Here is a 55,624-nt window from a genome sequence, read left to right on the forward strand (position 1 = left end):
TCTCCGGCCCCAGATCAGAGATCAGGACCGCTTCGAACAGCATCTGCTGCGTCCAGTCCTTCCCCACCGCCAGGGGGGTGGCGACGCCCTTGGACTTCAGGGTGTCGAGCTGGGTGAAGAACTCCGGCAGCGTCGTCGCCGCCTTGCTGATCCCCGCCTTCTCCAGGACCTTCTTGTTCGCCCACAGCACGTTCGCCCGGTGAATGTTCGCCGGAACCGAATAGATCTTCCCGTCCACCGTCAGGCTGTCGATCAGACCCTTCGGGAACGCCGAGGACAGACCCCACTCGGTGTAACTCGCGCTCAGATCCTCGATCTGACCCGCCTTGATGTAGTCGTTCAGCTCCGCCCCCGCATGAGCCTGGAACGTGTCGGGCGGGTCGCCCTGCTGAAGCCGGGAGGCCAGGACCTGCTTGGCGTTCGCACCCGCACCACCGGCCACCGCACCGTTCACGAACTCGAACTGCGAACAGTCGGTCTTGAACTGCGAGACGAGGCCATCCAGACCAGCCTTCTCACCACCATCAGCCCACCAGGTGAAAACCTCCACCTGCTTACTACCACTACCGCCGCCATCGCCGTCATCGGCGCCGCAACCACTCACGACGAGAGCCACGGCGATACCCGCCGCGGCCAGAACTCCACGGGTGCTGAAACGCATCCGTCCTCCAGATGTTGGGGTGGTGTGTGTTCTGGGTGCGTACAGAAACCCCCGTTATCGTTAACGCTCGCCCATACTCCGCTGCCCCTCCTCGGGTGTCAAGGGCCCCCATATATCTCCCCAAAATCTGCTGGTAACGTTAACGAAATGAAGCGTCGGCCCACGATGAAGGACGTCGCCCGGCTGGCCGGTGTCAGCACCATGACGGTGTCACGCGTGGTCAACGGTGAGGCAGGGGTGGGGCCGGAAACGGCCGCGCGGGTCGAGCGGGCGATCCGCGGCCTCGGCTACCAGCGCGACGCCGTCGCCCGGCAGTTGCGGCGCAAGGGCCAGCTCACCCAGACGATCGGGCTGCTGGTCGACAACGTGGCCGATCCGTTCATGGCGGCGTTCGCCTCGGCCGCCGAGGACGTCGCCCGGCAGCGCGGCAACGTCGTGCTGATCGGATCCTCCCGCGACGACCTGCGCCGCGAACGCGAAGTGATCGCCGCGTTCACCTCGCGGCGCGTCGACGGCATGATCCTCATCCCGGTGGAGGGCAGCCACCGCTTCCTGCTGCCGTCGATGGCGACGGGCACGCACGTCGTCTGCGCCGATCGCCGCGCCCCCGGGCTCGACGTCGACACGGTCATCGTCGACAACCGTGACGCCGTCCGGGAAGCCGTCGGCCATCTGGTCGCGCACGGCCACCGGCGCATCGCCTTCCTCGGCGACCGCAAGGAGATCTGGACGCTCGCCGAACGCCGCACGGGCTACACCGAGGCGCTCGCGGAGGCGGGCATCCCCCTCGATCCCGGGCTGGTCAGGCACGGTCTGCGGGTGGCCTCCGACGCCGCGGCGGCCGTCACCGGGCTCCTCGCCGCGCCCGATCCGCCGACGGCCGTCCTGGCCGGGAACGACATCGTGGCCGTCGGCGTCCTGGAGACGCTGCCGCCCGCCGTCGCGATGATCGCCTTCGGTGACTTCGTGCTCGCCGACCGGATCTCTCCCCCGGTGACGGTCGTCTCCCAGGATCCGGTGGCCATCGGCACCACCGCCGCCCACCTGCTGTTCGCCCGCATCCACGGCGACACCTCGCCGCCCAGGACCGTCACCCTTCCGACCAGGCTCATCACCAGGGGGTCGGGCGAGCTGCCCGCTAGGGTCGGCGCATGAGCCGATGGGAAGAGCTGACCGGCGGGACGTCGGGGGACGAGTACGCGGCGCGGTTCGCCGCGCTGGCCGCGACAGGCAGGGACATGCACGGTGAGGCGCGGTTCTGCGACGCCCTCGTGGCGCCCGGCGCGCGGATCCTGGACGCCGGATGCGGCACCGGGCGGGTCGCGATCCGGCTGGCCGAGCTCGGCCACGACTGCACCGGGGTCGACCTCGACGCGTCCATGCTGGCCGTCGCCCGCAAGGCCGCGCCGGAGCTGCGGTGGTTCGAGGCCGACCTGTCCCGCCTCGACCCGGACGCGCTCGGCTTCGAGGCGGGCTTCGATCTCGTGGTCGCCGCGGGCAACATCTTTCCGCTGCTGGCCCCCGGCACCGAGGCGGAGACCGTCCGCCGCCTCGCCGGGGCCCTGCGCGACGGCGGCCTGCTGGTGTCCGGTTTCGGTCTCGACCGCGCCCACCTGCCCGTCGAGCCGACGATCACCCTGGCCGAGTACGACGCCCACTGCACGGCCGCGGGCCTCACCCTCGTGGACCGCTTCGCCACCTGGGACGCCGCCCCCTACGACGACGGCGGCTACGCGGTGAACGTCCACGTCCGCTAGCCCTTCTCCCCGCGCGGGACGAGGACGGCCAGGGCCGCGACGAGGAGCATGAGGACGGCCGAGACGGCGAAGGCGTGGCGGTAGCCGGTGAGGGGGTCGGCGGGGGCGGCGGCGATCGTGGCCAGGGCCGCGAGGCCGAGCGAACCGCCCACCTGACGGCCCGTGTTGATCACTCCGGAGACGAGGCCCGCCTCACCGGGTGCCGCCGCCCCGGTCGCGACGGCGGCGACCGGTGTGAAAGTGAGCCCCGACCCGAGGCACATGACGACGGCCGGGCCGAGGATCCCGGCCGGGTAGCCGCTGCCGGCGCCGATCCTCGACTGCCACAGGAACCCCGCGGCGGCCAGCAGGGCGCCCGCCGCCAGGACGGCCCGCGGTCCGAAGCTGCGCATGAGCGCGGGCGCCGACCGCGCCCCCACGACGATCGCGACGGTGTGCGGCAGGAATCCCAGGCCGGCCTCGACCGCGCTGTAGCCGAGGACGGTCTGCATGTAGAGCGACAGGAAGTACCACATGGCGAAGAAGGCGGCCCCGACCAGCATCATGGTCGCCGTCGCGGTCGAGACGGCCCGTGAGCGGAACAGGCCGAGGGGCATCAGCGGCTCCCGGGCGAACCGCCCCTCGACCAGCAGGAACAGCAGGAGTGCGAGGAGTCCCGCGAGCATCGGGCCGAGCGCGTCCGCCGAGGCCCAGCCGTGCTCGTGGGTCCGGGCCGTCCCGTAGGCGACGGCGCCGAACCCCGCGGTCACGAGCACCGCGCCGGTGACGTCGAGCCGCCGTGCGGCGGGCGCGGCCTCCTCGGTGAGCAGCCGCAGGGCCGCGGCGAACACGACGGCCCCGACGGGCACGTTGATCAGCAGCACCCAGCGCCAGGACAGGTACTCCGTCAGCAGCCCGCCGAGGGCGGAGCCGACCGCCCCCGCCGACGCCCCCGCGGCGCTCCAGAGCGCCACCGCCCTGGTCCGGGCGGCCGGATCGCGGAAGGCGGTGGCCAGCAGGGTGAGGGTCGCCGGGGACAGGATCGCCGCGCCGACCCCCTGGAGCGAGCGCGCCGCGATCAGCGTGCCCGGCGTCGTGGCGAGCCCGCCGCCGAGGCTCGCCAGCGCGAACAGCGCCAGCCCGGCGAGGTAGACGCGCTTGCGGCCGAACAGGTCGGCGGCCCGCCCGCCGAGCAGCAGGAACCCGGCGAAGGTCAGCGCGTAGGCGTTGACCACCCACTGCAGTCCCGTCGCGCCGAACCCGAGATCGGCGCGGACGGCGGGCAGGGCGACGTTGACGATCGAGACGTCGAGGACGACGAGGAACTGGCCGAGGCAGGCGAGAAGGAGCACGGCCCGCTGCCGTGCCCCGCCCTCCTCCGGCGCTTCCACGGGGAGATCGGTGGCTGTCACGGGGGTCCTTTCGGCTATCGGAGCGGAGCGCTCCGCTCGGAATGCTAGCGGAGCGCTCCGCTCCGGTCCAGATAGGCTTCGAGGATGAGCGCTCCCGAGACCCTCCCCGCCGCCCACGCCCAGGGCGGGCGCAAGGCCGAGGCCGAGCGCAACGACAGGACCGTGCTCAACGCGGCCCGCGAGGTCTTCTTCGAGCTGGGCTACGACGCCCCGATGTCGGTGATCGCCGAGCGCGCGGGCGTCGGCATGGGCTCGCTCTACCGGCGCTACCGCAGCAAGGAGGAGCTCGTCCGGCGCCTGTGCACCGTCGCGATGGAGGGCACGCTCCAGGCCGCGGAACGCGCGCTCGCCGCGGAACCCGATGGATGGTCGGCACTCACCCGCTTCATGCGCGAGTCTCTGACCTGCGGCGCGGGCGCGATGGGCCGCTTCGCCGGCGCCTTCCCCGTCACCGAGGAGATGGTGCGGCTGAGCGAGCGCGGCGCGGACGCCATGCAGGCGCTGCTGGACCGCGCCGCCGCCGAGGGCTCACTGCGCCCCGGCGTCGTCACCGGCGACCTGGTCCTGATCCTGGAGATCCTGCGCACCCGGTTCAAGACCACCCCGGAACGCGCCGACGAGCTCCGCCTGCGCTACCTCGCCGTCCTCCTGGACGGCCTCCGCCACCACGGCGACCCCCTGCCCGCCCCCGGCCCGACCTGGACCGAGATCGGCGAACGCTGGGGCCCGCCCGGCGACGCCTGACCTGCTTCCCCTAACCGAGGTGACCGGGGTTGGCCACCTCGAGCTTGGCTCTGGTCGCCTCGGCGAGAGCCGCCAGCAGGGCCGGGTCGTGCGGATCGAGGGTCCCGGAGCGGATCGCGGCGGCCAGGGCGGCGTCGTCCCGCTGGCCGAGGGCGGCCAGCCGGGCGGCATGGTCGGCCGCGTGGCCGGCTCCGAGGGTCAGCTCGCGTTCGACCATCCCGAGGACGTGCGCGGCCACGAGGGCGTGGAAGCGCAGGCCGCCGCCGGTGGCGGGGAGCACCTCGGCCTCGAGGAACTCCCGGACGGCCTCGATCAGCTGGACGGTGGTGGGGGCGTCGTGGGGGGCTGGCATGGCGCGTGAACCCTTCGCGAGACAGAATGCGATTCTAGTCACGCGAAGGGAACGGACATGAGCTTCGAGGTACCGGAATCGGTGCGGCCGCTGCGGGAGGCCGTCCACGCTTTCATGACCGAGCGGGTGGAACCCGCGGAGGACGCCCTGCACGCGGGCGACGAGGCGCTGCTGCGCGACCTCCAGCGGGAGGCGAAGGCGGCGGGCCTGTGGGCGCTCGGCCACCCGAAGGAGCTGGGCGGCGGCGGCCTGCCGTTCCTCGACTACGTCTACGTCAACGAGGTGCAGGGACGCAGCGAGTTCGGCCAGCTCGCGCTCGGCACGTTCACGTTGCAGGACTCGCTGATGCTCGACCGGTACGCGGCCCCCGCCCAGCGTGAGCGCTTCCTCGAACCCCTGGTCAGGGGAGACATCTACCCGAGCTTCGCGATGACCGAGCCGGGCCTGTCGAGTTCCGACCCCACCCAGCTCACCACGTCCGCGACGCTCGAGGACGGCCACTGGGTGATCCGCGGCCGCAAGTGGTTCACCACGCTGGCCGACCGGGCCGCCTACACGACGGTCATGTGCCGCACCGAGACCGGCGCGAGCCCGTACCGCTCGTTCAGCATGATCCTCGTCCCGACCGACACTCCCGGCTACCAGATCATCCGGGAGACCCCGGTGCTCGGGCTGAACGGCGGGCACTGCGAGGTCGTCTACGACGAGGTGCGCGTCCCGGAGGAGAACCTGCTCGGCCCGCGGGGCCAGGGCTTCGTCATCGCCCAGGAGCGGCTCGGCCCCGGCCGGATCTTCCACTGCATGCGCTGGCTCGGCCAGGCCCAGCGCGCCTTCGACCTGATGTGCGCCCGGCTGCACGACCGCGAGGCGTTCGGCGGTTCGCTGGCCACCAAGCAGCTCCTCCAGCAGCACGTCTTCGACTCCCTCCAGGAGATCCAGGCGGCCCGGCTGCTCACCCTCAACGCCGCGCACGCCATCGACGCCGGCGGCCAGGCGCGGGTAGAGATCGGCGTCATCAAGGTCGCGGGGGCGCGAATGCTGCACAACGTCATCGACCGGGCCATCCAGGTGCACGGCGCCGAGGGCCTCACCGGCGACACCCCGCTCGACCGGATGTACCGGCACGCCCGCGCCGGCCGCATCTACGACGGCCCCGACGAGGTCCACATCACCCGGACGGCGCAGCGCGTCCTGGACGTCTACGCCAAGGGCGGCACCTGGAGCTTCTGAAGCCCCGGAGCCTCACGGGAGCGAGTGGAGGAGGTCCCACTCGTTCTCGGCGACCCGGCGGCCCAGCGCGGCGAGCTCGACCGAGCGCTCTCCGCCGCTCAGGTGCCGCCGGGCCTGCATCACGCAGATGACGGCCCACTTCAGCCCGGCGAACGTCTCCCACCAGCGCAGCGCCTCGAGGTCGATCGTGGTGCCCGACGCCCGCTCGTAGGCCTCGACGAGCTGCTCGTAGGGCCCGAACCCGCCGACCGGCGACGCCGAGCCGAACCGCCACGCCTTCGCGCACAGCCAGCCGAGGTCCTCCAGCGGGTCGCCGAGGTGCGACAGCTCCCAGTCCAGGACCGCTCGCACGCCGTCCGGGCCGACGATCAGGTTGCCGTTGCGGAAGTCGCCGTGCACGACCACGGTCCGTTCCGGGGCGGGCCGCGCCAGTTCCAGCCGGCGGAACGCCAGCTCCAGCACCGGATGCGGCTCACCCAGCTCGGCGAGGACGCCCGACCAGCGGGCCAGCTCGTCCTCCTCGGGCAGGTCCGCGATCGTGGCGGGCGGGATGGTGTGCAGCGCCGCGAGGATCGTCCCGCACTCCCCCGCCAGCCGCTCCCTGGCCTGGGCCAGCTCCGGCGCGCGCAGGATCCGCCGCGGGATCGTCTCGCCCTCGACCCGCTCCATCACGATGAAGTCCTCGCCCTCGGCGACGATCTCCGGGACCGGCACTCCCGCCGTCCGGGCCGCCCGCATCAGAGCGGCCTCGCGCGCCAGCGGGCTGGTCACCACCTCGGCGCCCGGCGTGGTCTGCCGGAGGATCAGCGGCACCCGCCCCGCGGCGGTGACCGCGTCGAAAGCGGACGTGAGCCGGGAAGCGCCTCCGCTGTCCCGGCTCAGTCCTTCGATCTTCACATCGGGTCCGTAGACCGCCGCGAGCTCGCGTTCCATGCCCGCAATCTACGCGTCCCCGATCACGCCCGCCCGGCCGCCTTCTGACTTCTGCGGCTGACCGAGTCGATCACCACGGCGGCCAGCAGGACCGCGCCGGTGACCATGAACTGGATGGAGTTGCTGACGCCCTGGAGGGCCATGCCCGAGGCGATCGACTGGATGACGAGCATGCCCAGCAGCGCCGAGAAGGTCGAGCCGCGCCCGCCGAACAGGCTGGTGCCGCCGATGACCGCGGCCGCGATGGCCATCATCAGGACGTTGCTCTGGCCCGTCGCCTGGCTCGCGGAGGAGATCCGCGAGGCGGCGAAGATGCCGCCGACCGCCGCCATCCCGCCGGAGATCATGAACACCGAGATCCGGATCCACGGGACGCTGATGCCCGCGCGCCGGGCCGCCTCGATGTTGCCGCCGACCGCGAAGACCTTCCGGCCGTAGGACGTGCGGCGCAGGATGAAGTCGGTGAGCACGCAGACGATCAGAAAGATCAGCAGCGCGACCGGCAGGCCCTTGTACTGGTTCAGGATGTAGGCCACCCCGAGCGCGACGATCGCGAGCCCGGCCGTGCGGATCAGCAGGTCGGTCATCGTCCTGGACGGCACCCCGGCGGCCTTGCGGCGCTTGTTCCCCAGGAAGGAGACCGCGAAGAAGCCCGCCACCGCGAGGATGGCCAGCCCGTAGGCGGCGACCACCTGGCTGAAGTAGGAGCTGGTCAGCTTGGAGACCAGCCCGTTGTTGTCCAGGTTGATCGTGCCGTTCGGGCCGAGGATCTGCAGCTGCAGACCGCTCCAGGCGAGCATGCCGGCCAGGGTGACCACGAACGCCGGTACTCCGATCTTGGCGAAGAACCAGCCGTGGACGAAGCCCAGCAGCGTCCCGACCAGCACCGCGGCGATGATCGCCAGCACCGGGTTCCAGCCCTTGTTGACGTTCAGGACCGCCAGGACCGCGGCCGCGACGCCGCTCACCGAGCCCGCCGCCAGGTCGATCTCTCCGAGCAGCAGCACGAACACGATGCCGACCGAGATCATGCCGGTCGCCACGATGTCGATGCTCAGGTTCGACAGGTTCTGGGCGGACAGGAAGTTGCTGTTCAGGCTCTGGAAGACGATCCAGATCAGCACGAGCCCGACCACGACCGGCAGCGAGCCGAGCTCGCCGCCCTTGATCTTGCGGGTGAACTCGTGCAGGTAGCCCTTGAACCCCTCCTGCTGGACGACCAGCCGCGGGTCGACCTGCGCGGTCGCGGCGGCCTCGTTCTGCGGCGCGGCCGCGGGTGGCGGCTCGTTGGCCGTGCTCATCGCGCCTCCCCCTTGGCCTGGCGCCGGGTGACGGCGTTGTCCGTCGCCCCCGTGATCGCGGAGATGATCTCCTCCTGGGTCGTGTCGGCCGTGGTGAAGAAGCCGTTGTTCCGGCCGAGCCGCAGGACCGCGACCCGGTCGGCGACGGCCCGCACGTCGACCATGTTGTGACTGATCAGGATCACGCCGAGTCCCTGCTCGCGCAGGCGCTCGACCAGGTCGAGGACCTGCGCGGTCTGCTCGACGCCGAGCGCGGCCGTCGGCTCGTCCAGGATGACGATCTTCGGAGCGCCCAGCAGCGAACGCGAGATCGCGACCGTCTGGCGCTGGCCGCCCGACAGCGACGCCACCGGGATCCGCACGCTCGGGATCTTGATCGACAGGGTCCGGAGCAGTTCCTGCGCCCGGGCCTCCATGGCGACCTCGTCCAGGATCGAGAACCTGCGGATCTCGCGGCCCAGGAAGAGGTTGCCGACCACGTCGAGGTTGTCGCAGAGCGCGAGGTCCTGGTAGACCGTCGCGATCCCGAGCCCCTGGGCGACCGAGGGGCTGCCGATCGAGACCGGCTTGCCCTCCCAGCGGATCTCGCCCTCGTCCGGCGGGCCCACCCCGGCGATCGCCTTGATCAGCGTGGACTTGCCCGCGCCGTTGTCGCCGACCAGCGCGACGACCTCTCCCCGGTTCACCTCCAGGTCCACGTCGGTCAGCACCTGGACGGCGCCGAACCGCTTGCTGACTCCCCGCAGCGCGAGGACGGGTTCACCCGCCATGTCGACCTCCTGCCCGAAGTTGGGGAACCGGCTTACGTCAGGCCCGCGGACTTGCAGGCGGCGGCGACCTGCGAGGTGCAGATCTCCTGGACCGTCCAGAAGTTGTCCTTGACGACGGTGTCCTTGACGTTGTCCTTGGTCACGACCTGCGGCGTGATGATCTGCGCGGGCACCGTGGCGACCGTCTGGTTGCCCGACGGCGTCTTGCCGCTGCCCAGGTCGATCGCCATCTGCGCGGCGGCTTCGGCCTCCGGCTTGATGGGCTTGTAGATCGTCATGGTCTGGGTGCCGAGCATGATCCGCTGGATCGCGGCGAGCTCGGCGTCCTGGCCGGTCAGCGGGGTCCCGGTGGGGACGCCCGCGTTCGCCATGGACTTGGCGATGCCGCCGGCCATGCCGTCGTTGGCGGAGTAGACGCCGACGACCTTCTTGGCACCGAGCGCGGTGAACGCGCCGTCGGCCTCGACCGCCGCCTTGTCGGGGCTCCAGTCGGGGGTGTCGTACTCCTTGCCGATGGTGACCTGGCCGTCGAGGACGGAGTGGGCGCCCTTCTTGAAGTCGCCCGCGTTCGGGTCGGTCGGCGAGCCGTTGATCATGACGATCGGGCCGCGCTTGGCGTCGCCGCCCTTCTTGATCGCGTCGAGCAGGGCCTGGCCCTGCAGCTTGCCGACCTGAAGGTTGTCGAACGAGGTGTAGGCGCTGATCGGACCGGTCGCGAGCCGGTCGTAGGCCACGACCTTGACGCCCTGCCCGTTGGCCTTGCTGACCGACGAGGAGATCGCCTTGGCGTCGACCGCGTCGAGGATCAGGACCTTGGCCCCGTTGGTGAGCATCGTGTCGACCTGCTGCTGCTGCAGGTTCGGGTCCTGGTTGGCGTTGGCGTAGACCACTTCGCACTTCGGGCAGAGGGCCTTGACCTTGTCCGTGATGTACGGCTTGTCGAACTTCTCGTACCGGGCCGTCTTCGTCTCGGGCAGCAGCAGCCCGACCTTGAACCCCTGGTCGATCGTTCCGCTGGTCCCGCCCGAATCGCCCGATCCCGAGTCGTCGGACTCCTTCGCGCTCCCGCAGGCCGTGGCCCCGACCAGAAGGACGACGGCCATCCCGGCCGCGCCCAGGCTCTTCTTCCCGATGGACTTCTTCCCCACAACGAACCCCCCGATATTCACAGCAGAGGTACCCCTCGCCGATACCGCCCGAATACCCGTGACCAGCGGAAAGACACTCCAAAGATCGTTTACCGACCGTCTCTTGACCCGCCCTTTCCTCGGCGCGCCGCGTCCGACCAGGCATAAGTCTGAGATTTGCGGAGTTTCGTCAGTATCTTGCGGTTCACCGTTCATGGTTTTAGTGTGTGTGTTGCTTGATTGCCGCCGCGGGGCGACGGCGGCAGTGCCCACCCCCCATGCCCAGCCTGTTGTCAGAGCGTTCCTGACGACGCGGGGCTCTTCGTGTCCGGAAGGGTTCGTCGTGTCGAGTACCAGTCATGCCGTGCGGAGAAGGCGGAGGATCGCCGCGGTGGCGGCCGCCGCCCTGGCCCTCGGCGGAGCGGGTCTGCTGACCCTGCCCGCCCCCGCCACCGCCGCGGTGGCGCCGTTCATCCAGTCACCGCTCGACGTCGCGGGGCGCGGCGCGACGGTGCCGTTCACCGAGTTCGAGGCCGAGGATCCCGCGCACGCGACGACCAACGGCCAGCTCATCGGGCCCGACCGCCTCTACGGGAACCTGCCCTCCGAGGCCTCGGGGCGGCGGGCCGTCAAGCTCGACGCCACCGGCGAGTACGTCGAGTTCACCCTGACCAAGCCCGCCAACTCGGTCAACGTCCGCTACAGCGTGCCCGACAACGCCGCGGGCACCGGCATCACCGCCCCCATCGACCTGCGCGTCAACGGAAGCAAGGTGCAGGACCTGTCCTTCACCTCCAAGTACGGCTGGTACTACGGCGGCTACCCGTTCGGGAACACCCCCGGCAACAACCCGCACCACTTCTACGACGAGACCCGCGCGCTGCTCGGGACCACCTACCCGGCGGGCACGAAGATCCGGTTCCAGGTCTCCTCGACCGCGGTCGCCTCCTCCTTCACCATCGACCTGGCCGACTTCGAGCTGGTCGGCCCCGCCGCCGGGCGTCCCGCGGGCTCCCTGTCGGTCGCCGACTTCGGCGCCGTCGCGGGCAACGCCGCCGACCAGACCGCCGCCTTCCAGGCCGCGGTCGACGCCGGCAAGGCCCAGGGCAAGGCCGTCTACATCCCCGCGGGCACCTACACCCTCTGGGACCACGTCGTCGTCGACGGCGTCACCCTCCAGGGCGCGGGCCCCTGGTACTCGGTGCTCACCGGGCGCCACCCCACCCAGCGCAACCGGGCCGCCGGCGTCTACGGCAAGTACGTTCCGGGCGGCGGCTACACCGGCGGCGTGCGGGCGCACGAGGCCAACGGGCCCAGCCGGAACGTCACGCTGAAGGACTTCGCCATCATCGGCGACATCCAGGAACGCGTCGACGACGACCAGGTCAACGCCCTCGGCGGCGCCATGTCCGACTCGACCGTCGACAACCTCTGGATCCAGCACACCAAGGTCGGGGCCTGGATGGACGGCCCGATGGACAAGTTCGTCATCAAGAACACCCGGATCCTCGACCAGACCGCCGACGGCGTGAACTTCCACACCGGCGTCACCGGCTCAGCCGTCACCAACACCTTCGTCCGCAACGCCGGCGACGACGGCCTCGCCATGTGGCCCGAGCGGATCGCCAACGTCGGCAACTCCTTCGACCACAACACGGTGATCGCACCGATCCTGGCGAACAACATCGTCACCTACGGCGGAAAGGACATCAAGATCACCGACAACGTCGTGTCGGACACGGTCACCAACGGCGGCGGCATCCACGTCGCCAACCGCTACCCGGGCGTCAACGGCGCCACCGGCGTCTCCGGGACGATCGACGTCTCCCGCAACACGCTCATCCGGGCCGGCAACAGCGACTACAACTGGCAGTTCGGCGTCGGCGCCCTCTGGTTCGACGGACTCAACGAGCCCGTCAACGCCACGATCAACGTGACCGACACCGACATCCTCGACAGTTCCTACGCCGCGATCCACACGATCGAGGGCAACACCAGGACCGTCAACTTCAAGAACGTGAACATCGACGGCACCGGCACCTACGCCATCCAGGCGCAGGCACCGGCCACGATGACCTGGCAGAACGTCAAGGTCGCGCACATCGGCGCGGGCGTCGCGGTCCACAACTGCGTCGGCACCGGCTTCACCGCGCCGACCGACACCAACGGCAACAGCGGCTGGAGCTCCGGCTCGACCTGCACCGGCCAGTGGCCCGCGCCCAACTACATCTACCCGGGCCCCGGCGGCGGCCCCGACCCGACGCCCACCCCGACCGAGCCGACCCCGACCCCCACGACTCCGACTCCGACGCCCACGGACCCGGCGGGCTGCCTCGGCACCGGTGACGTCGCCCGCGGCAAGTCCGCCACCTCGACCAGCTCCGTCGGCGGGTTCCCCGCGGGCAACGCCGTCGACGGCAACGACACCAGCTACTGGGAGAGCACCAACAACGCCTGGCCGCAGTCGATCACGGTCGACCTGTGCGCCGCCGCCCCGGTGAACAAGGTGACGCTCAAGCTGCCGCCGTCCAGCGCGTGGGGCGCCCGCACCCAGACGATCTCGATCACCGGTTCGGCCGACGGGAACTCCTGGACCTCGCTGGTGCCGTCCGGCGGGCGGGTCTTCGACCCCGCCACGGGCAACTCCGTCACCCTCTCCTTCACCTCGGCCGACGTCCGGTACGTCCGGGCGACCGTCACCGGGAACACCGGCTGGCCCGCCGGTCAGCTCTCGTCGTTCGAGGTCTTCACCGGCACCACCACGACCCCGACCCCCACCCCGACCCCCACCCCCACTCCGACACCGACGCCGACGCCGACCGGCAACCTCGCCGCCGGACGGCCCATGACGGCCGGCAGCCAGACCCAGGACCTGGCCCCCTCGCGCGCCGCCGACGGCAACGCCTCCACCTACTGGGAGAGCACGAACAACGCCTGGCCGCAGACGCTCAGCGTCGACCTCGGCACGGCCAGGCAGGTCTCCAGGATCGTGCTGAAGCTGCCGCCCGCGGCCGACTGGGCGACCCGCGTCCAGACCCTGGCCGTCCTGGCCGGTGACGACGGATCCACCTTCGGCACCACCGCCAAGGCCTCCCAGGGCTACACCTTCAGCCCGGCGACGGCCAACACCGTCACGATCACCTTCCCCGCGATCACCAAGCGCCACCTGCGCTTGCAGATCACCGGGAACACCGGCTGGCCCGCGGGCCAGATCTCCGAGTTCGAGGTCTACGGCTCCTAGAAGGCCAGGGCTAGACCTCGCGCGAACGCCGCCCGGGACGGGGAGAACGCCCCCGTCCCGGGCGGTTCCGTTCCCCGGCGGGGGCCGGGCGGATCGCGAACTCGATCGTCAGGGCGATCGCGACGGACTGCGCCGCCAGCAGCGCCACCAGCACCACGAGCTGGACGATCGCCGCCTGGGCCGGGGTCGCCCCGCCCAGCAGCATCCCGACGAACGCGCCCGGCAGCGTCACGAGCCCGACCGTCCTGGTCTGGTCGAGCGCCGGGATCAGCGCGGTGGCCGCCGCCGGACGGCAGATCTCCAGCGCCGCCTGCCGCGCGGTGAACCCGAGCGCCAGCGCGGCCTCCACCTCGCCCCTGCGGGTGCGGAGCTCGTCGCGGCAGCGCCGCCCGCACAGCGCGGTCGCCGTCATCGTCCCGCCGACGAGAATGCCGGCCACCGGGATGACGGTGAGCCCGCCGGGCGGCACCAGCCCCGTCCCGACCAGCAGCGCCACCACCGGGACCGACCCGCCGGCCAGCGGGACGATCGCCCAGCGGGCCCCGTCCAGCCGGGAGGAGGCCGTGTGCGCCGCCACCGCGTACATCACCACGACGAACAGGGCCGTGGCCCACGAACGCGTCGCCACATGCGTGATGACCAGCGACACCAGCCCGAGCTGGACGCCCGCCCGCACGCCCGCCGTCAGCACCGCCCGGCCGTGCCCGAGCCGCGCCGCCGCCGCGACCCCCGCCGCCGCCACCAGCGTCAGCCCGGTCACCACGAAAAGCGGAGGTCCCACCACGAACAGCCCGTTCACCCGCGTGATCGTACGCGCCGTTTACCCCCGGTGACCAAGGGAAGGTCAACGACTACCCTGAGTAGTTTGGAGGTCTCCCCCGGTGCCGCTGGCCCCCTTCACCACGGCCCTGCTCACCCTGGCCGTCATCTGCGCCGCGACCGCCGCCGGAATGCTGCTGGCCCACCGCGACCGCCGCCGGCCGCTGTGGCTGGCCATCGCCTCCGCCCTGATCCTCACCACCGCCCTGACCGAGGTCCTCCCCGACGCGTGGGACGAGGCCGTCGCGGACCGCGTCCCCGGCGCCGAGATCGTCGCCGCGACCGTCCTCGGCTTCGCGGTCATCACCTACCTCACCCGGCACGACCACGGCTCGCGCCACCGCGGTGAGCACGCCCCCGGCAGGCACCGCGCCCCGGCCGCCGAGCTGGCCTTCGGCGGCGCGGGCACCGCCCTGGCGATGGCGAGCCACCGCACGTTCGAGAGCACGGCCGTCGCCACCACCGCCACGACCCTCGTCATGCTCACCCTCCTGCTGCACTCGGCGGGCGAGGGCGTCACGCTCGGCGCCCTCCTGCGCACCGCCCGCCGCCGCCCGCTGCCCTGGCTGCTGCTGTCGTGCGCGGCCCCGGTCGCGGGCGCCGCGATCGCCCTGGCCCTCCCGCCGCCGGAGCCGCTGGTCCCGCTGCTGCTGGCCCTGGCCGCGGGCGAGCTCCTGCACACCGCACTGCTCGGCCTCAGGCTCCTCACCCGCGACGGGCGGCGTCCGCCGGTGCGCCATCTCGGCGCCGCCCTCGTGCTGGCCGCCGCGGTCGGCGTCCCGCTGTTCCTCGCGCACACCGTCGCGACCGCGCCGCCGCCCGCCCTGGTCGGCAGGGTCGCCCCTGAACATCCGGCGCCCCCGCCGCGGGCCCTCCACGCCCCGCCCCGGCACCGCTGCCATCGCCGCTCCGGGACGGCCCGCCGCAGACCCTGTTCAACCGTGCGGTGATCGTCCAGACTCGGGGCGCGCGAGCCTTCGGATCTCGGAGAAGGGCCACAGGATGGCGGGACGATTCACACGGCAGGAACTCGAGGAGGCCTTCGCGGGCTATCAGCGGACGTCGCTGGCGGCGGGCGGCAGCGGGAACTGGGACCTGTTCGCCGACCAGTTCACCCTGGACGCGACCTACGTCGAGCACGGCTACGGCACCTTCGGCGGCCGTGAGGCGATCCGCCGCTGGATCACCACGACGATGGCGACCTTCCCCGGCTCGGCGATGCCCCACTTCCCCATCGGCTGGTACGTCGTCGACGAGGACAAGGGCTGGATCGTCTGCCAGGTCTTCAACCGCATGGCCGACCCGGGCGACGGCAGCGTCCACCAGGCCGACAACATCACCCTCCTCAAGTACGCCGGGGACGGGCTGTGGTCCTATGAGGAGGACGCCTACAACCCGGCCTCGTTCCTCACGATGCTCACCGCCTGGCGTGACCGCGCCGACCGCCACGGCACCCTCACCGAGGAGGCCAGGACCTGGTTCGCCTCGATGGGCCTGGCCGCGAAGGGCTGAGACGGCCGTCCCGCGCGGCGGGTGATCCAGATCACTTCCCGCGCGGGAATCGGGGAATCAGAACGATCGTTCTAGTACTCATGACCTTCTCTGTTGATGTCGTCGTACGCGGTTACGAGCTCGACACCCAGGGCCATCTCAACCAGGCCGTCTACCTCCAGTACTGCGAGCACGCCCGCTGGGAGCTGCTGCGCGCGGCCGGGCTGCCGCAGGAGAAGCTGCTGGCGTCCGGGATCGGGCCGGTCCAGCTGGAGTGCACCCTGAGGTTCCGGCGCGAGCTGCGCGGCGGCGAGCGCGTCAAGGTCACCTGCGCCTTCGCCTACGGGCCCGGGAAGACCTTCACGATGGAGCAGCGGATCATCAAGGAGGACGGGACCGTCGCCGCCGAGGTCTCGGGCGTCGCGGGCATGCTCGACCTGGCCGAGCGCAGGCTGATCGCCGACCCGCGCGGGCATCTGGAGAGCCTGGCGGACAACCCCGGGCTTCTGACGGGCTGAACAGGCCTAATAGAATCGGGGAACGTGACTGCAAAGCCTCGTATCCCGAACGTCCTCGCCGGCCGCTACGCCTCTCCCGACCTGGCCCTCCTGTGGTCCCCCGAGCACAAGGTGGTGCTGGAGCGCCGGCTGTGGCTGGCCGTCCTGCGCGCCCAGGCCGCCCTCGGCATCGACGTTCCCGAGGCGGCTCTCGCCGACTACGAGCGGGTCCTGGAGCAGGTCGACCTGCCCTCCATCGCCGAACGCGAGAAGATCACCCGGCATGACGTGAAGGCCAGGATCGAGGAGTTCAACGCTCTCGCCGGGCACGAGCACGTCCACAAGGGCATGACCTCGCGCGACCTCACCGAGAACGTCGAGCAGCTCCAGATCCGGCTGTCGCTGGAGCACTCCCGCGACCGGGTCGTGGCCGTGCTGGCCCGGCTCGGCACGCTGGCCGCCCAGTACTCCGAGACGGTCATCACCGGCCGATCGCACAACGTCGCGGCGCAGGCCACCACCCTCGGCAAGCGGTTCGCCTCGGCCGCCGACGAGCTCCTCGCCGCGTTCGCCCGGCTCGAGGACCTGATCGCCCGCTACCCGCTGCGCGGCATCAAGGGCCCGGTCGGCACCGCACAGGACATGCTCGACCTGCTCGGCGGCGACTCCGCCAAGCTCTCCGACCTCGAGTCGCGGGTCGCCGAGCACCTCGGCTTCGCCTCCGCGTTCACCTCGGTCGGCCAGGTCTACCCGCGCTCCCTCGACTTCGACGTCCTGTCGGCGCTGGTCCAGCTCGCCGCCGCGCCGTCCTCCCTGGCGAAGACGATCCGGCTGATGGCCGGGATCGAGCTGGTCACCGAGGGCTTCAAGGAGGGCCAGGTCGGCTCCTCGGCGATGCCGCACAAGATGAACACCCGCTCGTGTGAGCGCGTCAACGGGCTGATGGTCATCCTGCGCGGCTACTCCTCGATGACGGCCGAGCTCGCCGGCGACCAGTGGAACGAGGGCGACGTCTCCTGCTCCGTGGTCCGGCGGGTCGCCCTCCCCGACGCCTTCTTCGCCTTCGACGGCCTGATCGAGACGTTCCTGACCGTCCTGGACGAGTTCGGCGCCTTCCCCGCCGTCATCGGCCGTGAACTCGACCGTTACCTGCCCTTCCTGGCGACCACGAAGGTCCTCATGGCGGCCGTCAAGGCCGGGGTCGGACGCGAGGAGGCCCACGAGGCCATCAAGGAGCACGCCGTCGGCTCCGCCCTGGCCATGCGCGAGCAGGGCACCGCGGACAACCAGCTCCTGGACCGGCTGGCCGCCGACCCGCGCCTCCCGCTGGACCGCGCCGCCCTCGACGCCCTCATGGCCGACCGGCTCTCCTTCACCGGCGCGGCGGCCGCCCAGGTCGCCGCCGTCGTCGAGCACATCGAGACCGTCGTCAAGCGCCACCCGGCGGCCGCCGCCTACTCCCCCGGCGCGATCCTCTAGCTCACCACGCGGTAGCGCAGGTGGGTGGCGTGCGGTGTGACCCGGGCGTCCAGGCACTCGAAGCCGTGGGGGACGGTTCCGGTGAACAGCCGGGTGCCGGAGCCGAGGGTGAACGGTGCGATCTGGAGGCGGAGCTCGTCCACGAGTCCCGCCTCCAGGGCCTGCCGGGTGACGTCGGCGCCCATGATGATCACGTGCCGGTCCCCCGCCGCCTCCCGCGCCCGCCGGACGGCCTCGGCGAGGTCCGCGGTGAAGGCGAACGAGGCGCTCTTCGCGGGAAGGTCGTCGCGGGTGCGGTGGGTGACGACGAAGGACGGCACCGGGTAGGGCGTGTCGTTCCACTGCCCGAAGCCGACGTCGAAGGTGCGGCGGCCGAGGACCACCGCGCCCGCCGTGGCGAACGTCTCGGAGATGATCTCGCGGTCAGCGGGCGACGGGTCGAAGATCCAGTCATGCAGCCGTTCGCCGCCCGCTCCCATCGGCTGATCCGGGCCGACGTCCGGCCCCGTCATGAAGCCGTCGAGCGAGATCGTCACGTGTGCGTGCTGCATCGGGATTCCCCTTCAGGGTGAGCGAGGCGAGGATGAGGACCGCGGTGAGAGCGTAGGCCGCGGGGTAGCCGGTGAGCCCCGCCGTGACGCCCAGGGCCGCCGCCCCCGCGCCCATCCCGGCGTCGAAGGCGAGGTTCCACAGGGCGCTGACGGTGCCGTAGCCGGAGGCGTCGACCCGGGAGAGCATCAGGGTGTAGGTGGCCGTCTGGGCGAGGCCGAAGCCGGTGCCGAACAGGGCCGCGGCGGCCAGCGGCGCGGGGCCGAGCAGGGCGGTGCCCGCGGCGCAGGCCACCAGGGCGGGCGCCACGAGCCGGGACGGCCCGTGCCGGTCGACCAGCCGCCCGCCCCACCAGCGGCCCGCGGTCATCGTGAGCGCCTGGAACAGCAGTGCGGCCGGGGCCGCCCGGCCCGCGGTGATCGGCAGGAACGTGATCGCCGCCCCGGCCGCCATGGCCGTCGCGCCGAACATCACCGACGGCCTGACCAGGGCCGGGCTCCGCAGGCCCGCCAGCATCCCGGCCTGGTCGCCGGTGCCGCGGCCGGGCAGGGCCGGCAGGCAGAACAGCCCGGTCATCGCGGCCAGGCCGCCGATCACGAAGACCGGGGTGAAGCCGATCGCGTGGGCCAGCCAGACGCCGAGCGGCAGGGCCAGCACCGCGGGGACCGCCGCGACGACCCCGGCCACCCCCAGCCCCTCCCCGCGCCGCCCCTCGGGCACGAGCAGCGGGACCAGCGCCCCGCCGACCACGACCACGAGGCCCGTGCCGAGGCCGCGGGCGAACGAGACCCCGCCGACCAGGGCGGCGGAGGTCCCGAGCGGGAGGAGCAGGGCGGGCAGGCCGAGCAGGAGCAGCCCGGCGCCGAGCACCGCCCGGTGGCCGAAGCGGGCCGTCAGGGCGGGGGTGGCGAGCTCGGCGGGGACCTGCGCCGCCAGCAGCAGCGCGGTGGCCGCCCCCGCCTCCGCCCGGCCCGCGCCGCCGCCGCTGACGTAGAGGGGCACCACCGAGAGCAGCAGGTAGAAACCGGTCAGTGCGCCGAAGGTGGCGGTGAACAGCAGGGCGAGCCGCCCGCTCACCAGTCGGGATGGGGTCATACCCGAACCGTAGGGCGGTGGACCGGCCTCCGCTAAGGTCCAATTCCATGTCCGTCGAGTGGGCCGGTTGGTCGCCGGAGCTGCTGGTGCGGCTGGACCGCGCGGGGCCGCTGCGCGTCCAGCTGGAGTCCGCGCTGCGGGAGGCGATCCGGTCGGGACGGCTCTCGCCCGGCGAGCGGCTGCCGTCGTCGCGGGCCATGGCGACGCGGCTCGGCGTCTCGCGCGGGCTCGTGCAGGAGGCCTTCGACCAGCTCAAGGCCGAGGGGTACCTGACGGCCAGGGCGGGTTCCGCGACCCGGGTCGCGGCGCTCTCGGCACCGCCCGCGCCGCCCGCCGTCCCGGCCGAGGCGCAGGACCCGCCGATGCTCGCCGACCTCAGGGCCGGGGTCCCCGATCTGGCCTCGTTCCCGCGCGCCGACTGGGCGTGGGCGCAGCGCGAGGCCGCCAGGACGGCCCGCACCGCCGATCTGGGCTACGGTGATCCGCGCGGCGCCCGCGAGCTCCGCGAGGTGCTGGCGGCCTACCTGCGGCGGGTGCGGGGCCCCGCCGCCGACCCCGAGCACCTCGTCATCTGCGGCGGCTTCGCGCAGGGGCTGATCCTCGGGCTGCGGGCCGCCGGGGCGCGCCGGGTGGCCCTCGAGGATCCCGGATACGACGCCGAGCTGCTGGAGGCGGCCGGCTGGCTCGGCGTGGAGACGGTGCCCGTCCCGGTCGACGAGGAGGGGATCGACGCCGGGGCGCTGCTCGCCTCGGGGGCCGACGCCGCCGTCCTCACCCCGGCCCACCAGTGGCCGACGGGGGTGGTGCTGTCGCCCGCGCGGCGCCGGGCGCTCGCCGCGACCGGCCTGCTCCTGATCGAGGACGACTACGACGCCGAGTTCCGCTACGACCGCGAGCCCGTCGGCGTGCTCCAGGGGCTGGCCCCCGACCGCGTCCTGCTGATGGGCACGGTCTCCAAGTCGCTCGCCCCCGCGGTGCGGCTCGGCTGGATCCTCTGCCCGCCCGCCCTGGCCGGGGCCGTCGCCCGGCAGAAGGCGGTGCTCGACCGGGGCTCACCGCTGCTGGACCAGCTCGCGCTGGCCGCGCTGCTCGGCTCCGGCCGCTACGACCGTCATCTGCGGCGGACGCGCGCCCTGTACGCGGCGCGCCGCGAGGCCCTGGTCGCCTCGCTCGCCCTGCACGCCCCGCACGTCCGCCTGTCGGGACTGGCCGCGGGGTTCCACGCCGTCGCCCATCTGCCCGCGCACCTGTCCGAGGACGAGGTGATCGCCGCCGCCCGGGAGCGGGGCGTCGGGCTGTACGGCATGAGCGCGCACCGCTCGGACGGCGGCACGGCCCCGCCCCGGCTCGTCCTGGGCTTCGGGAACCTCCCGGAGCAGGTGATCCGGGAGGCCGTGCCGCTGGTCGCGCCGCTCCTACGCTGAGACCCCGAAGTGCTCCGCCCGGACGCCCGGCTTCTCGATCTCGTCCAGGACGGCCACCGCGAAGTCCGGATAGGTGATCCGCGCCTCGGCGTCGGCGGCCGCTCGCCGGTAGGTCCCGCCGCTCTCCCCCGTGTGGTCGAAGTCCCCCGACGGGCTGATCACCACCCAGTCGGCTCCGCTCTCCTTCAGCACCTCCGTCCCCGCCGCGTGGCCGAGGTAGAAGGCCCGGTACTCGTTCGGATAGCCCGGGGTGTCCATGAGCATCGTGCCGTCCGCGGTCTCCAGCACCGACGCCAGCCCGATCGCCACCAGGCGCGCCCCGCCGAGCCCCGCCGTCAGCGCCCGCGCCGCCGCCGGAAAGAACTCCCCGGCGGGAACCCCCAGATCGGCGGCCGCGTGCACGACCACGTCCTGCCCGCCGACCAGCCCCGCGACCACCGGCGCGTCGGTGACGTCCCCCGCCACCACCTCCCCGCCCACGCCCTCGGCCTTCCCCGGATCCCGCACCACCGCGGTCACCTCGTGCCCGCGTCCCACGGCCTCCGCCACGATCGCCCGCCCGGCCCGCCCACCCGCTCCGAAAACAATGATCTTCGCCATGCCCCGAACGCTAGAACACCCCGTGGTTACCTCCGGGATACCTCCCATGAGACGGCTCTCTGATCGAGGTCGGGTATGAGCCGAGCGCGTAGCCTGGGTGGTATGAGTGCGCTTCGGGCCGACATGTTCGATGAGCTGTGCCCCTCGACGGTGTCGCCGGTCAAGGTGGGCGACAAGTGGGGGGCGCTGGTCGTCCGGTGCCTGGAGGGCGGGCCGCGGCGGTTCTCCGAGCTGCGCGTGCCGCTGGCGCGGGTGACGCCCAAGGTGCTCACGCAGTCGCTGCGGACGCTGGAGCGCGACGGGCTCGTGGAGCGGAGCGTCGAGGGGCGCCGGGTCACCTACGCGCTGACGCCGCTCGGCCGCAGCCTGCTCGGGCCGCTGTCGGTGCTGTGCGCGTGGGCCGAGGAGCACTGGGACGAGCTCGTCGACGCCCGTGAGGAGGGCCTCGCCGCGCAGGGCCTGTGAGGCGAGGAGCCCGAGAGACACCGAGCCTGGACGAGAAGGACGGCCCGGCCACCCCACCCCTGGGAGCCGGGCCGTCCTGGTCCAGGTTAGGCCGGTGTGTAGTGGCGCGCGTCGTCTCCTTCGAGAATGCGGGACTCTTCTCCCCCGATGTTCACCGGGACGTCACCCGCGACGGTCACCCGGCGGAGGTGGCGCGGCAGGTCGCCGTAGTCGTCGGGGGCGTAGTGCTGGGTGATGCGGTTGTCGAACAGGACCAGGTCGCCGGGCTGCCACTGGACGCGGAAGATGTTCTCCGGACGGATCACATAGGCCTGGAGCAGGTCGAGGATCGCCCGGGACTCCCGGTTGGACAGGCCGACGATCTGCTGGGCGAACCCGCCGATGTACAGGCCGCGCTCCCCTGACTCGGGATGCACGCGGACGACCGGGTGGGCCGTGCGGTACTTCGTGGCGGTGAAGACCTTGCGGTGCTCCTGGCGCTGTTCGCTGTCGAACTGCGGCTGGACGTAGTCGTAGTCGTTGGTGTGGACCGCCCAGGCCTTGTCGGCGAACTCGCGCAGCGGGGCGGGGAGGTCGCTGTAGGCCGTCGCGGAGTTGGCGATGAGGGTGTTGCCGCCGTACGGCGGGACGATGATGCCGCGCAGCGTGCTGGCCTTCGGCGGGGTCCGGACGAAGGTGACGTCGGTGTGCCACTGGTTGGCGCGGATGCCCTCGTCGCCGTTGACCTCGAGGATCTGCGGCTGGCCCTCGACGGACGGGACGGTCGGGTGGGCCCCGGTCAGCGGCCCGAAGCGGGAGGCGAAGGCGACCTGCTCGGCGTCCTCCAGGTTCTGGCCGCGGAAGATCAGTGCCTTGTGCTCGAGCAGCGCGGCGTTGATCTCGGTGAACAGGCCGTCGTTGATCGTCCTGACGTCGAGGCCGACCACCTCGGCGCCGATGCGCCCGCCTGCCTTGCGGATGTCGAAATCGGTCATGGCGACTCCTCCCTAGTTTTCCTACTTGTTAACTAGGTTATGCAGAAACGTACGAACTGTCCATAGGGTCGGTAAGAATCAGTGGCATGGGAGTACGGGAGATCTGGCCGGGCGAGGCGTACCCCCTCGGCGCCACGTGGGACGGAAGCGGCACGAACTTCGCCCTCTTCACCGAGGCGGCCGACCGGGTGGAGCTGTGCCTGTTCGACGGCGAGCGCGAGGAGCGCGTCGAGCTGCCCGAGGCCGACGGCTTCGTCTGGCACGGCTACCTGCCGGGCGTCGGTCCCGGCCAGCACTACGGCTACCGGGTCCACGGCCCCTACCGGCCCGAGCGCGGCGACCGCTGCAACTCCTCCAAGCTCCTGCTCGACCCGTACGGGAAGGCGCTCGCCGGCCAGGTCGACTGGCATCCGTCGCTGTTCTCCTACGAGCTGACCGACCCCGGCCGGCTCAACACCGAGGACTCCGCGCCGCACATGCCGAAGAACGTGGTCATCGACCCGTTCTTCGACTGGGCCGACGACCGGCCGCCGCGCGTCCCCTACGCCCGGAGCGTCATCTACGAGGCCCATGTCAAAGGGCTGACGATGCTGCACCCGGGCATCCCCGAGGAGCAGCGCGGCACCTACGCGGGGCTCGCCCACCCGGTGATGATCGACCATCTGCGCGGGCTGGGCGTGACGGCGATCGAGCTGCTGCCCGTCCACCAGAACGTGCCCGAGCACCGGCTCGTCGCCCGCGGCCTCACCAACTACTGGGGCTACAACACGATCGGCTTCCTGGCCCCGCAGAACACCTACGCGGCCGGCCCCGACCCGGTCTCGGAGTTCAAGGCGATGGTCCGCGCCCTGCACCGGGCGGGCATCGAGGTCATCCTGGACGTCGTCTACAACCACACCGCCGAGGGCGACCACCTCGGCCCCACCCTGTCGTTCCGCGGGATCGACAACGCCGCCTACTACCGGCTGCGCGACGACGACAAGCGCTACCAGCTCGACTACTCGGGCTGCGGGAACTCCCTCAACGTCCGGCATCCGCACGCGCTCCAGCTGATCATGGACTCGCTGCGCTACTGGGTGCTGGAGATGCACGTCGACGGGTTCCGCTTCGACCTGGCCTCGGCGCTGGCCCGCGAGCTGCACGACGTCGACCGGCTGTCGGCCTTCTTCGACCTGGTGCAGCAGGATCCGGTCGTCTCGCAGGTCAAGCTGATCGCCGAGCCGTGGGACGTCGGCGAGGGCGGCTACCAGGTCGGCAACTTCCCGCCCCTGTGGACGGAGTGGAACGGCAAGTACCGCGACGTCGTCCGCGACTTCTGGCGGGGCGCCTACGCCACCATGCCGGAGTTCGCGTCCCGGCTGACCGGCTCCTCCGACCTGTACGCCCACAACAACCGCCGGCCGATCGCCTCGATCAACTTCGTGACGGCCCACGACGGCTTCACGCTCGCCGACCTCGTCTCCTACTCCGCCAAGCACAACGAGGCGAACCTGGAGAACAACCGCGACGGCACCGACGACAACCGCTCCTGGAACTGCGGCCACGAGGGCCCGTCCGAGGACCCCGCCGTCAACGCGCTGCGCGCCCGCCAGCGGCGCAACCTGCTGGCGACCCTGTTCCTGTCCCAGGGCGTCCCGATGCTGGTCGCGGGCGACGAGTTCGCCCGCTCCCAGGACGGCAACAACAACGCCTACTGCCAGGACAACGAGACCTCGTGGGTCCGCTGGGACGCCGACGGCGACCTGGAGTTCACCCAGCGCCTCACCGCGCTGCGCCGCGACCATCCCGTCCTGCGCCGCCGCCGCTTCTTCGACGGCGTCGACGACATCGCCTGGCTCACCCCGGCGGGCGAGCCGATGACCGACGGCGACTGGCTCTCGGGCTACGCCAAGTCCCTGACGGTCTTCCTCAACGGCGACGCCATCACCGAACCCGACGGCCGCGGCCGCCCCATCCGCGACGACTCGTTCCTGCTCCTGATCAACGCCTACTCGGAGGAGCTGGCCTTCACCCTGCCGGAGGCCAAGTTCGGCGAGCACTGGGACCCGGTCCTCGACACCTCCGAGACCGTCCGCCCGGGCCTCCCCGCCCGCTCGACCCTCGCCCTGACCGGCCGCTCCCTCGTGCTCCTGCGCCGCTCAAAATGAATCCGATGACACCTGATCATCCGTCCCTCAATCATTTGATCTTCACTCCCTTAGCAATGGACACCGCGGTGGCCCGCGGCAGCTGCCTGGCCCAGACCATGACGACCAGCCCGGGGGCCTTCTGCCAGACGATCCGGTGCTCGTAGATGCCGCTGCTCCGGGCGGTCACCGTCACCGCCTCGCCGACCGGGAAGGGCAGTCTCTCCGTGGCGTCGATGCTCGGGGCGAGGGAGAAGGCGGCGACCGTCCGCGCCAGGTCCGTGTCGCCGCTGATCACCCATACCCGGACCCTCTTGGGACGGACGTCCGCGGTCCGGTAGGTGTAGACGGCGGACCACATCCGGGTGTCCGGCTGGTTCGCCTTGACCTCCGGCAGCGTTCCGTCCGCCGATGCGGCGGACGCGCCCATCCGCATGCCCTGCGGCAGGTCGCCCGGGGTCACCCGGTGACCGAGATCGCTCGGCCTGAGAACGAGGGGCCCCTGTGCGGTCTCGTCGACCTTCAGGTAGGCCACGACGGGCACGACGGCCAGCACCGCGGCCGCGGCCGCGCCGGCGAGCAGGAAGGAGGGGACGTTGCGGCGCCAGCGGCGCATCCCGGAGGTGTTCGCTATGACCCGCTCGGCGAGATCCGCCGGGAAGCTGAGATCGCGAACCTCGGCCTCTACCGTGGCATGGATCAAGCTGTGGAGACGTTCGTCCGTGGTCACTGCTCCCACCTCGCCATCGTCTGCTCCTGCAGGGCCAGTTGTTCACGGAGGGCTCGCACGGCCCGGTGGCCCTGGCTCTTGACGGTCCCCAGGGACACGCCCATGATCTGAGCCGTCTCGGCCTCGGTGAGCCCCTCCCAGTACCGCAGGACCACGACCGTGCGCTGACCCTGCGGCAGGTTGTTCAGGGCCCGGCGGACCGCGTCCCTCGTGACGACCGCGTCGAAGGGCAGGTAGCTGGCTTCCCACCCCTCCTCTGGAAGCCCCACGATCTCGGGCCTGCGCTGCTTGGCCCGCCAGCCGTCCTTCACCGCGTTGACGATGCTGCGGCGCAGGTACCACTCCGGGTCGCCATGTGCCGCGATCTTCGCCCAGCGTGGATAGGCCCGTTCCAGGACGTTCTGCAGCACGTCCTCCGCGTGGTGGCGGTCCCCGGAGAGTGCGGTGGCGAAGCGCAGCAGACCCAGCCCGCGCGTTCGCACGAACTGGGTGAAGGCAATTTCGCCCTCTTTCACACCATCTCCCCTCGAAGCCTCACAGAGCAGTACACGTCTCACGCGAACCAAGGGTTGTCACGCGAAGGCCCCGGAATGCGAAGCATCCCGGGGCCTTGACGACGCGATCAGCACTCAGGGATGTTCGGGGTCCCCGTGTAGTTGACCTGGACGCCGATGCCGCTGGTGCCCATGTGATAGATGCCCGAGGTCCGGTTGAAGAGGACTCGCCGGTCCACGGACTCGCTGTAGTACTCGACGAGCGTCCCGGAGCCGTCGATGAAGCCGTCGGCGACATTTCGGGTGCTGGCGCCCACGACGCCGTCCACGGCACCGGCTTCGGGCTTGAACTTCGTCTGCCACGCCTTGGTCGCGGTGGCCGTCGCCGCTCCGAAGTAGCAGTCGATGGCGCTCTTCTCGAGCTTGTTCTCCGCCCAGAGGATCCACTGCCACATGCCGGCGTAGTCACTTCGGAGGTAACTGCAGCTGGTGCACAGGGTCGCTTCGTTGCCGAAGTCGTCCCAGGCGTCGCCCGAGCCGTCGACGACCAGGTTGCCGGTACTGCGGAGCGGCTCGGCGACCCGGGTCGGCTTCGCCGTGCGGATGCCCCTGAGCGCCTTGCGCGTGGGTTGCGCGGAGTCGGCGGGAAGCGCCTTGACCAGCTTGATCAGTTCCGCGCGATCGAGGGTGCCGCGGGTGACGATCCGGTAGTTGACGCCCGTGCGCTCCGTCCAGGCGGCGATCAGCAGGCCGGGGCCCCGCCCCCGGCTCGTATCGATGATCCGGATCTTCCGCGTTCCGGCCTTGGCCCGTTTGACCTTCGGCGTCGCCACGACGCGCCCACCGGCCGCGACCTCCCCCTCGACCGGCCGGACCGCGCCGACCTCTCTCCGGACGAAGACCACTCCCCCGTCCCCCTGGAACGGAACGACGTCCTCGACGACCTTCTGGCTCGGATCCAGGTCCGACGCCAGGGTCCGCTTCTCGTCCCGAGCGTGCCGCAACTCCGGATCGACCGTCTTCAGGGCACTCTGCACTCCGGCCGACAGCGGTGGTGGATCGGCGTGCGATGCGGAACCCAGACTCACCGCGAGCACCAGGGCGGTGGTGACGGTCAGTGCTCTCGACAGCACTCGATGCATGGCTGGACTCCTTGACGGAACGGGGAGATTCGTCCGATATGAAGATCCTTCAGAATGGTTGTCAAGATCAAGATTTTTCTCTGACCTGTGATGGCCATGTGATGTAAGTTTCCAACGCCGCCACCGAGCGTCATCGTGGAGGAGCGACGCGCGTCCACGGCCGCTTCGCAGGTGGAGGCGCGAGCCGCCCGGATCCCTCACCGATTCACGGGAGATGTTCCTCCGGGCCGAGCCGGACACACCGTACGCCCGTGACCGGACGTGGCCGCCCCGTCACCGCAGGCGAATCGCGAGTGCCGCCTCGGCCATGTCATGAAGGCTCAACCTGCGCGATTCGATCTCGATCGCGAGCCCCGGCTGAACGAACCAGACGAAAATCGCATAGGTCGTCCCTTTTTGCCGCGGCATATAGGCCGCTTCCCCGCTGGGGAGGACGATGCCACCGCCCAGGTCCCCCTTCACGAGCGGCCAATTCGCCGCGCCGTTGAGGTCGTCGAGCCCGGAGATGTCCCCGACGACGACCGTGAGACTACTGTCCTTGTCGTCGCCCTTGTGGAGAGTGCCCGTCCCGTTGAGAAGGTTCGTGTCGCCTGCCCTGGAGAACATCGGGTGGTCGCGCCAGCGGGTACGTGTCCGTGCATTCTCCCAGGTCAGATGGAAGCGCGGATCGTCGATGGCGATCGTCTTCTTCCGCGCCGAGTTCTTCTTCTCACGGATCTGAGCGGCGCTGAGACGGGCGGTCGTCGGAGCTTCCTGCACCGTCGGCGAGACGACGGGGAGAGGATCCACCGCGGCACGGCTGCCAATGAGGATCAGTGACGCCGCCACGAGGGCGGCCGCGCTCGCTGCCGCGACCAGGGCGAGCAGGCGGCGCCTGGCGCGGTGGAGACGGACGAAGTAGGCGGGCTTCGTGATGCCCAGCCTCTCGGCGGCGGCCTCGGCGCTGAGTCCGTGCCAGGCGCGGAGCAGGAGGATCTCCCGGTCGGTCGCGGTCAGCCGCTTGACGCTCTGGAGCAGGGCGTGCCGCTCCACGACCTCAAGCGCGGGATCCCGCGCGACGTCCGAGCCGAGCCGGCCCGCCTCCGCCACCGCGCCGGACCGCCGCCGCTCCGCCCGCTCCATCGCGCCGAGAACCTCGGCCAGCAGCTCCAGCAGCCACGGCAGCGGAACGCTCGGCGCACCGGGCAGCCGTCGCCACGCGAGCTCGAACGTCTCGTTGACGGCCGCTTCGGCGTCCAGGTCTCCGGCCCTCTCCACGGCCTGGGCGTAGAGCCTCGGATAGTGCTCGGCGTAGAGCTCACCGAAGTCCTGGCGAAGATCGTTCATGGCGTGCCCTCGCATCGTCACAAGGCGCGGGCGGGGCGCGGCCGGAGCGGAAGTGCGTTCAGACCCTAGTGACGCCGGGGCCCGGCGGCCACCGGCCTTTGCGGGTCCTGACCTGGGCGGAGACGCCGGGAGGGGAACACGACCTCGCTGAACGCCGTTCTTACAGGCCACCCGGGACCAATGATGAGATCTACATCACCGCCCCCTATCCGAGCCTCCGAATCAGAGGGTCACAGGAGCGTGGCCGAACGTAACTCTCGAACAGGATCCTGGCGGGGATCTCACCAGGGACCGGGAGGAGCGAGGTTATGGACGACGGCGAACGGGAGGACCTCGCGGCCCGGTATCCGGGATGGCGGTTCTGGCGGACACGGCACGGCGTCGAGCTCAAGGGGCTCATGGCCACGCGGCGCCGCGATCTCAGCGAGAAGGAGATCGCCGCCGGGCTGGCCCAGAGCCTCCCCTATGGCCTCACCGAGTCCCTCGATTCGCAACTGGCCCGGCAGGACCGCCTGGAGAAGGACCTCGGGCTGTGAGTCACGAGGCGCCTCAGGCGACCTTGACGGCCTTCGCCAGGCCGACCATCTGCTGCCCGGTGAGCGTCCCGGACTCGACGACGACGACCGCGCCTCGGTCCTGCAGGAGCGCGAAGCCGCCGTATCCGCCCTGCTTCCGGGGACGGAAGAAGACCGCGTATTCGACCCCGTCGTCATGCATCCCGGTACTCCACATCGGCACGGAGCCCGGCAGCCTCAGTTCCGCGGGATCGGTGACGTCGCCGACGAGGAAGGAGACGCGTGCGGTCCGCCCCGACGTCCAGTGCGCCTCCACCGTCATGCGCATCAGCCGTTCACGCCCTTCGGGCGAGAAGGTCCCGTCCATCGTCCAGTCGGGAGCCCTCCTGTCGACCCGGGGAACGGAGCCGAAGACCTTCGGGATCTCGATCCGCCGCGGTCTGTACAACTCCTGATCCCTCTGGACGATCTCCGGAGGAATGGGCGTCCTCGGCAGGTCGAGGCCGGCCGGAGGCGGTGTCGTGGGCGACACGATCGGCTTCGGATCGAAGACCCCGCCGTCCACGACGATCAGCTGGGCCGTCGCCAGGGCGATCGCCGTGCCCAGCGCCGCGATCAGGGCGGCGAAGCGATGGCGCGCACGGTGAAGGCGGACGAAGTAGGCCGGTGTCGAGATCCCGAGGAATCTCGCCGCCTCCTCCGACGACATGCCGTGCCAGGCCCTGAGCACCAGAACCTGCCGGTCGGAGAACGACAGCCTCCTGGCCCCCTCGATGAGGGCGCGGCGCTCCGCGACGATCAGGGCGGGATCCGCCTCCGCATCGGCCGGTCCCTGAACCGCGGAGGCCGCGAGCGTCTGCTCCCTCCGTTCGGCGCGCTCGATCCGCACGACCACCTCGGAGGCGGTGGCGAGCAGCCATTCGAGCGGCTCGTCGGGGATCTCCGCGAAACGGCGCCACGCGATCTCGAAGGTCTCGCTGACGGCGTCCTCGGCCACGGAGGGGGCCACGCGCTCGGCCGCGTGGGCATAGACCCGGTCGCGGTGGTCGTCGTGCAACCGGACGAAGGATCGCTGGGCGTCGGGCATGTCCGCTCCCGCCGGAATCAGGGTCCGGCGAGGATCGGGCCCTCGCCCTTCCAGGTCAGGGGCGGCTCTACCGGCAGGGCGGCCGGAAGCTCGTCCACCCATCCGCTGAAGACCGACGCCGTCACGCCGATCAGCGAGCCCACCGGCCTGCTTCCCGGCTTGCGCTGCCTTCGCACCACGGTCGAGCGCGTGGCGAGGAGCCGGCCGGTCGCCGGGTCGAGGAAGCTCTCGTGCCGGATGCGCAGATCGGCGGGGCCCCCCTCCTCCATGACGAGGGCGGTGCCCGGACGGCCGAAGGGATCGGTGGTACCCGCGACCTCGTATGCGCCGGGCTGGCTGCGCGCGAGCTCGATCAGCGCCGCGCGCACCCGCGGCGTGACCGGGTCGTTGAGCATCGTCAGGGCCCGGTCGAACCTGGCGGCCGGAGTGTAGAGCCAGTCCTCGAAGAACCTCTTCGCCAGGGCGTCCGGATCGGCGGGAAGCCCCGCGATCTGAGGTCGGGCGAGCTTCCGCGTCCCGACGGAGAAGCACGCGCCGCAGCTCCTCTTCCTCGAGAGGTCCCGCCAGGCGCCCGTCCGCATCTTCTCCAGATGGAGGCCGTCGCTCTTCACGGGGATCGCGGTCGGGGCTCCCGCCCTCTTCCACACGGCGACGTCGGAGACGGTGAGCGGCAGCGCGGCCAGGCTCCTCGTGGAGATCCCCCGGCGCCGGTCGGAACTCCACAGGACCTGTTCGCTGGAGCCCTCGGCGAAGTCGAAACCGTCATGGGTGCCGCCGTAGGCGACGACGTAACGCTCGTACCAGAACGCGCCCCGTTCCTCCGGCAGGCGGGCCGTGGCGGCGATGACCGCGTCGACGTCCACCGCCGGTCTCTTCGGCGGAGGGAGGGCCGGTCCCGGAGGGTCGCTCCGGACCACGGCCACGACGACGGCGGCCGTCACCGCCGCGGCCAGCAGGCCGGACACCACGGCCCTGGCCCGGCGCGGGCGGGGCCGGAGGGCGGGCGGGCCGCTCAGGATGCGGTCGAGGTCCCGGCGGGCCCGGTCGTCCTGCGGGCCCGGCAAGGGCGGAGGGTGCGCGGCGAGCCTGGCGAAGTCCGGGTTCCGGCGGGCCCTGGCCGACAGGAGGCGGGCGGCCGCCCGGGAGCGGCCCAGGACGGCGGCGCCGCTCTTCGGCGGCAGTCCTGGCCGGACGACGAGGACCAGGAGCTCGCGATGCGCGTCGGGGAGCTCCGCCAGGCCTTCTGGAGCATCCCGGTCCGCGCGGAGCAGGGCACGGCGCTCCGAAGGGGCGAACTCCGCTCGCACGAACCCGCCGAGAACGCCCAGCAGCCACGGCAGCGGATGCTCCGGCGGGGAACCGGGGCCCGACCACGCGATCCGGAAGACCTCGCTCGCGATCCGCTCGGCGAAGTCGCTCCCGGCCAGGCCGGCCGCTGCGCGGTGGACCTCTGGATAGTGATCGTCGTAGAGCGTCGCGAACAGTCGCGCCTCGCTCGCCGCGAACCGAACGTCATCGAACACGGTCGCCCATCGCCCCGGCTTCTGGTGGACCAGCAGAGGCTAACAGCGCCGAAGCCCCCGAACCGGACGGCCGCCGGACGCCCTGGTGCCCCGCGACCCGCCCGGCCTGCGGCGGACCGGATTCTTACAGCCTCATCCGGGCCGATAATGCGGGATTCGCCACAGCACCGGGCTCAGGGGCGGGGCGCGGGACGGTAGCGGAGGAACAGGACGTCCTCGTCGGTGTAGGCGGCGGTGAGGGTGAGGTCCTGGCGGGGGAGGTCGCCGAGGAGGCGGGTGTGGTGCGGGGAGCCCAGGAGGGTCGGGGCGAGGTTGAGGCAGAGCTCGTCGACCAGGTTCGCGCGCAGGAGGGACGTGGCGAGGACGGGGCCGCCCTCGCAGAGCAGGTGGTAGAGGCCGTGGTCCTTGTGGAGGGTCTCGACGGCGTAGGCGAGGTCGAGGTCGCCGTCGCCCGCCATGACGACCTTGGCGTGGGCGGGCGGCCTGGCGAAATCGGAGGTGACGACGATCGTCGACTCGTCCTGGAAGAGCGGCGCGTCCCAGTCGAGGTCGAGGGAGCGGCTGACGACGATGATCGGCGCCGGGTCACCTCCCCGCTTGGCGCGCAGCGCGGCCGTCAGCTTGGCCGGGCCGATCCGGCCGGTCCTGACCGTCGCGGCGCCGATCATGATGCCGTCGGCGAGGGCGCGCAGCGTGCGGAAGATCCGGAGGTCGGCCTTGCCGCCCAGGCCGTCCGACCAGCCGTGTTCGTCGGTCACCGAGCCGTCCAGCGAAAGGACCATGCCGACCCGAAGCCACGGGCCGTCGATGCGGTACTCGTCGTAGGGATCGATCTTGTCTTTCGGATCCGGTAGGAGACGCCTCATGTGTTCGAGGTTATCTTTGGTCCCATGGAGCTACCGCTCAGTCCGCCGCTGTCCCCGATGCTGGCCAAGGCCGTCAAGGCGATGCCGCAGGGCGATCTTTACTACGAGCCCAAGTTCGACGGCTTCCGCTGCATCGTCTTCCGCGACGGAGACGAGGTCGAGCTGTCCAGCCGCGGCGAGAAGCCCTTGACCCGCTATTTCCCGGAACTTGTCGAGACCGTTAAACGCGAGCTCCCCGAGCGGTGCGTCATCGACGGCGAGATCATCATCCGCAAGGACAACCGGCTGGACTTCGACTCGCTGTCGCAGCGGATCCATCCGGCGGCGTCCCGGGTGAAGCTGCTGAGCGAGCAGATTCCTGCCGGGTTCATGGCCTTCGACGTCCTCGCCCTCGGCGACGAGGACCTGACGGGGCTGCCGTTCTCCGAGCGCAGGGCGCGTCTTGCCGGAGCGTTGAAGGACTCGGGCCCGCCGATCCACCTCACGCCCATCACCACGTCGTACGAGAAGGCGCTGCGGTGGTTCGAGGAGTTCGAGGGCGCGGGCCTCGACGGCGTCATCGCCAAGCCGGCCGACGTCCTCTACGCGCCGGACAAGCGGTTGATGTTCAAGGTGAAGCACGAGCGCACCGCCGACGTCGTCGTGGCCGGGTTCCGGTGGCACAAGAGCGGCCCGATCGTCGGGTCCCTGCTGCTCGGCCTCTGGCACGACCAGGGGCTCCAGCACGTCGGGGTCGCGGCGTCGTTCCCGATGGCGCGGCGGGCCGAGCTCGTCGAGGAGCTCGAGCCGTACCGGATGACCGAGATCGCCGAGCATCCCTGGGCGGGCTGGGCCGAGCAGGGCGACGGCGACCGGATGCCCGGCGCGGTGTCGCGGTGGACCGGCAAGAAGGACCTGTCCTGGGTGCCGCTGCGGCCCGAGCTGGTCTGCGAGGTCGCCTACGAGCACATGGAGGGGATGCGGTTCCGCCACACCGCCCGGTTCCGGCGGTGGCGGACCGACCGGACCCCCGAGTCGTGCGGCTACGACCAGCTCGAGGTGCCCGTCGCGTTCGACCTCGACGAGATTCTCGGGACCTGAGAAGGTTCGCTTCTTTCCGGTCCGTTACGTGCCATCGCCCACCCGAACCCGGGGGGCGCGGACGGCATCTGACCTGGTGTAACCACCCAGGAGAGAAGGAAGCCCCCCGTGTCCCGTGTCCTCGTGCTCGCCGTCGCCGCTACCGCCGGTCTGTCACTGCTCACCGGCTGCACCAAGGGGGACTCCCCCCAGGCGGCGCCCGTCACCGCGCCGCCCTCGGCCACCGCGGGCACGGACCCGACCTCGGCCCCCAGCGGGCAGCCGACGGGCGCGGCGCCCACGACCGGACCGTCCACCGCTCCGCCCGTCGGCGCCGTCGTGTTCAAGTCGGCGCAGGACGCCGTCGACCACCTGCTGGCCGCCTGGAAGGAGGGCGACCGGACGGCCGCGCTCCAGGCCGCGGGCCCGAACACCGTCACGAAGGTCTGGGCCCTGCCCAAGCAGGCCGAGAAGCAGATCGAGGCCTGCGACAAGACCGACGGCGCCCTCCCGTGGGCCTACAACTGCTACTGGCGCTACGAGGGCGGCTCGACCCACTTCTACGTGAACCCCTACGCCGCCACCGGCTACCGGGTCGAGAACTTCGAGCAGATCGCCGACTGACGCGCCCCGGGTTCCCTTCCCGCGTCAAGCAAGCGTACGCTTGGTGCCGCTGACTTCGGGAAGGGACCTCATGACTGAGCTGAAGACCTATGCCAACTTGATCGGCGGCGAGCTGCGCCCCGGCGCCGACACGCTGGACTCGATCGATCCGGCCACCGGACAGGTCTGGGCCCGCATCCCGCGCGGAACCGCGCAGGACGCCGACGACGCGGTCGCCTCGGCGAAGCGGGCCTTCCCCAAGTGGTCCTCGATGCCCGCCGCCGGGCGCGCGTTCTTCCTGCGCAAGGTCGCCGACGTCTTCGCGGCCAACGCCAAGGAGCTCGCCGAGCTGGAGACCCGCGACAACGGCCGGATCATCAACGAGACCTCGAAGATGGACCTGCCCGGCATGACCTACCTGTGGACGAACGCGGCCGGCGAGTGCGCCACCGCCGTCGAGGGCAAGTCGGTGATCTTCGGCCCGGGCAGCATGGGCTACACCCGGCGCGAGCCCTACGGCGTGGTCGTCGGCATCATCCCCTGGAACTCCCCCATCTCGACGTTCTCCGCCAAGGCCGCCTTCGCCCTCGCGGCGGGCAACACCGTGGTCATCAAGCCCGCCGAGCAGGCGACGGTCTCGATGCTGCGGCTGGCCGAGCTCCTCCAGGGCGTCCTGCCCAAGGGCGTGCTGAACATCGTCTCCGGCCTCGGTGAGGAGTGCGGCGACCGCCTCGTGCGCCACCCGGACGTCGGCCGTGTCAGCCTCACCGGCTCCACCGAGACCGCGAAGATCATCACCCGGGCCTCCACCGACGCCCTCAAGCCGCTCGCGCTGGAGCTGGGCGGCAAGTCCCCGAACATCGTGTTCGCCGACGCCGACCTCGACAAGGCGGCCGAGGGCGTCTCGACCCGGTCCATCTTCACCGGCAACGCGGGCCAGGCCTGCCTCGCCGGATCCCGCATCCTCATCGAGCGTCCCGTCTACGACGTGATGATCGAGAAGATCAAGGAGAAGATGGCCGCGATCAGGCTCGGCGACCCGCAGTCCACCGAGACGACCATGGGCCCGATCGTCTCCAAGGAGCAGTACGACCGCGTCGTCTCCTACATCGAGATCGGCCAGAAGGAGGGCGCCGAGCTGCTGTACGGCGGCCGTCACGGCGCCGAGCTGGTGGAGGAGGAGTTCGCGGGCGGCTACTGGGTCGAGCCGACCCTGCTGGCCGCCGCCGACAACTCCCTGCGCGTCTGCCAGGAGGAGATCTTCGGCCCCGTCGCGGTCGTCCTGCCCTTCGACACCTACGAGGAGGCCATCGCGATCGCCAACGACTCCCCCTACGGCCTCGCCTCCGGCGTCTGGACCTCCAGCCTGGCCACCGCCCAGCGCGCCGCCCAGGACATCCAGGCCGGCTACGTCTGGGTCAACACCTACCGCCGCGTCCTGCCCGGCCTCCCCTTCGGCGGCTGGAAGGACTCCGGCTACGGCCACGACGCCCTCCTGGAGAACACCCGCGAGAAGAGCGTCGTGCTGGAGCTCTGACGGTTTCCCGGAGGACCGGCTCCGGGCCGGGTCAGTCCTTCTTGGCCTTGCTGGGCTGGACGCGCTTGGGTTCGCCGGACATCTTCGGGTAGTTGGGGGGATAGGGCATGTCGGTGAGGCCCAGGTCCTTCTCGTCGCGGTCGGCGAGGTCGAGGAGCGGGGTCAGGTCGTGGGCCACGTCGTCGATGGCGGCGTGGCGATCGCCGACCTCGGCGAAGCGGGCGGGCATGGTCTTGACGGTGAAGTCGGCCGGGACGGCGTCGGCGACCTCTTCCCAGGTCAGCGGGGCCGAGACCGGGGCGTTCGGCTTCGGGCGGACGCTGTAGGCCGAGGCGATGGTCCTGTCGCGCGCGTTCTGGTTGTAGTCGACGAAGATCGTTTCACCGCGCTCCTCCTTCCACCACTTGGTGGTGACCAGGCCCTCCATCCGGCGTTCCAGCTCGCGGCCGAACGCCAGGGCGGCCCGCCGCACCTGGGTGAAGGTCCACCGCGGCTCGATCCGCACGTAGATGTGCAGGCCCCGGCCGCCGGAGGTCTTGGGGAACCCGGTCATGCCCAGCTCGCCGAGGAGCGGCAGCGCGCCCTCCAGGGCCACCCGCACCGCGTCGGCGTAGGTGGTGCCGGGCTGCGGGTCGAGGTCGATGCGGAGCTCGTCGGGGTGGTCGACGTCGCCCTGGCGCACCGGCCACGGGTGGAAGGTGATGGTCCCCAGGTTCGCGGCCCAGCCGACGACGGCCAGTTCGGTCGGGCAGACCTCGTCGGCGGAGCGTCCCGACGGGAAGTCGATCTTCGCGGTCTCCACCCAGTCGGGCGCGCCCTTGGGGATCCGCTTCTGGTAGAAGGCGTCACCGCCCGAGGGCATCGCCCTGGTCGACAGCACCGCGCCCTCGACGACCCCGCCGGGCCAGCGCTCCAGCGTGGTCGGCCGCCGGTTCAGCGCGCGCAGGATCCCCTCCCCCACCGACAGGTAGTACGAGACCAGATCGAGCTTGCTCAGCCCGGCCTCGGGAAAGTAGGGCTTGTCCGGGTTGGTCACTTTGACCACCCGGTCTCCCACCGGTATCTCAAGGAACGGCGACGCCATGTTCCGAAACTACCCCGGAAGATCCCCGACAACCCAGACACGGAGGCGGACGGCCTCCGTAAGACACCGGAAAGACCGGACGCCGGGATTGAAGGTAGCGTTCAGGGCATGGAGAAGATCCAGAAGACCGAGCGGGAATGGCGGGAGATCCTCAAGCCCGAGGAGTTCCGGGTGCTGCGCCAGGCAGGCACCGAACCCGCCTTCAAGGGCGAGTACACCGACACCGAGACCGTGGGCGTCTACCACTGCCGCGCCTGCGACGCCGAGCTGTTCCGATCGGACACCAAGTTCCACAGCGGATGCGGATGGCCGTCGTTCTACGAGCCCGGCGACTCCGACGCGGTGATCCTCAAGGAGGACGTGTCGATGGGCATGCGCCGGGTCGAGGTGCTGTGCGCGCGGTGCGAGTCGCACCTCGGGCACGTCTTCCACGGGGAGGGCTTCGGCACCCCGACCGACGACCGCTACTGCATCAACAGCGTCAGCCTCAAACTCGAGCCGAGCTAGCCGCCGCTAGCGGGTGTGGACCGGGCGGCACTTGCCGTTGGTGTTGTTGACCAGGACGACGTAGCCGTTGCCGTTCTTCTTCGCGTGGACGAAGACGACCGGCCTGTCGTCCTTGTCGACGCTGGTCAGGAACTCCACGGCCTTGGTGCACAGGGCCTTGGCGGCGGGGTCGTCCATGTCGCCCTCGCCCAGGTCGGTGTAGATGCGCAGGAAGGCCCCGCCCCACGTGACCGACTTGAGGTGGGCGGGGGCCTCGTCCCGCAGGAAGGCCTCGACGTCCGGATCGGAGCCGTCCGCGTTCAGCAGGTCGTCCGAGGAGGTCGGCGACGCGGACGCCGTCGGCGAGGCGGCCGCGGCCGCCTTCTGCTTCTTCGCCGACGGCTTCTTCTCGCCGCCGTCCCCGCCTCCCCCGCCACCGAGGAGAACGAACACCAGCCCGACGAGCAGGGCGGTGCAGAGCATCCCGCCCAGCACACCGAAGGTGTACCGGCGGGAGGGTGAGTCCATGACGCGGTCGAGCCCCCGCTCGAGTGCCGAGCGGGGCTTTCCGTGCCGGGAGGAGGTGGTGGTCGTGCGGGTCACGCTTGCGAACTTTACTTCCCGTTTGCCCGGTTCGCGGCCGTTCCCGGCTTCCGCGACGCTCTCGTTACTGGAGAGCGTCCCGCGGGCCTACTGGAGGGCGAGGACGAGCTCGGAGACGGGCTTGCGGCGCCCGGTGTAGAAGGGCACCTCCTCGCGCACGTGCCGGCGGGCGGTCGAGGCCCGCAGATCGCGCATCAGGTCGACGATGCGGTGCAGCTCGTCGGCCTCGAAGGCCAGCATCCACTCGTAGTCGCCGAGCGCGAAGCTGGCGACGGTGTTGGCGCGGACGTCGGCGTAGCCGCGGGCCATCTTGCCGTGCTCGGCGAGCATCTGACGGCGCTCCGCGTCGGGCAGCAGGTACCACTCGTAGGAGCGCACGAACGGGTAGACGCAGACGTAGTCGCGCGCCTCCTCGCCGGCCAGGAACGCCGGGATGTGGCTCTTGTTGAACTCCGCGGGGCGGTGCAGGGCCATCGCCGACCAGACCGGGCTGGAGTGCCGGCCGAGCGTGGTCTTGCGGAAGGCCGAGTAGACCTCCTGGAGCTCGTCGCTGTCGGTGGCGTGCCACCAGAACATGTAGTCGGCGTCGGCGCGCAGGCCGGACACGTCGTACAGGCCCCGGGTGGTGACGTCCTTGGCGTCGTAGGCGTCGATCAGTTCCTGGACCTCGCCCGCGATGGCGGTGCGCTCGTCGGGCAGCACCCGGTCGGCCTTGAACACCGACCACATCGTGTACCGGATGACCTGGTTGAGGTCCCTGGCCTTGGGCTTCTCAGTCACTTTCGACTTCCTTCAGCTGGTCGATGACGCGGGCGGCGGCCGCCCGCGCGGTGGAGACGCAGGCCGGGATGCCGACCCCATCGTAGGCCGCGCCGCAGAGGGCGAGGCCCTGGTGAGGGGCGATGGCGCTGCGGATGCGGGCGACCCGGTCGAGGTGGCCCACGGTGTACTGCGGGAGGGCGCCGCCCCAGCGGGTGACGCGCGTGTCGATCGGCAGCTCGCCGACGTGGCAGGTCCCGGCGAGCTCGGTCATCGCGACGGCCTTGAGCTCGGAGTCCGGGCGCTGGAGCGTGTGCTCCTCGCCGAACCGGCCGATGGAGGCCCGCACCAGGACGAGGTTGGGGTCGCGCTCGCGCAGCCACGGCCACTTCACCGAGCTGAAGGTCACGGCCTTCACCGCGCGTCCCTCGACGGCGGGGACGAGGTAGCCCGAGCCGTCGGGCAGCCGGGGGAAGGCTGTGGAGTGGTAGGCCAGGCTGACGATGGCCATGCTCGCGTAGGGGATGCCGTCGAGCTCCTTGGCGGCCGCCGGCACGAGGTCGGCCAGCAGCCGTGCGGCCGGGCTCGCCGGGACGGCCAGCACGACGGCGTCGACGTCGAGGAACACCGGTTCGGGCCGCGGCCCCGTGACGAGCCGGTAGCCCCGCCGGGTGCGGTGCAGCTCGCGGGTCATCGCCGAGGTCCTGATGGTCGCCCCGGCCCGTTCCAGGGCCTCGGCGAGCAGCCGCGGCAGCGTGCCGATCCCGCCGCGCAGCGTGGTGAAGACCGGCCCCGCGTCGGCGGGCGCGGCCTCCTTGACGGCCTTCGCCGCCATGATCAGCGATCGGTGGGTGCGGGAGGCGTGCGCGAGCTGCGGCAGGGTCGCCTCGAACGACAGGTCCTCGACCCGGCCCGCGTAGACGCCGCCCAGGAGCGGCTCGACCAGCCGGTCGACGGCCTCTTTCCCGAGACGGTCCCCCACGAAGTCGGCGACCGACAGGTCCGAGCCGCGCGGGGTCGGGCGCCTCGCCAGATCGAGGGCGGCCCGCGCCACCCCGGCCTGCGACAGCACTCCGGTGGCGGCCAGCGCCTTCAGGTCGGACGGTACGCCCATCACCTGCCCGGCGGGCATCGGCCGCAGCTCCCCGTGGCTGAACAGTCCCGCCGTGGTCGTGCCCGGGTAGACCAGCCGGTCGGCCAGGCCGAGATCGCGGACCAGGTCGAGCCCCTCGGGCCTTCTGGCCAGCATCGACTCGGCGCCCTCGTCCAGGGCCTGCCCGGCCAGCTCGCTGTTCCTCAGCTTCCCGCCGACCTCGGGCGAGCCCTCCAGGACGGTGACCCTCAGGCCCGCCTTGGTCAGGAACCAGGCGGCGGCCAGCCCTGCGATGCCGCCGCCCACCACCGCCACATGCCTCTCGTTCACGCCTTCCACCATCCCAGACCCTGCGCGGTTTCCCGACCAGGCCCCCCGGTGAGATCCGTGCGTGAGCCCGGCGTCACCGAAAGGTGACCTGCGCCGGGCAACGCCCGGCCCGCAAGGATCCGTCTTAAGTCGCATGAAGATGCGAAAGGTCCTGTGCGCACTGGCCACGGTCGCTCTCGTGGCCGGCTGCGCCGCCGACGGCGACTCCAAGACCGACGCCGGCCTGCCCGCCATGGCCTCGGCCCCCCAGGCCGACAAGGAGATGGCCGACGCCGGCGCGGCCAAGGAACCCGAACCGGGCGAGGTCAAGAACGTCCAGGTCACCCAGCAGTCCGCCCCCGAACAGCGGATCGTCGCCTACACCGCCACCCTGCGGGTCCGCGCCGACAAGGTCGAGGACGCCGCCGCGAAGGCCAAGACCTTCGTGCTCGGCGCGGGCGGCTACGTGGGCTCGGAGAACACCGGCGGCGACCCGGTCACCGCGATGCTCACCCTCAAGGTCCCCTCGGCGCAGTACCCGGCGATCCTGAACCGGCTCTCGACCGAGCTGGGCAAGAAGATCTCCCTGGAACAGTCGGCGGAGGACGTCACCGAGCAGATCGCCGACGTCGACTCCCGGATCAAGTCCGCCAAGTCGGCGCTCGACCGGCTCCGCACGCTCCTCGGCCAGGCCAAGACCATCGGCGAGGTGCTGCGCGTCAGCGGCGAGATCGACACCCGGCAGGCCGATCTGGAAGCCCTCCAGGCCCGGCAGAAGTCGCTGGCGCAGCGCACCACCTTCGCGACCGTCACGCTGGAGATCGTCCCGCCGCCCCTGGCGCCCGTGGAGCCGAAGAAGAAGGACGACCGGGGCGGCTTCCTCGGCGGTCTCGAGAACGGCTGGAACGCCTTCACCGCCTTCGTCGACGGCACCCTGACCGTCGTCGGCGCGCTGCTGCCCTTCGCGGTCCTGGCCCTGCTGCTGGCCGTCCCGGCGCTGTGGCTCCGGCGCCGCCGCAGGGCCGTCCCGCCCGCTCCCCCGATCGAGCCGGAGCGCGAGAAGGAGGCCGTGTAGCCCCGCCCCTACCCCTCGGCGGCGAGCCTGGCCGACTCGGTGTGCACGAAATCGGCCAGGCGCCGCAGCTGCTCGGGGTCCGTGCTGGGCAGCACGCCGTGGCCGAGGTTGAACACGTGGCCCTCGGCGGTGCGGCCGCGGCGCAGGATCTCGCGGGTGCGCTCCTCGACGACCTCCCAGGGGGCCAGCAGGATCGCCGGGTCGAGGTTGCCCTGGAGCGCCTTGCCCGCCGGGACGCGCCGGGCGGCCTCGTCCAGGGGGACGCGCCAGTCGACGCCCACGACGTCGGCGCCGGTCTCGCCGAGCTGCCCGAGGAGCTCACCCGTCCCGACCCCGAAGTGGATCTTCGGAACCTGGTCGCCGATGGCGTCGAAGATCTTCTTGGTGTGCGGGAAGACGAACTCGCGGTAGTCCTCCGGGGCGACGGCGCCGACCCAGGAGTCGAAGAGCTGGATCGCGCTGACGCCCGCGTCGATCTGGGTCTGCAGGAACGTGATCGTGATGTCGGCGAGGGCGTCGAGCACGGAGAACCACAGGTCCGGGGCCCCGTACATCATGGCCTTGGTGTGGTCGTGGTTCTTGGAGGGCCCGCCCTCGATCAGGTAGGACGCCAGCGTGAACGGCGCGCCGGCGAAGCCGATCAGGGGGATGTGGCCGAGCTCGCCGACCAGGCCCTTGATGGCGTCGGAGACGTAGGGGACGTCATCGGGCGTCAGGGGACGCAGCCGGGACACCGCGGCCCTGTCGCGGATCGGGTCGGCGATGACCGGGCCGACGCCGGGCTTGATGTCCAGGTCGATGCCGATGGCCTTGAGGGGCACCACGATGTCGCTGAAGAAGATCGCGGCGTCGACGGCGTACCGGCGGACGGGCTGCATCGTGATCTCCACGATGAGGTCCGGTGTGGCGCAGGCCTCCAGCATCGCGGTTCCCTCGCGGACCCGCAGGTACTCGGGCAGCGAACGGCCCGCCTGGCGCATGAACCACACCGGCGTGTGCGGGACGGGCTGACGGCGGCAGGCGCGCAGGAACGTGGACTCTTCTGCTGGCATGCGTCCGATGGTCCCACGAACTCCGGGGAGCGCAGCGCCGGGGTCCGGAAGCCGTTCGTAGGGAGATTCGGGACACGCCGTTAAAATTCCCACCATTCTCGTCCCAGATGTGTCACTTTCAAACGTGCCCCCTTCGCCCCAGAGCCCTACCGGCGTGGCATCACCGCCTTCCGGCCCATCGGAGACCTACGCTCGGCAGATGACTCCCCCGACCGAGTTCCTGCGGGCCCTCGACACCTTCTCCGCCGCCCTGACCGGCGACCCGGAGCGGCCTGAGCTCGAGTTCGAGGAGATGCCCGCCCCCCAGCGGCTCGCCCCCCACGCGGCCGCGGTCTCGGCCGCCGTGGTCCGCGACGACAACGAGCTGGCGGTCGGCCGGCTGATCCTGCTGTTCGATCCGGCCGGGCGCAGCGGCTGGCACGGAACGTTCCGGCTCGTCGCCTACGTGCGCGCCGACCTGGAACCGGAGATGGCCGAGGACCCCCTCATCGGGACGGTCGCCTGGAGCTGGCTCATGGAGGCCCTGGAATCGGCCGGGGCGGCGGTCGAGTCCGGGACGATCACCCGGGCCGTTTCGGAGAGTTTCGGCGAGAAGCAGGACGAACCCTCCACCACGGAGCTCGAACTCAGGGCATCCTGGTCCCCGACGGGAGACGATCTCGCCCCCCACGTCCTGGCGTGGACCGAGGTCATGTGCATGGCCGCGGGCCTCCCCCCGCGCGGAGTCAGCGAGCTGAAGGACGTACGGTAGCTAGGTGGACGAAGGTCAGGAGCAGGCGGCAGCGTTGCCGCTTTTGGAACCGCGCGAGGGCATCCCGCCCGTCGTGGCGACCGACCGGGACCTCGACGCCGTGGTGGCCGCGTTCCTCGCGGGCACCGGGCCGGTCGCGGTCGACGCCGAACGGGCGTCGGGCTACCGCTACGGCCAGCGCGCCTACCTGATCCAGCTCCGCCGCGAGGGGGCCGGGACCGCGCTGATCGACCCGGTGGCCTGCCCGAACCTGAACGACCTGAACCGGGCCCTGGCCGATGTCGAGTGGGTCCTCCACGCGGCCAACCAGGACCTTCCGTGCCTGCTGGAGCTGGGCATGGCGCCCCGGAACCTGTTCGACACCGAGCTCGCCGGGCGCCTGCTGGGCCATCCGCGGGTCGGGCTGGGCGCCATGGTCGAGTCGATCCTCGGCTACGCCCTCGAGAAGGGCCACTCGGCGGCCGACTGGTCGACCAGGCCGCTGCCCGAGGACTGGCTGCGCTACGCCGCCCTCGACGTCGAGCTCCTCGTCGACCTCCGCGACGCCCTCCACGAGGAGCTGGTCGCGACCGGCAAGCTCGACTGGGCGCTCCAGGAGTTCGCCGCCATCGTCGACGCCCCGCCCAAGCAGCCACGCCAGGACCCGTGGCGGCGCACGTCCGGGATCCACCGGGTCCGCAACCGGCGGGCCCTCGCGATCGTCCGTGAGGTCTGGGAGACCCGCGAGGAGATCGCCAGGGAGCTCGACCTGTCCCCCGGCCGGGTGCTGCCCGACAACGCGATCACCGAGATGGCGCTGAACCAGCCGCGCACCATGGCCGACCTGTTCCTCATCCCGGCCGTCAAGGGCCGCAACGCCCGCCGGCACACCACCCAGTGGCTGCGGGCCGTGTCGCGGGCCAGGGCGCTGCCCGACTCCCGGCTGCCCGACCAGAACCTGCCCGGCGACGGCCCGCCGCCCGCGCACCGCTGGGCCGAGCGCGACCCGGTCGCCGCGGCCCGCCTCAGCAGCGCCCGCACGGTCGTGGCCGCACTGGCCGACGAACACCACCTGCCGAGCGAGAACCTGCTCCAGCCGGACGCCGTCCGGCGCCTGTCGTGGTCGCCGCCCGGGGACATCGCCGGGGACAGCGTCTCGGCGGCGCTGTCGGGCCTCGGCGCCCGCGCCTGGCAGGCCGACCTGGTCGCGATCCCCCTGGCCAAGGCCTGGCAGCGCCTGGACGCCAAGGGCATCGAAGCACCCCAGACTTAGACGCTTCTCACCTGGACCGTGCTAGGCAGTTCGGTCGATCAGGGCCATACTGGGCATGAGGTTAGCCAAACCTAATCCCCGACAACGTCCCTGATCGATCCCCCGGAGTGTCCCCGTGTTCCTCGGCAACTTCCTCATCGGCCTGCGTGAGGGCCTCGAAGCGGCCCTGGTCGTCTCGATCCTCATCGCCTATCTGGTGAAGACGGGGAACCGGAAGGCCCTGATCCCGGTCTGGACGGGCATCCTCGCGGCCGTCGCGCTGAGCGTCGCCTTCGCGCTCGCCCTGCAGTACCTGGTCGACCAGGAGAACCACTTCAAGATCCAGGAGCTGACCGGCGGCATCCTGTCGATCGTCGCGGTCGGGCTGGTCACCTGGATGGTCTTCTGGATGCGCAAGGCCGCCCGGGGCATCAAGGCCGAGCTCGAGGGCAGGCTCGACGACGCCATCGACATGGGCCCCCGGGCGCTGGCGATCGTGGCGTTCCTGTCGGTCGGGCGCGAGGGCCTGGAGACCGCCCTGTTCCTGTGGACCAACATCACCCACTCCAACGGCTCCGCGGTCGAGCCGGTCTCCGGCGCCGTCGTGGGCCTGCTGACGGCCGTCGTGCTGGGCTACCTGCTGTACCGGGGCGGGCTGAACCTCAACCTCAAGAAGTTCTTCACCTGGACGGGCGCCGCGCTGATCGTCGTCGCGGCGGGCGTGCTCGGCTACGGCTTCCACGACCTCCAAGAGGCCGACGTCCTGCCCGGCCTGAACTCCGTGGCGCTGAAGCCGTCGGAGTTCTTCGCCGAGCTCGGCGAGGCCGGCAAGTGGCTGCAGACGGTCTTCCAGGGCGTCCTGAACGTCACCCCGATCATCACCTGGCTCCAGCTCGTCATGTGGTTCGCCTACCTCGTCCCGGTGATGTACCTGTTCCTGCGGCCGGCGCCGAAGAAGCAGCCCGTCACCAGCGCCTGACAGCAGGCGCCGGGGACGGGCCGCACCGGCGGGCGGAGGGCCCTCACGCGGTCAGGGCGACCGTCGGGGAGAGCCGGGCCGCCCGCATCGCCGGATAGATCCCGGCGAAGGTGCCGATCGCCAGGGTCGCCCCCACTCCCCCGGCGACCGCCCACAGCGGGACGACCGGGGGCCAGTCCTTCCACGTGGCGTAGCCGAAGGTCGCCAGCGCGCCGAGGACCGCCCCCGCGAGCCCGCCCAGCGCCGACAGCATCAGCGACTCGGTCAGGAACTGGAGCCGGACCTGGCCGCGCGTCGCCCCGAGGGAGCGCCGCAGCCCGATCTCCTTCCTGCGCTCCAGCACCGAGATGACCATGGTGTTGGCGACCCCGACGCCGCCGACGAGCAGCGCGACCGCGCCGAGCCCCAGCAGCAGCCCGGTGAAGGCGCCGGACGCCTCCGCCTTGGCCTGGAGCGCGTCCGAGGGCCTGCTGACGGTGACCTCCTCGGGGTTCTCCGGATTGACGGTCCGGCCGAGCACCCCGCGGACGGCCTCGACCGAGGCGTCGGTGGAGCGCTCGTAGAGCGTGGTCGGGTGCCGGTCGAAGCCCAGGTAGGTCTCGGCGGCGTCCCAGCCGACGAGGACCGACCGGTCGATCTCCGGTGCCAGCTCGATCGAGCCGAGGATGCCGACCACGGTGAACCAGCGCTTGCCGATCCACACCCGGACGCCCACCGAGTGCACGCCGAGCCGCTCGGCGGCCTTGTCCCCCAGCGCCACCTCGGGATAGGCGGTCGCGGTGAGGTACTTGCCGGTGACCACCGTGCCGTCCAGGGTCTTCAGCAGATCGGGGGTGGCGGCCAGCACGGCCAGCCCGCCCGTGACCGTCTCGTCGATCTTGCTGGTGCGGCGGACGGTCTTGCCCGTGTCCCCGACGCCCGCGACGCTGAGCACCGGCTTGATCCGCCCGACCATCGCGACCGACTCCTCCGGCAGCTTGGAGTCGTCACCGAAGATCGACTTTCCGGCGCTGACCGTCAGGAGGTTGGTGCCGAGGGTGTCGAGGCGGCGCAGGAGCTGCTCCTTGCTGGAGGCCGAGATCCCGATGACCGACACCATCGTGGCGATGCCGATCGCGATGCCCAGCGCCGACAGGACCACCCGGATCGGCCGGGACCGCAGTCCCGCCGCGCCGACCCGCAGGGTGTCGCCGCCGCGCAGCCGGGCCGGGCGCAGCCCGCTCCCGCCCTTCGCCCGGCGCCTCACTGGACCAGCCCGTCGCGGACGTGGACCTGCCGGGGCGTGCGCGCCGCGATCTCCTGGTCGTGTGTGATGATCGCGATCGTGGTGCCCGCGTCGTTCAGGTCGGTGAGCACCCTGAGGACCTCCTCGCCGTTGACCGAGTCCAGATTGCCGGTCGGCTCGTCGGCCAGGAGCAGCTCCGGATCGCCGACGACCGCCCTGGCCACCGCGACGCGCTGCTGCTCACCGCCCGACATCTCGTGCGGCTTGTGCGTCTTGCGGTGGCCGAGGCCCACCCGTTCGAGCGCGGCGGCCGCCCGCTCACGCCGCTCGGCGATCGGCACGCCCCCGTACAGCAGGCCGTCGGCGACGTTGTCGAGCGCGCTGATCCCGTGGGCGAGATGAAACTGCTGGAACACGAAGCCCAGGTGCCGGGCGCGGAGCGCCGAGAGCTCGCCGTCGCTCAGCCCCGCCACCTCGTGGCCCGCGATCCGCACCTCCCCCGAGGTCGGCAGGTCCAGGGTCCCGATCATGTGCAGCAGGGTCGACTTGCCCGACCCCGACGGCCCGACGATCGCGGTCAGCTCGCCCGCCCTGATCAGCAGGTCGACGCCCTTCAGCACCTCCACGCTCCCGTAGGACTTCGTGACGCCCTTCAGCTCCACGATCGGCTCGCCCCGCTCAGCCATGGGGGACCGTCACCTTCATGCCCTCCTTGAGGCCCTCCCCCTCGACCTCGACCCGGCCGTCGCCGAAGACGCCCAGCTCGACGCCCGTCAGCCGGGTCGCGCCGTTCTCCGACACCTCGACCCCGAAACCGCCCTCCGACAGGGCGATCAGGGCCTCCACCGGAACGGACAGGACGTTCTTGCGGCGCTCGCTCTCGAGATCGACCGTGACCGGGGCCTGGTCGATCCTGCCGGTCTTCGCCTTGCCGAGGGAGATCTCCAGGTCGACGGTCTCCTCGGAGTCCTGGGACACCTTCTTGGCGACCGTTCCGACCGTGGTGATGCGGCCGTCGAAGGAGTCGCCCGAGGGCAGGTTGACCGTGGCCTTCGCCCCCAGCCTGGCCAGGTTCTGCGCGGTGGCGACCAGGTCGACGTGGACCGTGCGGGTGGTGCCGGTGACCGAGAAGCCGGCCGGGCCGCGCGCGCCCACCGCCGTCTTGACCTCCTTGACGCGGACCGCGCCCGGCTGGAAGACGATCTGGTCGGCGGTGACCGTCCCGGTCTCGTCGAGGCCGCGGTCCTCCTGCCACTCGCGCACGGCCGAGGCGGTCGCGGAGGTGTAGTCCTCGTCGACGGTCAGGTCGTCGCCGTAGCCGAGGGCCTTCAGGTTGGCCTCGAGCTGCTTGACGTCCTTGCCCTCGGTGCCGCTTCCGAGCTGCCGGTACATCGGGATCCGGCCGTACATCAGGGTGACGGGGCTGCCGTCGATCTTCGCGAGGGACTTGCCCCGCTTGACGATCGCGCCCTCGGCGGGCGTCCAGGTGACGACGCCCGCCGGGCCCGCGGTCAGGTTCCGCTCGTCTCCGTAGGTGAGGGTGCCGTCGACGTTCTCGGTGTCGACCAGGTCGCCCCGCTCGATGTCGGCGGTCTTCACGCTCTTGGCGGCCGCGGGCTGGGTACTGCCGTCCTGGAGGACGGCGAAGAGCCCGCCGCCGGAGGCGGCGACCACGACGGCCCCGGCCGCCAGGGCGCGCCGCCGCCTCACTTCTCCTCCTTGCGCGTCATGGGCCCGCCTCCGTTGGGGAGCAGCTTCGCGCACTCCTTGTTGGCGGTCTCGACCTTCGGGTCCTTGCCCGGGCCCCCCTCGCCGCCGCGCGGCGGCCCCTCGATCTTCAGCTCGCCGTTGGCCCCCGGGTCCTGCATCTTGACCCCGTGCTCGCGCATGCACTGGGCGAACTTGACCAGAGCGTCGCGGACGGCCGGATCGTTGGCGTCCGGCGGGGCGATACCGCCCTGCGCGAGGATCGGCTGGCATTTCTTCATCGCCGCCTCGGTCTTTTTCATGTCCCCCTTTCCACCGCCGAAAGCCATCCCTTTCCCGTCCGGGGTCTTCTGGAGCTTCGCGCCGTTGTCGCGCATGCACTGCTCGAACTTCACCCTGGCGTCCTCCTCGCTGAGCGAGGGGGTCGCGCTGGCGGACGGGGTGGCCCCGCCCTTGTTCAGGCTGGCCACACCGTCGTCGCCGCCTTTGTCTCCGCAGGCAGAGAGCGTGCAGAGGGCCAGAGCCGCCAGCGGTAGCGCCCACATCGATCGCATGATGTCTCATCCCTTTCCTGGGGTTGCCGACATTCCAGCGAGTCATCGATTAACAGCGCATTAGCCGCCTTATAGCGGCTTAACCCGGCCTGGTGCATTCTGAGCGGGGACAATGGCGGGGAGGAAACATGCGCGTGCTGGTCGTCGAGGACGAGGAGATCCTCGCGGGCGCCATCGCCGAGGGGCTGCGCGAGGAGGCGATGGCCGTCGACATCGCGCTCGACGGAGGGACCGCGCTGGAGCTGGCCTCCTACATCGACTACGACGTGATCGTGCTCGACCGGGACCTGCCCGTCGTGCACGGCGACGAGGTCTGCCGCTCGCTGGCCGCCCGCAGGACCCCCGCCCGGATCCTGATGCTGACCGCCGCCTCCGAGGTCGGCTCCCGCATCGACGGCCTGGGCCTGGGCGCCGACGACTACCTCGGCAAGCCGTTCGTGTTCGCCGAGCTCGTCGCCCGGATCCGGTCGCTGGCCCGGCGGACCGCCCCGCCGCTCCCGCCCGTCCTGGAGCGGGGCGGGATCCGGCTCGACCCGCACAAGCGGACCGCCTCCCGCGACGGCCGGCCGCTCCAGCTCACCAACAAGGAGTTCGCGGTCCTCGAGGAACTGCTGCGGGCCGAAGGGGGGGTGCTGAGCGCCGAGGACCTGCTCGACCGGGCCTGGGACGAGAACATCGATCCGTTCAGCAACATCGTGCGGGTCGCTATGGCCACGCTGCGCAAGAAGCTGGGCGCGCCGCAGGCCATCGAGACCGTCACGGGAGCGGGGTACCGGCTGTGCGGCTGAGCGTCAGGACCCGGCTGACCCTGATCTACGGCGGGCTCGTGCTGGCGATGGCGGCCGCCCTCGTCACCGTCACCTACCTCCAGTCCGTCCGGACCATCAACAACTCCTTCGGCAAGGTCCAGGTCATGCTGCCCTCGGACGGCCTCCGCCCGGGCCCCGACGTGCCCTTCCCGGCCTCGGGCGGTGACGAGCGGCCCGCGCCGAACAGGATCCAGAGCTATGTCGACAACGCGGTCGCCAGGGACGTGGCGGGCCGCAAGCAGGACGCCCTGAGCGCCCTCGTGCAGAGCTCCCTGATCATCTTCCTGATCTTCGCGGTGGTCGCGCTGCTGGTCAGCCATCTCGTGGCCCGGCGGATGCTGCGGCCGCTGGCGAAGATCACCGCGACCGCGCAGCGCCTGTCGCACAGCTCACTGCACGAGCGGATCGCGCTGGAGGGGCCGAGCGACGAGATCAAGGATCTCGCCGACACCTTCGACGCCATGCTCGACCGGCTGCATCTCGCCTTCGACTCCCAGCGCAGGTTCGTCGCCAACGCCAGCCACGAGCTCCGCACCCCGCTGACGATCAACAGGACCGTCCTGGAGGTGGCGCTGGCCAGGAGGTCCACCCCGGAGGAGACGAAGATCCTCGCCGGGACGCTGCTGGAGACCACCTCACGGCACGAGCGCCTCATCGAGGGCCTGCTCCTGCTGGCCCGCTCGGAGAACGAGCCGCAGGAGCGCGTCCCGGTGGACCTGTCCGAGCTGGCCGCCAGCTCCCTGGACGATCTGGCCGTCCCCGACGGCGTCCTGGTCGAACGGCGGCTCAGCCCGGCGGCGACCGCCGGCGAACCCGTCCTGCTCGAACGCTGCGTCGCCAACCTGCTGGAGAACGCCGCCCGCTACAACCTCCCCGACGGCCGGATCTGGATCAGCACCTGGCAGGAGCACGGCTGGTCGGTCGTCCGGGTCGAGAACACCGGCGCGACCGTCCCCAGCCACGCCCTGGACACGATCTACGAGCCCTTCCGCCGGCTGCGGCCCGACCGCACCGGGTCGAAGAAGGGCGCGGGCCTGGGCCTGTCCATCGTCCGCTCCGTGGTCAGGGCGCACGGCGGCACCCTGGAGACCCACGCCCGCCCCGAGGGCGGCGGCCTGCTGACGATCCTGCGCTTCCCCGCGGCCTCACCGCCCGCGGCACAGCCCTCGGGGAACGCTTCTGCGGCCCCGGTCTAGGGCCTAGTCCAGGACGGTCGGGGCGGCGGCGAGGGGCTGGACCGCCTTGGGCTCGGTCCAGAAGGTGACCCGGCCCTCGGGGGTGCGCATGCGGCCCGACTGCATGCCGGACAGCCAGCGGTAGACGATCTTGCCGGTGGCGTTGCGGGGCAGCTCGGTGATGAAGAAGACGTCGCGCGGGACGGCGTAGCGGGCGACCTGCTCGCGGATGTACTCGCGGACCGTCTTCTCGGTCATGACCACCCCGGTGCGCAGCACGATGTAGGCGGCCAGCCGCTGCCCGTACTCGTCGTCGGGGACGCCGGTGACGGCGACCTCGAGGATGCCGGGCAGCCGCGACAGGACGTCCTCGACGTCCCGCGGGACGACGTTCTCGCCGCCCGAGACCACCAGGCCGTCGTGGCGGCCGTCGACGTAGAGCATGCCGCGGGCGTCGAGATGGCCGAGGTCGCCGGTGAACAGCAGGCCGTTCAGCGAGTCGGTCGGCTCGCCGCTGGTGTAGCCCTCGAAGACGTTCTCGTTGGCGGCGAAGATCCGGCCGATCGTGGCCCGGGGGACGCGCTTGCCCTCGTCGTTGATGATCAGGACCGAGGTGCCGCGCGGGGGGCGTCCGGCGGTGCCGGGGTTGATCCGCAGTTCCTTCGGGCCGGCGATCGACACCCAGGAGGCCTCGGTCGAGCCGTAGACGTTGTAGAGGCGGTCGCCGAAGGCGTCCATGAAGCGGTGGGCGAGGTCGCCGGGGAGCGCGGAGCCGCTGAGGGCCGTGATCCGCAGGCCGCGGGTGTCGTAGCCGTCGCGGGTCTCCTGCGGCAGCTCCATGATCCGCTGGATCATGACCGGGACGGCGAAGAGGGCGCTGCGCTTCTGGCGCTCCAGCTCGCCGAGCGTCTGCTCGGGGTCGAACCGCCGGTGCAGGACGATCGTGGAGCGCAGGGCGAAGCCGATCTGGAGGGCCGCGAACCCCCAGGTGTGGAAGACGGGGGCGTCGACCACGAAGGTCTGGCGGTTGCGCAGCGGGATCCGCGACAGCATCGAGGCCAGCGGGCGCATCCCGGGCTTGGGCCTGCGCCGCGCGCCCTTGGGACGGCCGCCGGTGCCGGAGCTCAGCATGATCGTGCGGCCCTGGGTGTTCGGCGGGATCACCGGATCGCCGGAGGCCTCGGCGATGAGCTGGTCGAGGGTCTCGGCGCCCGCGGCGGCGGGGACGTCCGCCCAGATGACCACCTTGCGGAGGTGGGCCGGGCAGGAGGACAGGACGGCCGCGAACTCGGCGTCGGCGACGACCACGTCCATGCGCAGCTCGGTCATGATCGACCGGAGCTGGCCAGGGCCGAATCCGGTGTTCAGCAGGACGGTCTCGGCGCCGCGCTTGCTGCACGCCACGAGCGTCTCGACGAACGCCCGGTGGTTGCGGCACATGATCCCCACCCGGGGCCTGGGGCCCTGGAGGGGCAGCGCCCCGGACAGCCGGTCGGTGCGCTCGTCGAAGTCGGCGTAGGTGACCGAACCCGCGTCGTCGATGATCGCGATCTTGTTCGGCTGACTGATCGAGGCGGCCTTGGACAGCCCGGCGAGTGTCGTGCCCCACGCGTGCAGGGCGCCGAGCGCGCGCAGGGTCCGCCAGGGGCGCAGCATCCGCAACACGCCCGAGCCCATCAGGACGAACCCGAGATCCATCGTGTTGCCGAGACGGCGCCGGAATCCCGGCCGGTACTCAGGTCTGGCGTGCACCACCGTTTCCTCCCGGTGACTGTTCCGCCACGCTAACCAGGCCCGGCTCGCCGGACAAGTAGGAAATGCGCCAAATAACCCGGAACGGCACGTCATTTGTCAGTGGTTACTGACTAGTAGCATGGTCTGTTACCAGCGAGTAGCATCGTTGGCATCCGAGCCTTGACCTCTAGGGAGACCTGATCGTGCCTCGTATCGCACGTGACGTCGTGTTCGTCGACGGCGTCCGCACGCCGTTCGGCAAGGCCGGCCCCAAGGGCCTTTACGCCGAGACCCGCGCCGACGACCTGGTCGTCCGCGCCATCCGTGAGCTCGTCCGGCGGAACCCGGGCCTACCGCCCGAGCGCGTCGACGAGGTCTCCATCGCCGCGACGACCCAGATCGGCGACCAGGGACTGACCATCGGGCGGTCCGCCGCCGTGCTGGCCGGGCTGCCCAAGTCCGTGCCCGGTTTCGCGATCGACCGCATGTGCGCCGGTGCGATGACCGCCGTGACGACCACCGCGTCGGGGATCGCCTTCGGCGCCTACGACGCCGTGATCGCCGGCGGTGTCGAGCACATGGGCCGCCACCCCATGGGCGAGGGCGTCGACCCCAACCCGCGCTTCCTGGCCGACAAGCTCGTCGACCCGTCCGCGCTGGTGATGGGCCTGACCGCCGAGAACCTGCACGACCGGTACCCCGAGGTCACCAAGGAGCGGTGCGACGCCTACGCCGTGCGCTCCCAGGAGAAGCTCGCCGCCGCCTACGCCGCGGGCAAGGTCCAGCCGGACCTCGTCCCGACGGCCGTCCGCTCGGCCGAGAAGGGCTACGGCCTGGCCACCGAGGACGAGCCGCCGCGCCCCGGCACCACCCTGGAGTCCCTGGCCTCCCTGAAGACCCCGTTCCGGGCCGCCGGGAACATCACCGCCGGCAACGCGGCCGGTCTCAACGACGGCGCGACGGCCTGCCTGCTCGTCGCCGAGGACGTCGCCGCCGAACTGGGCCTCACCGCCCGGATGCGCCTGGTCGACTACTCCTTCGTGGGCGTCGAACCCGAGGTCATGGGCATCGGCCCGGTCCCCGCGACCGAGAAGCTGCTGGCCCGCAACGGCCTGTCGATCGAGGACATCGGCCTGTTCGAGATCAACGAGGCCTTCGCGGTCCAGGTGCTCGCCTTCCTCGACCACTTCAAGATCGACCAGGACGACCCGCGGGTGAACCCGTGGGGCGGGGCCATCGCGGTCGGCCACCCGCTGGCCTCCTCCGGCGTCCGGCTGATGAACCAGCTCTCCCGCCACTTCGAGGAGCGGACGGACGTCCGTTACGGCCTCACCACGATGTGCGTCGGCATGGGCATGGGCGGAACTGTTCTCTGGGAGAACGTGAACTGGGAAGGCGCGCAGAAGTGAGCGGCATCAACGAGATCTTCTCCGACGAGGTCGTGACCCACGCCCGCGTCCGCGACGTCAAGCTGCCCCACGGCGCCGGCACGCTCGCCCTGATCACCCTGGACAACGGCTTCGACCACACCAAGCCGAACACCTTCGGCCCGGCCGGGCTGGCCGAGCTGAACGCCGCCCTCGACGCCGTCGCCGAGCGCGACGACCTCGCGGCCGTGGGCGTCACCGGCAAGCCGTTCATCTTCGCCGTCGGCGCCGACCTCAAGGGCGTCCCGCTGATCACGTCGCGGGCGGACGCGCTGGCCATCGGCAAGCTCGGCCACGACGTGTTCCGCCGCCTCGGCGAGCTGACCGTGCCCTCGTTCGCGTTCTACAACGGCGCGGCCATGGGCGGGGGCGTCGAGGTCGGCCTCAACTGCACCTACCGGACCGTGTCGCGGAGCATCCCGGCGTTCGCGCTGCCCGAGACCTTCCTGGGCCTGGTCCCCGGCTGGGGCGGCACCTACCTGCTCCCGAACCTGATCGGCGCCGAGAAGGCCCTCAAGCTGATCATCGAGAACCCGCTCGCGCAGAACCGCATGATCAAGGGCCAGCAGGTCTTCGACCTGGGCATCGCCGACGCGGTCTTCGACGGCGCCGACTTCCTCGAGGAGTCCCTGAGCTGGGCCGCACGGGTGATCACCGGCGAGCTCGTGGTCGAGCGTCCCGCGGTCGACAAGGGCGAGGCCTGGGACAACGCGGTCGACATGGCCGGGTTCGTCCTGGAGGGCAAGCTGCACGGCGCGGCCCCCGCGCCCGTCCGCGCCCTCGAGCTGGTCCGCGAGGCGAAGAACCGCACCCGCGACGAGGGCTTCGCCGCCGAGGACGAGGCGCTCGCCGACCTCATCATGACCGACGAGCTCCGCGCCGGCCTGTACGCCTTCGACCTGACCCAGAAGCGCGCCAAGCGGCCCGCCGGGGCCCCGGACAAGGCGCTCGCCCGCAAGATCACCAAGGTGGGCGTCGTCGGCGCTGGCCTCATGGCCGGGCAGCTCGCCCTGCTGTTCGCCCAGCGCCTCGAGGTCCCGGTCGTCATGACCGACCTCGACCAGGCCCGCCTGGACAAGGGCGTCGCCTACGCCCACGGCGAGGTCGACAAGCTGGCGAAGAAGGGCCGGATCAACGCCGACCGGGCCAACCGGCTCAAGGCGCTGATCAGGGGCTCCCTGACCAAGGACGCCTTCTCCGACGCCGACTTCGTGATCGAGGCGGTCTTCGAGGAGATGTCGGTCAAGCAGAAGGTGTTCGCCGAGGTCGAGGCCGTCGTCTCCGAGACCTGCGTCCTGGCGACCAACACCTCCTCGCTGTCGATCTCGGAGATGGCCTCGAAGCTCGAGCACCCCGAGCGGGTCGTCGGCTTCCACTTCTTCAACCCGGTCGCGGTCCTGCCGCTGCTGGAGATCGTCCGCGCGGACCGCACCGACGACGCGACCCTGGCGACGGCCTTCGCGGTCGGCAGGACGCTCAAGAAGTCCTGCGTGCTGGTCAAGGACGCCCCGGCCTTCGTGGTCAACCGCGTCCTGCTGCGCCTGATGGCCGAATTCATCGGCGCCGTCGAGGAGGGCACCCCGATCGACGTCGCCGAGCGGGCCGCCGCCCCGCTGGGCCTGCCGATGAGCCCGTTCATCCTCATGGGCCTCGTCGGCCCGGC

At 71.3% G+C, this 55,624-nt stretch carries 54 protein-coding genes (1 of these 54 cut by a window edge); 25 read left to right on the forward strand and 29 right to left on the reverse strand.

Features of this window, described 5'->3' with window-relative positions:
• The coding region (locus tag ABD785_RS19585) for an ABC transporter substrate-binding protein (protein ID WP_344830164.1) at positions 1–661 on the reverse strand (661 nt) is incomplete at its 3' end.
• A 147-nt stretch (positions 662–808) separates the two neighbouring features.
• Between ABD785_RS19585 and ABD785_RS19590 the strand changes: the two genes are divergently transcribed.
• On the forward strand, positions 809–1,816 hold the full coding sequence (locus tag ABD785_RS19590) for a LacI family DNA-binding transcriptional regulator (protein ID WP_344830167.1): 1,008 nt from the start codon (positions 809–811) through the stop codon (positions 1,814–1,816).
• Complete coding sequence (locus tag ABD785_RS19595; RefSeq protein WP_344830171.1) at positions 1,813–2,418, forward strand: class I SAM-dependent methyltransferase; 606 nt, start codon at positions 1,813–1,815, stop codon at positions 2,416–2,418. The genes ABD785_RS19590 and ABD785_RS19595 overlap by 4 nt, the downstream gene beginning before the upstream one ends.
• On the opposite strand, the gene ABD785_RS19600 is transcribed toward ABD785_RS19595, so the two are convergent.
• A complete protein-coding gene (locus ABD785_RS19600; protein WP_344830174.1) occupies positions 2,415–3,809 on the reverse strand; it encodes an MFS transporter in 1,395 nt (464 codons plus the stop codon). The genes ABD785_RS19595 and ABD785_RS19600 overlap by 4 nt on opposite strands.
• Positions 3,810–3,893: 84 nt before the next feature.
• Between ABD785_RS19600 and ABD785_RS19605 the strand changes: the two genes are divergently transcribed.
• Positions 3,894–4,553: a TetR family transcriptional regulator gene (locus ABD785_RS19605; protein ID WP_344830177.1), complete on the forward strand. Its 660-nt coding sequence runs from the start codon at positions 3,894–3,896 to the stop codon at positions 4,551–4,553.
• A 10-nt stretch (positions 4,554–4,563) separates the two neighbouring features.
• Here the strand turns inward: ABD785_RS19605 and ABD785_RS19610 are convergent, their stop codons facing one another.
• Positions 4,564–4,905 carry a DUF6285 domain-containing protein gene (locus ABD785_RS19610; protein ID WP_344830180.1) on the reverse strand — a complete coding sequence of 114 codons (342 nt, stop codon included), beginning with the start codon at positions 4,903–4,905 and terminating at the stop codon, positions 4,564–4,566.
• A gap of 57 nt (positions 4,906–4,962) precedes the next feature.
• Here ABD785_RS19610 and ABD785_RS19615 point away from each other — a divergent pair, with 57 nt between their 5' ends.
• Positions 4,963–6,135, forward strand: a complete 1,173-nt coding sequence (locus ABD785_RS19615; protein WP_344830183.1) for an acyl-CoA dehydrogenase family protein — start codon at positions 4,963–4,965, stop codon at positions 6,133–6,135.
• A gap of 12 nt (positions 6,136–6,147) precedes the next feature.
• On the opposite strand, the gene ABD785_RS19620 is transcribed toward ABD785_RS19615, so the two are convergent.
• From ABD785_RS19620 to ABD785_RS19635, 4 genes are read right to left on the reverse strand one after another with little or no spacing between them, the layout of a single operon-like run.
• Entirely contained in the window at positions 6,148–7,068 is a 921-nt protein-coding gene (locus ABD785_RS19620; protein ID WP_344830186.1) for a phosphotransferase family protein, read from the reverse strand.
• A gap of 23 nt (positions 7,069–7,091) precedes the next feature.
• Positions 7,092–8,369, reverse strand: a complete 1,278-nt coding sequence (locus tag ABD785_RS19625; protein WP_344830188.1) for a sugar ABC transporter permease — start codon at positions 8,367–8,369, stop codon at positions 7,092–7,094.
• Positions 8,366–9,139: an ATP-binding cassette domain-containing protein gene (locus ABD785_RS19630; RefSeq protein WP_344830190.1), complete on the reverse strand. Its 774-nt coding sequence runs from the start codon at positions 9,137–9,139 to the stop codon at positions 8,366–8,368. Before ABD785_RS19630 ends, ABD785_RS19625 begins: the two co-directional genes overlap by 4 nt.
• Before the next feature lie 32 nt (positions 9,140–9,171).
• Positions 9,172–10,287, reverse strand: a complete 1,116-nt coding sequence (locus tag ABD785_RS19635) for a sugar ABC transporter substrate-binding protein (protein WP_344830192.1) — start codon at positions 10,285–10,287, stop codon at positions 9,172–9,174.
• A gap of 343 nt (positions 10,288–10,630) precedes the next feature.
• Here ABD785_RS19635 and ABD785_RS19640 point away from each other — a divergent pair, with 343 nt between their 5' ends.
• Positions 10,631–13,507 (forward strand): galactose-binding domain-containing protein, encoded by a 2,877-nt coding sequence (locus ABD785_RS19640; protein ID WP_344830194.1) that lies wholly within the window; start codon positions 10,631–10,633, stop codon positions 13,505–13,507.
• A gap of 10 nt (positions 13,508–13,517) precedes the next feature.
• Here ABD785_RS19640 and ABD785_RS19645 read toward each other — a convergent pair whose 3' ends face one another.
• Positions 13,518–14,306: an ABC transporter permease gene (locus tag ABD785_RS19645; protein WP_344830196.1), complete on the reverse strand. Its 789-nt coding sequence runs from the start codon at positions 14,304–14,306 to the stop codon at positions 13,518–13,520.
• 82 nt (positions 14,307–14,388) lie between these two features.
• On the opposite strand from ABD785_RS19645, the gene ABD785_RS19650 reads away from it, so the two are divergent.
• The 4 genes from ABD785_RS19650 (at position 14,389) to purB (ending at position 17,793) form a co-directional block, all read left to right on the forward strand.
• Positions 14,389–15,276, forward strand: coding sequence for a hypothetical protein (locus ABD785_RS19650; RefSeq protein ID WP_344830198.1), 888 nt, complete (start codon positions 14,389–14,391; stop codon positions 15,274–15,276).
• Between the two features lie 52 nt (positions 15,277–15,328).
• Positions 15,329–15,838, forward strand: coding sequence for a nuclear transport factor 2 family protein (locus ABD785_RS19655; protein WP_344830201.1), 510 nt, complete (start codon positions 15,329–15,331; stop codon positions 15,836–15,838).
• 80 nt (positions 15,839–15,918) lie between these two features.
• Positions 15,919–16,335, forward strand: coding sequence for an acyl-CoA thioesterase (locus tag ABD785_RS19660; RefSeq protein ID WP_344830204.1), 417 nt, complete (start codon positions 15,919–15,921; stop codon positions 16,333–16,335).
• A gap of 24 nt (positions 16,336–16,359) precedes the next feature.
• Positions 16,360–17,793, forward strand: coding sequence for an adenylosuccinate lyase (gene purB, locus ABD785_RS19665; protein WP_344830207.1), 1,434 nt, complete (start codon positions 16,360–16,362; stop codon positions 17,791–17,793).
• On the opposite strand, the gene ABD785_RS19670 is transcribed toward purB, so the two are convergent.
• A complete protein-coding gene (locus tag ABD785_RS19670; protein WP_344830210.1) occupies positions 17,790–18,272 on the reverse strand; it encodes a dihydrofolate reductase family protein in 483 nt (160 codons plus the stop codon). The genes purB and ABD785_RS19670 overlap by 4 nt on opposite strands.
• Positions 18,244–19,437: an MFS transporter gene (locus ABD785_RS19675; RefSeq protein ID WP_344830213.1), complete on the reverse strand. Its 1,194-nt coding sequence runs from the start codon at positions 19,435–19,437 to the stop codon at positions 18,244–18,246. Before ABD785_RS19675 ends, ABD785_RS19670 begins: the two co-directional genes overlap by 29 nt.
• Positions 19,438–19,484: 47 nt before the next feature.
• Here ABD785_RS19675 and pdxR point away from each other — a divergent pair, with 47 nt between their 5' ends.
• Complete coding sequence (gene pdxR, locus ABD785_RS19680; protein ID WP_344830217.1) at positions 19,485–20,861, forward strand: MocR-like pyridoxine biosynthesis transcription factor PdxR; 1,377 nt, start codon at positions 19,485–19,487, stop codon at positions 20,859–20,861.
• Here the strand turns inward: pdxR and ABD785_RS19685 are convergent.
• Positions 20,853–21,461 (reverse strand): NAD(P)-dependent oxidoreductase, encoded by a 609-nt coding sequence (locus tag ABD785_RS19685; protein ID WP_344830220.1) that lies wholly within the window; start codon positions 21,459–21,461, stop codon positions 20,853–20,855. The two genes, pdxR and ABD785_RS19685, sit on opposite strands and share 9 nt — an antisense overlap.
• A gap of 102 nt (positions 21,462–21,563) precedes the next feature.
• On the opposite strand from ABD785_RS19685, the gene ABD785_RS19690 reads away from it, so the two are divergent.
• The gene (locus tag ABD785_RS19690; RefSeq protein WP_344830224.1) at positions 21,564–21,926 is read left to right on the forward strand and encodes a winged helix-turn-helix transcriptional regulator; all 363 of its coding nucleotides are present in this window, start codon (positions 21,564–21,566) and stop codon (positions 21,924–21,926) included.
• 86 nt (positions 21,927–22,012) lie between these two features.
• Here the strand turns inward: ABD785_RS19690 and ABD785_RS19695 are convergent, their stop codons facing one another.
• Positions 22,013–22,900: a TauD/TfdA dioxygenase family protein gene (locus tag ABD785_RS19695; protein ID WP_344830227.1), complete on the reverse strand. Its 888-nt coding sequence runs from the start codon at positions 22,898–22,900 to the stop codon at positions 22,013–22,015.
• An 86-nt stretch (positions 22,901–22,986) separates the two neighbouring features.
• Between ABD785_RS19695 and glgX the strand changes: the two genes are divergently transcribed.
• Positions 22,987–25,047 (forward strand): glycogen debranching protein GlgX, encoded by a 2,061-nt coding sequence (glgX, locus tag ABD785_RS19700; protein WP_344830230.1) that lies wholly within the window; start codon positions 22,987–22,989, stop codon positions 25,045–25,047.
• Positions 25,048–25,078: 31 nt separating this feature from the next.
• Here the strand turns inward: glgX and ABD785_RS19705 are convergent, their stop codons facing one another.
• The 4 genes from ABD785_RS19705 to ABD785_RS19720 all read right to left on the reverse strand — a co-directional run bounded on the left by ABD785_RS19705 (position 25,079) and on the right by ABD785_RS19720 (position 28,718).
• Complete coding sequence (locus ABD785_RS19705; RefSeq protein ID WP_344830233.1) at positions 25,079–25,756, reverse strand: hypothetical protein; 678 nt, start codon at positions 25,754–25,756, stop codon at positions 25,079–25,081.
• Positions 25,753–26,271: a SigE family RNA polymerase sigma factor gene (locus ABD785_RS19710; RefSeq protein ID WP_344830235.1), complete on the reverse strand. Its 519-nt coding sequence runs from the start codon at positions 26,269–26,271 to the stop codon at positions 25,753–25,755. Before ABD785_RS19710 ends, ABD785_RS19705 begins: the two co-directional genes overlap by 4 nt.
• Positions 26,272–26,378: 107 nt before the next feature.
• Complete coding sequence (locus ABD785_RS19715) at positions 26,379–27,392, reverse strand: hypothetical protein (protein ID WP_344830237.1); 1,014 nt, start codon at positions 27,390–27,392, stop codon at positions 26,379–26,381.
• A gap of 273 nt (positions 27,393–27,665) precedes the next feature.
• Positions 27,666–28,718 carry an RNA polymerase sigma factor gene (locus tag ABD785_RS19720; RefSeq protein WP_344830239.1) on the reverse strand — a complete coding sequence of 351 codons (1,053 nt, stop codon included), beginning with the start codon at positions 28,716–28,718 and terminating at the stop codon, positions 27,666–27,668.
• A gap of 308 nt (positions 28,719–29,026) precedes the next feature.
• On the opposite strand from ABD785_RS19720, the gene ABD785_RS19725 reads away from it, so the two are divergent.
• Positions 29,027–29,254 (forward strand): hypothetical protein, encoded by a 228-nt coding sequence (locus tag ABD785_RS19725; RefSeq protein ID WP_344830242.1) that lies wholly within the window; start codon positions 29,027–29,029, stop codon positions 29,252–29,254.
• Positions 29,255–29,267: 13 nt separating this feature from the next.
• On the opposite strand, the gene ABD785_RS19730 is transcribed toward ABD785_RS19725, so the two are convergent.
• The 3 genes from ABD785_RS19730 to ABD785_RS19740 all read right to left on the reverse strand — a co-directional run bounded on the left by ABD785_RS19730 (position 29,268) and on the right by ABD785_RS19740 (position 32,709).
• The gene (locus ABD785_RS19730; RefSeq protein WP_344830245.1) at positions 29,268–30,320 is read right to left on the reverse strand and encodes an RNA polymerase sigma factor; all 1,053 of its coding nucleotides are present in this window, start codon (positions 30,318–30,320) and stop codon (positions 29,268–29,270) included.
• Positions 30,321–30,337: 17 nt separating this feature from the next.
• The gene (locus tag ABD785_RS19735) at positions 30,338–31,843 is read right to left on the reverse strand and encodes an RNA polymerase sigma factor (protein WP_344830247.1); all 1,506 of its coding nucleotides are present in this window, start codon (positions 31,841–31,843) and stop codon (positions 30,338–30,340) included.
• 173 nt (positions 31,844–32,016) lie between these two features.
• Complete coding sequence (locus ABD785_RS19740) at positions 32,017–32,709, reverse strand: dihydrofolate reductase family protein (protein ID WP_344830249.1); 693 nt, start codon at positions 32,707–32,709, stop codon at positions 32,017–32,019.
• A 24-nt stretch (positions 32,710–32,733) separates the two neighbouring features.
• Between ABD785_RS19740 and ABD785_RS19745 the strand changes: the two genes are divergently transcribed.
• From ABD785_RS19745 to ABD785_RS19755, 3 genes are all read left to right on the forward strand, one after another.
• Positions 32,734–33,789: an ATP-dependent DNA ligase gene (locus tag ABD785_RS19745; RefSeq protein ID WP_344830252.1), complete on the forward strand. Its 1,056-nt coding sequence runs from the start codon at positions 32,734–32,736 to the stop codon at positions 33,787–33,789.
• Positions 33,790–33,897: 108 nt separating this feature from the next.
• Entirely contained in the window at positions 33,898–34,392 is a 495-nt protein-coding gene (locus tag ABD785_RS19750; RefSeq protein ID WP_344830254.1) for a hypothetical protein, read from the forward strand.
• Between the two features lie 70 nt (positions 34,393–34,462).
• Positions 34,463–35,908 (forward strand): aldehyde dehydrogenase family protein, encoded by a 1,446-nt coding sequence (locus ABD785_RS19755; protein WP_344830258.1) that lies wholly within the window; start codon positions 34,463–34,465, stop codon positions 35,906–35,908.
• 31 nt (positions 35,909–35,939) lie between these two features.
• Here ABD785_RS19755 and ABD785_RS19760 read toward each other — a convergent pair whose 3' ends face one another.
• Entirely contained in the window at positions 35,940–36,953 is a 1,014-nt protein-coding gene (locus ABD785_RS19760) for a DNA polymerase domain-containing protein (RefSeq protein WP_425547797.1), read from the reverse strand.
• Positions 36,954–37,100: 147 nt separating this feature from the next.
• Between ABD785_RS19760 and msrB the strand changes: the two genes are divergently transcribed.
• Positions 37,101–37,499 (forward strand): peptide-methionine (R)-S-oxide reductase MsrB, encoded by a 399-nt coding sequence (gene msrB / locus ABD785_RS19765; RefSeq protein ID WP_344830265.1) that lies wholly within the window; start codon positions 37,101–37,103, stop codon positions 37,497–37,499.
• A 6-nt stretch (positions 37,500–37,505) separates the two neighbouring features.
• On the opposite strand, the gene ABD785_RS19770 is transcribed toward msrB, so the two are convergent.
• From ABD785_RS19770 to hemG, 3 genes are all read right to left on the reverse strand, one after another.
• Positions 37,506–38,081 carry a hypothetical protein gene (locus ABD785_RS19770; protein WP_344830268.1) on the reverse strand — a complete coding sequence of 192 codons (576 nt, stop codon included), beginning with the start codon at positions 38,079–38,081 and terminating at the stop codon, positions 37,506–37,508.
• An 87-nt stretch (positions 38,082–38,168) separates the two neighbouring features.
• A complete protein-coding gene (gene hemQ / locus ABD785_RS19775) occupies positions 38,169–38,810 on the reverse strand; it encodes a hydrogen peroxide-dependent heme synthase (protein ID WP_344830926.1) in 642 nt (213 codons plus the stop codon).
• Positions 38,811–38,853: 43 nt separating this feature from the next.
• Entirely contained in the window at positions 38,854–40,275 is a 1,422-nt protein-coding gene (gene hemG / locus ABD785_RS19780) for a protoporphyrinogen oxidase (protein ID WP_344830270.1), read from the reverse strand.
• 121 nt (positions 40,276–40,396) lie between these two features.
• On the opposite strand from hemG, the gene ABD785_RS19785 reads away from it, so the two are divergent.
• On the forward strand, positions 40,397–41,317 hold the full coding sequence (locus ABD785_RS19785; RefSeq protein WP_344830273.1) for a DUF4349 domain-containing protein: 921 nt from the start codon (positions 40,397–40,399) through the stop codon (positions 41,315–41,317).
• A gap of 8 nt (positions 41,318–41,325) precedes the next feature.
• Here ABD785_RS19785 and hemE read toward each other — a convergent pair whose 3' ends face one another.
• Positions 41,326–42,369, reverse strand: coding sequence for a uroporphyrinogen decarboxylase (gene hemE, locus ABD785_RS19790; protein WP_344830276.1), 1,044 nt, complete (start codon positions 42,367–42,369; stop codon positions 41,326–41,328).
• A 199-nt stretch (positions 42,370–42,568) separates the two neighbouring features.
• Here hemE and ABD785_RS19795 point away from each other — a divergent pair, with 199 nt between their 5' ends.
• The 3 genes from ABD785_RS19795 (at position 42,569) to efeU (ending at position 45,330) form a co-directional block, all read left to right on the forward strand.
• The gene (locus tag ABD785_RS19795) at positions 42,569–43,120 is read left to right on the forward strand and encodes a DUF3000 domain-containing protein (RefSeq protein ID WP_344830278.1); all 552 of its coding nucleotides are present in this window, start codon (positions 42,569–42,571) and stop codon (positions 43,118–43,120) included.
• Positions 43,121–43,124: 4 nt separating this feature from the next.
• Positions 43,125–44,372: a ribonuclease D gene (locus tag ABD785_RS19800; protein ID WP_344830281.1), complete on the forward strand. Its 1,248-nt coding sequence runs from the start codon at positions 43,125–43,127 to the stop codon at positions 44,370–44,372.
• 115 nt (positions 44,373–44,487) lie between these two features.
• The gene (gene efeU / locus ABD785_RS19805; RefSeq protein ID WP_344830283.1) at positions 44,488–45,330 is read left to right on the forward strand and encodes an iron uptake transporter permease EfeU; all 843 of its coding nucleotides are present in this window, start codon (positions 44,488–44,490) and stop codon (positions 45,328–45,330) included.
• A 43-nt stretch (positions 45,331–45,373) separates the two neighbouring features.
• On the opposite strand, the gene ABD785_RS19810 is transcribed toward efeU, so the two are convergent.
• The 4 genes from ABD785_RS19810 to ABD785_RS19825 are packed head-to-tail and all read right to left on the reverse strand — an operon-like array spanning position 45,374 to position 48,816.
• Positions 45,374–46,576, reverse strand: coding sequence for an ABC transporter permease (locus ABD785_RS19810; protein ID WP_344830285.1), 1,203 nt, complete (start codon positions 46,574–46,576; stop codon positions 45,374–45,376).
• On the reverse strand, positions 46,573–47,241 hold the full coding sequence (locus tag ABD785_RS19815) for an ABC transporter ATP-binding protein (protein ID WP_344830288.1): 669 nt from the start codon (positions 47,239–47,241) through the stop codon (positions 46,573–46,575). Before ABD785_RS19815 ends, ABD785_RS19810 begins: the two co-directional genes overlap by 4 nt.
• Positions 47,234–48,265, reverse strand: a complete 1,032-nt coding sequence (locus ABD785_RS19820; RefSeq protein ID WP_344830291.1) for a peptidoglycan-binding protein — start codon at positions 48,263–48,265, stop codon at positions 47,234–47,236. Before ABD785_RS19820 ends, ABD785_RS19815 begins: the two co-directional genes overlap by 8 nt.
• Complete coding sequence (locus tag ABD785_RS19825) at positions 48,262–48,816, reverse strand: hypothetical protein (RefSeq protein ID WP_344830293.1); 555 nt, start codon at positions 48,814–48,816, stop codon at positions 48,262–48,264. The genes ABD785_RS19820 and ABD785_RS19825 overlap by 4 nt, the downstream gene beginning before the upstream one ends.
• 128 nt (positions 48,817–48,944) lie before the next feature.
• On the opposite strand from ABD785_RS19825, the gene ABD785_RS19830 reads away from it, so the two are divergent.
• Positions 48,945–49,604, forward strand: coding sequence for a response regulator transcription factor (locus tag ABD785_RS19830; protein WP_344830295.1), 660 nt, complete (start codon positions 48,945–48,947; stop codon positions 49,602–49,604).
• Positions 49,595–50,821, forward strand: a complete 1,227-nt coding sequence (locus ABD785_RS19835) for a sensor histidine kinase (RefSeq protein WP_344830296.1) — start codon at positions 49,595–49,597, stop codon at positions 50,819–50,821. The genes ABD785_RS19830 and ABD785_RS19835 overlap by 10 nt, the downstream gene beginning before the upstream one ends.
• Before the next feature lie 3 nt (positions 50,822–50,824).
• Here the strand turns inward: ABD785_RS19835 and ABD785_RS19840 are convergent, their stop codons facing one another.
• A complete protein-coding gene (locus ABD785_RS19840) occupies positions 50,825–52,552 on the reverse strand; it encodes an AMP-binding protein (RefSeq protein ID WP_344830297.1) in 1,728 nt (575 codons plus the stop codon).
• Between the two features lie 185 nt (positions 52,553–52,737).
• On the opposite strand from ABD785_RS19840, the gene ABD785_RS19845 reads away from it, so the two are divergent.
• Positions 52,738–53,943 carry a thiolase family protein gene (locus ABD785_RS19845; RefSeq protein WP_344830300.1) on the forward strand — a complete coding sequence of 402 codons (1,206 nt, stop codon included), beginning with the start codon at positions 52,738–52,740 and terminating at the stop codon, positions 53,941–53,943.
• Positions 53,940–55,624 carry the 5' portion of a 3-hydroxyacyl-CoA dehydrogenase NAD-binding domain-containing protein gene (locus tag ABD785_RS19850; RefSeq protein ID WP_344830302.1) on the forward strand. 400 nt of this gene lie beyond the right edge of the window, so only the first 1,685 of its 2,085 coding nucleotides appear in the window; its start codon is at positions 53,940–53,942; its stop codon lies beyond the right edge, outside the window. Before ABD785_RS19845 ends, ABD785_RS19850 begins: the two co-directional genes overlap by 4 nt.

Source organism: Actinocorallia longicatena (assembly GCF_039534125.1).
Taxonomy (GTDB): domain Bacteria; phylum Actinomycetota; class Actinomycetes; order Streptosporangiales; family Streptosporangiaceae; genus Actinocorallia; species Actinocorallia longicatena.

Excerpts from the sequence above, each read along its gene's own strand:
- ABD785_RS19590 (WP_344830167.1), top strand. The coding sequence starts at position 809 with ATGAAGCGTCGGCCCACGATGAAGGACGTCGCCCGGCTGGCCGGTGTC.
- ABD785_RS19595 (WP_344830171.1), top strand. The coding sequence starts at position 1,813 with ATGAGCCGATGGGAAGAGCTGACCGGCGGGACGTCGGGGGACGAGTAC.
- ABD785_RS19605 (WP_344830177.1), top strand. The coding sequence starts at position 3,894 with ATGAGCGCTCCCGAGACCCTCCCCGCCGCCCACGCCCAGGGCGGGCGC.
- ABD785_RS19610 (WP_344830180.1), bottom strand. The coding sequence starts at position 4,905 with ATGCCAGCCCCCCACGACGCCCCCACCACCGTCCAGCTGATCGAGGCC.
- ABD785_RS19615 (WP_344830183.1), top strand. The coding sequence starts at position 4,963 with ATGAGCTTCGAGGTACCGGAATCGGTGCGGCCGCTGCGGGAGGCCGTC.
- ABD785_RS19620 (WP_344830186.1), bottom strand. The coding sequence starts at position 7,068 with ATGGAACGCGAGCTCGCGGCGGTCTACGGACCCGATGTGAAGATCGAA.
- ABD785_RS19625 (WP_344830188.1), bottom strand. The coding sequence starts at position 8,369 with ATGAGCACGGCCAACGAGCCGCCACCCGCGGCCGCGCCGCAGAACGAG.
- ABD785_RS19630 (WP_344830190.1), bottom strand. The coding sequence starts at position 9,139 with ATGGCGGGTGAACCCGTCCTCGCGCTGCGGGGAGTCAGCAAGCGGTTC.
- ABD785_RS19655 (WP_344830201.1), top strand. The coding sequence starts at position 15,329 with ATGGCGGGACGATTCACACGGCAGGAACTCGAGGAGGCCTTCGCGGGC.
- ABD785_RS19660 (WP_344830204.1), top strand. The coding sequence starts at position 15,919 with ATGACCTTCTCTGTTGATGTCGTCGTACGCGGTTACGAGCTCGACACC.
- ABD785_RS19670 (WP_344830210.1), bottom strand. The coding sequence starts at position 18,272 with ATGGGAGCGGGCGGCGAACGGCTGCATGACTGGATCTTCGACCCGTCG.
- ABD785_RS19675 (WP_344830213.1), bottom strand. The coding sequence starts at position 19,437 with ATGACCCCATCCCGACTGGTGAGCGGGCGGCTCGCCCTGCTGTTCACC.
- pdxR (WP_344830217.1), top strand. The coding sequence starts at position 19,485 with ATGTCCGTCGAGTGGGCCGGTTGGTCGCCGGAGCTGCTGGTGCGGCTG.
- ABD785_RS19685 (WP_344830220.1), bottom strand. The coding sequence starts at position 21,461 with ATGGCGAAGATCATTGTTTTCGGAGCGGGTGGGCGGGCCGGGCGGGCG.
- ABD785_RS19690 (WP_344830224.1), top strand. The coding sequence starts at position 21,564 with ATGAGTGCGCTTCGGGCCGACATGTTCGATGAGCTGTGCCCCTCGACG.
- ABD785_RS19695 (WP_344830227.1), bottom strand. The coding sequence starts at position 22,900 with ATGACCGATTTCGACATCCGCAAGGCAGGCGGGCGCATCGGCGCCGAG.
- glgX (WP_344830230.1), top strand. The coding sequence starts at position 22,987 with ATGGGAGTACGGGAGATCTGGCCGGGCGAGGCGTACCCCCTCGGCGCC.
- ABD785_RS19715 (WP_344830237.1), bottom strand. The coding sequence starts at position 27,392 with ATGCATCGAGTGCTGTCGAGAGCACTGACCGTCACCACCGCCCTGGTG.
- ABD785_RS19720 (WP_344830239.1), bottom strand. The coding sequence starts at position 28,718 with ATGAACGATCTTCGCCAGGACTTCGGTGAGCTCTACGCCGAGCACTAT.
- ABD785_RS19725 (WP_344830242.1), top strand. The coding sequence starts at position 29,027 with ATGGACGACGGCGAACGGGAGGACCTCGCGGCCCGGTATCCGGGATGG.
- ABD785_RS19730 (WP_344830245.1), bottom strand. The coding sequence starts at position 30,320 with ATGCCCGACGCCCAGCGATCCTTCGTCCGGTTGCACGACGACCACCGC.
- ABD785_RS19740 (WP_344830249.1), bottom strand. The coding sequence starts at position 32,709 with ATGAGGCGTCTCCTACCGGATCCGAAAGACAAGATCGATCCCTACGAC.
- ABD785_RS19745 (WP_344830252.1), top strand. The coding sequence starts at position 32,734 with ATGGAGCTACCGCTCAGTCCGCCGCTGTCCCCGATGCTGGCCAAGGCC.
- ABD785_RS19755 (WP_344830258.1), top strand. The coding sequence starts at position 34,463 with ATGACTGAGCTGAAGACCTATGCCAACTTGATCGGCGGCGAGCTGCGC.
- msrB (WP_344830265.1), top strand. The coding sequence starts at position 37,101 with ATGGAGAAGATCCAGAAGACCGAGCGGGAATGGCGGGAGATCCTCAAG.
- hemQ (WP_344830926.1), bottom strand. The coding sequence starts at position 38,810 with ATGTGGTCGGTGTTCAAGGCCGACCGGGTGCTGCCCGACGAGCGCACC.
- hemG (WP_344830270.1), bottom strand. The coding sequence starts at position 40,275 with ATGGTGGAAGGCGTGAACGAGAGGCATGTGGCGGTGGTGGGCGGCGGC.
- ABD785_RS19785 (WP_344830273.1), top strand. The coding sequence starts at position 40,397 with ATGAAGATGCGAAAGGTCCTGTGCGCACTGGCCACGGTCGCTCTCGTG.
- hemE (WP_344830276.1), bottom strand. The coding sequence starts at position 42,369 with ATGCCAGCAGAAGAGTCCACGTTCCTGCGCGCCTGCCGCCGTCAGCCC.
- ABD785_RS19795 (WP_344830278.1), top strand. The coding sequence starts at position 42,569 with ATGACTCCCCCGACCGAGTTCCTGCGGGCCCTCGACACCTTCTCCGCC.
- ABD785_RS19815 (WP_344830288.1), bottom strand. The coding sequence starts at position 47,241 with ATGGCTGAGCGGGGCGAGCCGATCGTGGAGCTGAAGGGCGTCACGAAG.
- ABD785_RS19825 (WP_344830293.1), bottom strand. The coding sequence starts at position 48,816 with ATGCGATCGATGTGGGCGCTACCGCTGGCGGCTCTGGCCCTCTGCACG.
- ABD785_RS19830 (WP_344830295.1), top strand. The coding sequence starts at position 48,945 with ATGCGCGTGCTGGTCGTCGAGGACGAGGAGATCCTCGCGGGCGCCATC.